Annotated in this window: 49 protein-coding genes (1 of these 49 only partly in view); 21 read left to right on the top strand and 28 right to left on the bottom strand. The window is 57.0% G+C overall.

The features are described 5' to 3' along the window. The 10 genes from tssK to pdxH form a co-directional block, all read right to left on the bottom strand. Nucleotides 1-963: the 5' portion of a type VI secretion system baseplate subunit TssK gene (gene tssK / locus ACZYTD_RS11910; protein WP_463892275.1), read on the bottom strand. 372 nt of this gene lie to the left of the window's left edge; only the first 963 of its 1335 coding nucleotides appear in the window; the start codon lies at nucleotides 961-963; the stop codon falls past the left edge of the window. A gap of 2 nt (nucleotides 964-965) precedes the next feature. Continuing rightward, complete coding sequence (gene tssJ / locus ACZYTD_RS11905; protein ID WP_463892273.1) at nucleotides 966-1508, bottom strand: type VI secretion system lipoprotein TssJ; 543 nt, start codon at nucleotides 1506-1508, stop codon at nucleotides 966-968. Continuing rightward, nucleotides 1508-2743, bottom strand: coding sequence for a type VI secretion system-associated FHA domain protein TagH (gene tagH / locus ACZYTD_RS11900; RefSeq protein WP_463892272.1), 1236 nt, complete (start codon nucleotides 2741-2743; stop codon nucleotides 1508-1510). The genes tssJ and tagH overlap by 1 nt, the downstream gene beginning before the upstream one ends. Nucleotides 2744-2745: 2 nt before the next feature. Beyond that, nucleotides 2746-3744, bottom strand: a complete 999-nt coding sequence (gene tssG / locus ACZYTD_RS11895) for a type VI secretion system baseplate subunit TssG (protein WP_463892271.1) — start codon at nucleotides 3742-3744, stop codon at nucleotides 2746-2748. Continuing rightward, a complete protein-coding gene (gene tssF / locus ACZYTD_RS11890) occupies nucleotides 3708-5489 on the bottom strand; it encodes a type VI secretion system baseplate subunit TssF (protein ID WP_463892270.1) in 1782 nt (593 codons plus the stop codon). The genes tssG and tssF overlap by 37 nt, the downstream gene beginning before the upstream one ends. A gap of 3 nt (nucleotides 5490-5492) precedes the next feature. Beyond that, nucleotides 5493-5966, bottom strand: coding sequence for a type VI secretion system baseplate subunit TssE (gene tssE / locus ACZYTD_RS11885; protein WP_463892269.1), 474 nt, complete (start codon nucleotides 5964-5966; stop codon nucleotides 5493-5495). 70 nt (nucleotides 5967-6036) lie between these two features. Continuing rightward, nucleotides 6037-7512, bottom strand: a complete 1476-nt coding sequence (gene tssC / locus ACZYTD_RS11880) for a type VI secretion system contractile sheath large subunit (RefSeq protein ID WP_463892267.1) — start codon at nucleotides 7510-7512, stop codon at nucleotides 6037-6039. 39 nt (nucleotides 7513-7551) lie between these two features. Continuing rightward, nucleotides 7552-8052 (bottom strand): type VI secretion system contractile sheath small subunit, encoded by a 501-nt coding sequence (gene tssB, locus ACZYTD_RS11875; protein ID WP_463892266.1) that lies wholly within the window; start codon nucleotides 8050-8052, stop codon nucleotides 7552-7554. 748 nt (nucleotides 8053-8800) lie between these two features. Then, on the bottom strand, nucleotides 8801-9256 hold the full coding sequence (locus ACZYTD_RS11870; protein WP_463892265.1) for a GNAT family N-acetyltransferase: 456 nt from the start codon (nucleotides 9254-9256) through the stop codon (nucleotides 8801-8803). A 164-nt stretch (nucleotides 9257-9420) separates the two neighbouring features. Beyond that, complete coding sequence (gene pdxH, locus ACZYTD_RS11865; RefSeq protein ID WP_463892264.1) at nucleotides 9421-10056, bottom strand: pyridoxamine 5'-phosphate oxidase; 636 nt, start codon at nucleotides 10054-10056, stop codon at nucleotides 9421-9423. A 161-nt stretch (nucleotides 10057-10217) separates the two neighbouring features. On the opposite strand from pdxH, the gene ACZYTD_RS11860 reads away from it, so the two are divergent. Further along, nucleotides 10218-11432: an RsmB/NOP family class I SAM-dependent RNA methyltransferase gene (locus ACZYTD_RS11860; RefSeq protein WP_463892262.1), complete on the top strand. Its 1215-nt coding sequence runs from the start codon at nucleotides 10218-10220 to the stop codon at nucleotides 11430-11432. Nucleotides 11433-11501: 69 nt separating this feature from the next. Here the strand turns inward: ACZYTD_RS11860 and ACZYTD_RS11855 are convergent, their stop codons facing one another. The 6 genes from ACZYTD_RS11855 to ACZYTD_RS11830 form a co-directional block, all read right to left on the bottom strand. Next, entirely contained in the window at nucleotides 11502-11894 is a 393-nt protein-coding gene (locus ACZYTD_RS11855) for a hypothetical protein (protein ID WP_463892261.1), read from the bottom strand. Between the two features lie 193 nt (nucleotides 11895-12087). Beyond that, entirely contained in the window at nucleotides 12088-13965 is a 1878-nt protein-coding gene (locus tag ACZYTD_RS11850) for a DEAD/DEAH box helicase (RefSeq protein ID WP_463892259.1), read from the bottom strand. Nucleotides 13966-14101: 136 nt separating this feature from the next. Further along, the gene (locus ACZYTD_RS11845) at nucleotides 14102-14533 is read right to left on the bottom strand and encodes a hotdog fold thioesterase (protein ID WP_463892257.1); all 432 of its coding nucleotides are present in this window, start codon (nucleotides 14531-14533) and stop codon (nucleotides 14102-14104) included. A 99-nt stretch (nucleotides 14534-14632) separates the two neighbouring features. Next, nucleotides 14633-17686, bottom strand: a complete 3054-nt coding sequence (ydiJ, locus tag ACZYTD_RS11840; protein ID WP_463892256.1) for a D-2-hydroxyglutarate dehydrogenase YdiJ — start codon at nucleotides 17684-17686, stop codon at nucleotides 14633-14635. Nucleotides 17687-17873: 187 nt separating this feature from the next. Then, nucleotides 17874-18386, bottom strand: a complete 513-nt coding sequence (locus tag ACZYTD_RS11835) for an arsinothricin resistance N-acetyltransferase ArsN1 family B (protein ID WP_463892255.1) — start codon at nucleotides 18384-18386, stop codon at nucleotides 17874-17876. A gap of 38 nt (nucleotides 18387-18424) precedes the next feature. Next, nucleotides 18425-20647, bottom strand: a complete 2223-nt coding sequence (locus tag ACZYTD_RS11830; protein WP_463892253.1) for a putative bifunctional diguanylate cyclase/phosphodiesterase — start codon at nucleotides 20645-20647, stop codon at nucleotides 18425-18427. A 316-nt stretch (nucleotides 20648-20963) separates the two neighbouring features. On the opposite strand from ACZYTD_RS11830, the gene ACZYTD_RS11825 reads away from it, so the two are divergent. The 6 genes from ACZYTD_RS11825 (at nucleotide 20964) to ACZYTD_RS11800 (ending at nucleotide 27984) form a co-directional block, all read left to right on the top strand. Next, nucleotides 20964-21902, top strand: coding sequence for an aminoimidazole riboside kinase (locus ACZYTD_RS11825; protein WP_463892252.1), 939 nt, complete (start codon nucleotides 20964-20966; stop codon nucleotides 21900-21902). A gap of 273 nt (nucleotides 21903-22175) precedes the next feature. Next, entirely contained in the window at nucleotides 22176-23690 is a 1515-nt protein-coding gene (locus ACZYTD_RS11820) for a carbohydrate porin (protein ID WP_463892251.1), read from the top strand. Nucleotides 23691-23769: 79 nt separating this feature from the next. After that, nucleotides 23770-25140: a sucrose-specific PTS transporter subunit IIBC gene (locus tag ACZYTD_RS11815; protein ID WP_463892249.1), complete on the top strand. Its 1371-nt coding sequence runs from the start codon at nucleotides 23770-23772 to the stop codon at nucleotides 25138-25140. Then, a complete protein-coding gene (locus ACZYTD_RS11810) occupies nucleotides 25140-26549 on the top strand; it encodes a sucrose-6-phosphate hydrolase (protein ID WP_463892248.1) in 1410 nt (469 codons plus the stop codon). The genes ACZYTD_RS11815 and ACZYTD_RS11810 overlap by 1 nt, the downstream gene beginning before the upstream one ends. A 29-nt stretch (nucleotides 26550-26578) precedes the next feature. Next, nucleotides 26579-27607, top strand: coding sequence for a LacI family DNA-binding transcriptional regulator (locus tag ACZYTD_RS11805; RefSeq protein WP_463892294.1), 1029 nt, complete (start codon nucleotides 26579-26581; stop codon nucleotides 27605-27607). Further along, nucleotides 27604-27984 carry a hypothetical protein gene (locus ACZYTD_RS11800; protein WP_463892246.1) on the top strand — a complete coding sequence of 127 codons (381 nt, stop codon included), beginning with the start codon at nucleotides 27604-27606 and terminating at the stop codon, nucleotides 27982-27984. The genes ACZYTD_RS11805 and ACZYTD_RS11800 overlap by 4 nt, the downstream gene beginning before the upstream one ends. Here the strand turns inward: ACZYTD_RS11800 and ACZYTD_RS11795 are convergent. Further along, the gene (locus ACZYTD_RS11795; RefSeq protein WP_463892244.1) at nucleotides 27962-28210 is read right to left on the bottom strand and encodes a TIGR02647 family protein; all 249 of its coding nucleotides are present in this window, start codon (nucleotides 28208-28210) and stop codon (nucleotides 27962-27964) included. The genes ACZYTD_RS11800 and ACZYTD_RS11795 overlap by 23 nt on opposite strands. A gap of 205 nt (nucleotides 28211-28415) precedes the next feature. On the opposite strand from ACZYTD_RS11795, the gene ACZYTD_RS11790 reads away from it, so the two are divergent. After that, a complete protein-coding gene (locus tag ACZYTD_RS11790; RefSeq protein ID WP_463892242.1) occupies nucleotides 28416-28874 on the top strand; it encodes a WbuC family cupin fold metalloprotein in 459 nt (152 codons plus the stop codon). A 395-nt stretch (nucleotides 28875-29269) separates the two neighbouring features. Next, nucleotides 29270-31513, top strand: a complete 2244-nt coding sequence (locus tag ACZYTD_RS11785; RefSeq protein WP_463892240.1) for an InlB B-repeat-containing protein — start codon at nucleotides 29270-29272, stop codon at nucleotides 31511-31513. Nucleotides 31514-31589: 76 nt separating this feature from the next. On the opposite strand, the gene fabV is transcribed toward ACZYTD_RS11785, so the two are convergent. After that, complete coding sequence (fabV, locus tag ACZYTD_RS11780) at nucleotides 31590-32786, bottom strand: enoyl-ACP reductase FabV (RefSeq protein WP_463892239.1); 1197 nt, start codon at nucleotides 32784-32786, stop codon at nucleotides 31590-31592. A gap of 141 nt (nucleotides 32787-32927) precedes the next feature. Here fabV and ACZYTD_RS11775 point away from each other — a divergent pair, with 141 nt between their 5' ends. From ACZYTD_RS11775 to ACZYTD_RS11755, 5 genes are all read left to right on the top strand, one after another. Next, nucleotides 32928-34691: a DEAD/DEAH box helicase gene (locus ACZYTD_RS11775; RefSeq protein ID WP_463892237.1), complete on the top strand. Its 1764-nt coding sequence runs from the start codon at nucleotides 32928-32930 to the stop codon at nucleotides 34689-34691. A 9-nt stretch (nucleotides 34692-34700) separates the two neighbouring features. Beyond that, complete coding sequence (gene dacB / locus ACZYTD_RS11770) at nucleotides 34701-36176, top strand: D-alanyl-D-alanine carboxypeptidase/D-alanyl-D-alanine endopeptidase (protein WP_463892235.1); 1476 nt, start codon at nucleotides 34701-34703, stop codon at nucleotides 36174-36176. Between the two features lie 336 nt (nucleotides 36177-36512). Beyond that, nucleotides 36513-37727 (top strand): pyridoxal phosphate-dependent aminotransferase, encoded by a 1215-nt coding sequence (locus ACZYTD_RS11765; protein ID WP_463892233.1) that lies wholly within the window; start codon nucleotides 36513-36515, stop codon nucleotides 37725-37727. A 117-nt stretch (nucleotides 37728-37844) separates the two neighbouring features. Beyond that, the gene (yfbR, locus tag ACZYTD_RS11760; RefSeq protein ID WP_463892232.1) at nucleotides 37845-38444 is read left to right on the top strand and encodes a 5'-deoxynucleotidase; all 600 of its coding nucleotides are present in this window, start codon (nucleotides 37845-37847) and stop codon (nucleotides 38442-38444) included. 138 nt (nucleotides 38445-38582) lie between these two features. Beyond that, a complete protein-coding gene (locus tag ACZYTD_RS11755) occupies nucleotides 38583-39917 on the top strand; it encodes a YdgA family protein (protein WP_463892230.1) in 1335 nt (444 codons plus the stop codon). Between the two features lie 18 nt (nucleotides 39918-39935). On the opposite strand, the gene cadR is transcribed toward ACZYTD_RS11755, so the two are convergent. After that, the gene (gene cadR / locus ACZYTD_RS11750) at nucleotides 39936-40334 is read right to left on the bottom strand and encodes a Cd(II)/Pb(II)-responsive transcriptional regulator (RefSeq protein WP_463892228.1); all 399 of its coding nucleotides are present in this window, start codon (nucleotides 40332-40334) and stop codon (nucleotides 39936-39938) included. 95 nt (nucleotides 40335-40429) lie between these two features. Here cadR and ACZYTD_RS11745 point away from each other — a divergent pair, with 95 nt between their 5' ends. Then, a complete protein-coding gene (locus ACZYTD_RS11745; RefSeq protein ID WP_463892227.1) occupies nucleotides 40430-42727 on the top strand; it encodes a heavy metal translocating P-type ATPase in 2298 nt (765 codons plus the stop codon). Between the two features lie 22 nt (nucleotides 42728-42749). On the opposite strand, the gene phrB is transcribed toward ACZYTD_RS11745, so the two are convergent. Together phrB and ACZYTD_RS11735 are read right to left on the bottom strand one after the other, a co-directional pair. Continuing rightward, a complete protein-coding gene (phrB, locus tag ACZYTD_RS11740) occupies nucleotides 42750-44207 on the bottom strand; it encodes a deoxyribodipyrimidine photo-lyase (RefSeq protein ID WP_463892226.1) in 1458 nt (485 codons plus the stop codon). A 27-nt stretch (nucleotides 44208-44234) separates the two neighbouring features. After that, nucleotides 44235-45188, bottom strand: coding sequence for a YbgA family protein (locus tag ACZYTD_RS11735; protein WP_463892224.1), 954 nt, complete (start codon nucleotides 45186-45188; stop codon nucleotides 44235-44237). 678 nt (nucleotides 45189-45866) lie between these two features. Between ACZYTD_RS11735 and ACZYTD_RS11730 the strand changes: the two genes are divergently transcribed. Next, the gene (locus ACZYTD_RS11730; RefSeq protein WP_463892222.1) at nucleotides 45867-47081 is read left to right on the top strand and encodes a hypothetical protein; all 1215 of its coding nucleotides are present in this window, start codon (nucleotides 45867-45869) and stop codon (nucleotides 47079-47081) included. A 196-nt stretch (nucleotides 47082-47277) separates the two neighbouring features. After that, complete coding sequence (locus ACZYTD_RS11725) at nucleotides 47278-47565, top strand: DUF3144 domain-containing protein (RefSeq protein WP_463892219.1); 288 nt, start codon at nucleotides 47278-47280, stop codon at nucleotides 47563-47565. 101 nt (nucleotides 47566-47666) lie between these two features. Here the strand turns inward: ACZYTD_RS11725 and leuA are convergent, their stop codons facing one another. Together leuA and nhaR are read right to left on the bottom strand one after the other, a co-directional pair. After that, nucleotides 47667-49343 (bottom strand): 2-isopropylmalate synthase, encoded by a 1677-nt coding sequence (gene leuA / locus ACZYTD_RS11720; protein WP_463892218.1) that lies wholly within the window; start codon nucleotides 49341-49343, stop codon nucleotides 47667-47669. Nucleotides 49344-49666: 323 nt separating this feature from the next. Further along, nucleotides 49667-50584, bottom strand: a complete 918-nt coding sequence (gene nhaR / locus ACZYTD_RS11715; RefSeq protein WP_463892217.1) for a transcriptional activator NhaR — start codon at nucleotides 50582-50584, stop codon at nucleotides 49667-49669. Between the two features lie 119 nt (nucleotides 50585-50703). Between nhaR and ACZYTD_RS11710 the strand changes: the two genes are divergently transcribed. The 4 genes from ACZYTD_RS11710 (at nucleotide 50704) to ACZYTD_RS11695 (ending at nucleotide 53601) form a co-directional block, all read left to right on the top strand. Beyond that, on the top strand, nucleotides 50704-51666 hold the full coding sequence (locus ACZYTD_RS11710; protein ID WP_463892293.1) for a sodium-dependent bicarbonate transport family permease: 963 nt from the start codon (nucleotides 50704-50706) through the stop codon (nucleotides 51664-51666). 2 nt (nucleotides 51667-51668) lie between these two features. Continuing rightward, nucleotides 51669-51971, top strand: a complete 303-nt coding sequence (locus ACZYTD_RS11705) for a P-II family nitrogen regulator (protein ID WP_463892215.1) — start codon at nucleotides 51669-51671, stop codon at nucleotides 51969-51971. Nucleotides 51972-52045: 74 nt separating this feature from the next. Continuing rightward, nucleotides 52046-52516 carry a 5-(carboxyamino)imidazole ribonucleotide mutase gene (gene purE / locus ACZYTD_RS11700; RefSeq protein WP_463892291.1) on the top strand — a complete coding sequence of 157 codons (471 nt, stop codon included), beginning with the start codon at nucleotides 52046-52048 and terminating at the stop codon, nucleotides 52514-52516. Continuing rightward, nucleotides 52513-53601 (top strand): 5-(carboxyamino)imidazole ribonucleotide synthase, encoded by a 1089-nt coding sequence (locus ACZYTD_RS11695; protein WP_463892213.1) that lies wholly within the window; start codon nucleotides 52513-52515, stop codon nucleotides 53599-53601. Before purE ends, ACZYTD_RS11695 begins: the two co-directional genes overlap by 4 nt. Nucleotides 53602-53664: 63 nt before the next feature. Here the strand turns inward: ACZYTD_RS11695 and ACZYTD_RS11690 are convergent, their stop codons facing one another. The 5 genes from ACZYTD_RS11690 to ACZYTD_RS11670 all read right to left on the bottom strand — a co-directional run bounded on the left by ACZYTD_RS11690 (nucleotide 53665) and on the right by ACZYTD_RS11670 (nucleotide 57636). After that, a complete protein-coding gene (locus tag ACZYTD_RS11690) occupies nucleotides 53665-54297 on the bottom strand; it encodes an FxLYD domain-containing protein (RefSeq protein WP_463892212.1) in 633 nt (210 codons plus the stop codon). Between the two features lie 56 nt (nucleotides 54298-54353). Continuing rightward, a complete protein-coding gene (locus ACZYTD_RS11685) occupies nucleotides 54354-54851 on the bottom strand; it encodes a hypothetical protein (protein WP_463892211.1) in 498 nt (165 codons plus the stop codon). An 89-nt stretch (nucleotides 54852-54940) separates the two neighbouring features. After that, on the bottom strand, nucleotides 54941-55741 hold the full coding sequence (locus ACZYTD_RS11680) for a Tim44 domain-containing protein (protein WP_463892209.1): 801 nt from the start codon (nucleotides 55739-55741) through the stop codon (nucleotides 54941-54943). A gap of 148 nt (nucleotides 55742-55889) precedes the next feature. Then, entirely contained in the window at nucleotides 55890-56666 is a 777-nt protein-coding gene (locus ACZYTD_RS11675; RefSeq protein ID WP_463892207.1) for a hypothetical protein, read from the bottom strand. 544 nt (nucleotides 56667-57210) lie between these two features. Next, the gene (locus ACZYTD_RS11670) at nucleotides 57211-57636 is read right to left on the bottom strand and encodes an acyl carrier protein (protein ID WP_463892206.1); all 426 of its coding nucleotides are present in this window, start codon (nucleotides 57634-57636) and stop codon (nucleotides 57211-57213) included. Between the last annotated feature and the right edge of the window lie 35 nt (nucleotides 57637-57671).

Raw genomic sequence — 57671 nt, 5'->3', positions numbered from 1 at the left:
CAGTTGAATGGAGACGGCTCGCGGCGAAAGCACGGTACTTAGCGCCTGGCGCAATGCCAGACTCAGAGGAGCAAAGCTAAGCTGGGGATCGTCGTGACGATAAACGGCAAACCGCGGAGTTAAGCGTGACTCGTCGGTGAAGGTCATCAGCTCCCCCACCAACTGCACCAGCGCCTCGTACAACCGCTCCGGATGCAGGGTGCCCAGCATGGCCAGATGCGCCAGTTGGGGCTGGGCGCGATTGAGTAGTTGCAACAGCATGAACTCGGCCACCTCGGCCACCCCTTGCTGACCGGGGGCCGCCATACGCTGGGCCAGACTTCGCGCACGCTCGGTAACCAGCCCCACCGCCTCTTCCACAAATCGTTTGAGTGCCGGGATAGCCGCAACAGTGAGGCTACAGGGCATGAAGTTAGGGTCCAGTACCACCCCCCCTTCTGGCCGCACATCCATAATGCGGGCTATCGCCAGACAGCTGTAGGCACTGCGATCCTCGGACTCGAGCATTAGGCGCAGGCTGACCCGCCCTACCTCGAGGGAGACCACATCGCCGCCATCACTGTGCAGATCACGCACCTCATGCCGATGGGAGAGCAGACGAGTGACAACCTCGCTCCCGCTATTGACCTCATTGACCCCACTCACCGCCAGCGGTAAGGCCAGGTAGACTTTTTGATTCACCAGGGTGGCATCACTGACCTCCCTAGCCTGCGGCAGCAGGTCATCATGGGGAATATTGAATACAGTACCATCCGGCAATATGCCGCTGGCGCTGATCAGGGCGATGCGGCCAAAGCCCAAATAATCCTGGTTCAGGGTCAAGGCTTGCAGACCATAACCATAGTCACCCAAAGCCGTGAGCCTGGCATGCAACTCATAGTCGCTATGCCTTTGCTGTTGTTGAAAATGTTGGGGCTTGATAAAGAGCCCTTCGCGCCAGATCACCCGATTTCGACTCGACATGGTTACTCTTCTTCTTTTTGTAATTGCACTTCGTTCTGACGCAGATGGATCAGCAGTTGGTAGGCTTCTCCCGTGCTTTTGACCTTGATCACCTTGCGCCACTGAGCCCGATCCGGGTCGGCATAATGCGCGATCACTCCGATATATCGGGTTTGCTCATCCAGCTTGGCGGGGGGAATATATTTGTACTGCCCGGGCAGCAGAGTGAACTCCTGGTGATCGATATAATTCTTGCCCAAGGCCTCTTTGGGCCCGGCAGCCAGTTGGTCATAGTCACTGGCCAGCAACTTGGAATCTTCTGCCAACCAGATGAGCTGCAACTCAATGGGTGCCGCCTCACCGCTGCCATTGGGGTTCACATCAGGCTCAGCCAGCAGCGTCACCCCCAGAGTCGAGGGCTGTTCACTATCGCTTCCCACTTGAATATCCGGATCCATGATCACATCGGCCATCTTGCCCAGCGTGGTACAACCGCTCAGGAGCAGCAGGAACCCAGACAAAACCCAACCCAGGCGAAAATGACCAGGCGTCGCTATCCTACCCATCACATCACCCCCTGTTGCTGACGCACGGCCTGGTCATAAGCTTGGGCGTAGACTTGATGAAATAACCGGTCAAATCCCTGCTGCCGGGCCGAGGTCAGCTCTCGGTAATAGTGCTGATACATGCCCCAGGCCCAACCCTCGACAACAGCGTCCGGCGTTGGCTCGCGTCGATAGCGGGCAAAACGGGCCAGCAGCGTCTCCGGTGAAAACGCCTGCAGTAGACTCTCCAGCGCCGCACCAATCGCCTGCTGATTGGCCACATGGTGAATGCGCACATTGTGCAGACTCTCGGCAATGGCCGCCGGTGCGGTCAGGTGTACCGGGCTCTTCTCATCGGCAAACAGCACAGCCAGAGTACCGTCACAATCCAAGCCAAGACGCAGCGGGTTATCTTCTATTGGTCGCAGATGTGTATCGGCTAGGGCAGTCTGATCCGCTTGTAGCGCCAGCAAGCCCACCACTGTGGCGCGGAGCGTTCTGCCCATCTCTTCGAGCATCTCATGGGCGGGCGGGCTCTCCTGCCACAACACCTCTTGGCCCAGACCGCGCAGCAAGGGCGTCAACACCGGATGGGCGTCTTGGCTTGCCACAGCGCCGTGCACATGTTCAATTCTGGGCATCTCGATGCACTCCTGGTTCATGCTCTTCTCTCCTGCGGTTAGGACGGTAAACAGGGCGGGCGCTTTGAATGCAGGCTGGCCGGACAAAACCGGCGCTAGCGCGGGATCTGAAAACGACACAGGATCCGCACGCTCCTGCTGCAGCGCCAGAATGGGATCGGCAAGAGCCGACTCCTCAGCCATAAGCCGGGAGGGCTCATCCTTTGCAACCCACCACTCGTCCAGCTCACGCTCATCAGCGGTGCTCGCGGCTGGCGACCGGAGCATGGCTGAGGGGCGTTCACCCAGATACGCCCGCAGTCGAAATGGCCCCACAGTCAGCTCATCCCCCTGCTGCAGGTAGACCTTACGCTCCCGCCCTATAGGGGAGCTCACGCCATGAAGATAGGTTTGGCCGCTGAGATCGCACAGGCAGAAGCGTCCATCATGCAGTTCGATACGAGCATGGGCCGCCAGCACAGACCCAAGACGATCCCGCAGTTGCCAGTCATCCTGTGCCGATGAGCCGAGCGTGCCCCCCAGCTCATCAAAGTGGTACTGGGCGTTCGTACTTCCCCCCACCAGCTGTTCGCTGTTAAGCACCACCAAGGAAAGTTGTTGTTTGAAATTGTTCACCATTACTCCTGCACGCATATGTTCACAAAGGGAGCCTGCGGCGGTTGCCCCAGAAAACTGCTCCAACCCAGACGCATCTCCTGCCCGGCACCCAACCGCAAACCGCCCACGTCCTGCTGGCAAAAACCCAGTTGCAGATCCCAGGCCAGTTGATCGCGCAGGATGAAGGAGACGAAGGTCACCAAGGGAGTGAAATGGGCACCATTGGGCAAAAAGGCCAAAAATTGCTTCAGGTTTAATTTATTGATTTTTAACAAAAACTTACCTGAGCAGTCCTGAACGCTGGCGCCAATCACCATATTGCTACCCAAGTTAACGCAGGCGCGGCCAAGCTGGTTTTGCTGCTCGGCGGCAATGGCCACCTTGCGCAGTTGCCACGGAATGACCTGCACCTCGGCCAAGTCAAAACAGTGGGCCACCAGATCTGCCACCACCTCGGGCGAGCGGCTGGGGCTAGCCAGCAGACCGGCGTAGGCCAGCATCTTGGCCCGGTGAACCGGCACGTGATGACTCAACGCCGGATCACCCAGCCCCACCAGAGCAAACATCAGGCGCGAAAAACCATCCTCTCCGTCGCCTTGAAAACGGACGTGATAGCGATACTTGCGCCAGATCCGATGCAACAGACTCAGCAACCTGTGATGGAAGAAGTCAAAAAAGAGCCCCAACTTGGGCTCACCCTGGGCGTACTCCCACGCCAACGCGTCCAGGTAATACCCTGGCATAGGGGACTGACTGCCATGCAGCCCCATAAAGGCCACTTCCAGCTCATGGCGCCCGCTCTCATCCCGAGCGAGCTGCAACACATCACCCGTCGGAAAGCCCAAAGAGGCCGTCGCCTTGAAGCGAATGCTCTCTTGCTCCGGCTCATGATCCAGCCCCTGCTCCTGATTTGTACCTCCGAGTCGATGGAGCAACTCCACCAACTGGAAGAAGTTAAATCCCGATCCAGGCTGGAGCGGCGTCACATCAAAGCATGTTGACCCAGCTGAACCGGCCATCGATAGCGCTCCTGGTTATCAAGGTTGATCACCTCCAGCAGGTGGAAGGCATTCACGCTGGCATAGAGGGAGAAGAAATGGGCCAGCACGCTACTGAACAGATAGAGCTCGCCTTCGCTAGCAAACGCGGATTGGCGCAACGAGAGAAGCGACTTGACGCCGCGCACCGGCATACCCCGAACCAACCTCTCTACCGGCTGACTGGTGATGGCCTCGATCCCGGCCAGGCGCTTGCGCGAAGCCTGCTCGGCCTGCTTGTCATGGAGTGCCGGAAAGTCGTAGGTGCGCAGCACCTGAACCACCGCATCCCGCTGTAATAGGGAGAGGTAGTTGAGTGACAAATTGGAGATCAGCGTCCAGTGGAGGCTGCCATCCAACGCCGGACGTAGCGCCCGAGTCGGGCGAGTCAAATTGCTAAAGGTGGCAAACGAGGGCGAGCTTCCAGTAGGAACACAGATGCTCCCCACCTGCAGTTGGGCCGCATGTGAGCGATTGGTACAGGTCAAGCGTACCGAGATGGCTTCGTCCAGATCGACACAGCTAGTCTCATCCCCACGGATGAAGGAGAGCGTATGTGCAAAACCGTTGCCACTCACCGACTCCCGGACTCGTAGCCGGTAGTAGAGCGCCAGCCGCTGCCTCATCTGCTCGATCTGGTGCTCAAAACTCTCAAAGGGCTGATAGTTACGTCGAGTACCGCGGCTGCGACCTTCCCCGCTATCGATCCAGCCCTCCACCTGATCCACAGAGAAGATCTCAATGCTCTCGCCATGGCGATGGCTGGCCTTCAACGGATACTCTGTCTGTCGTCCATGCAGGTGGATAGGTTCACTGTCATGGGTAAAGAGATTGATAGCCGGCACACAGTTGAGCCGGAAAGAGTCATCACGGATCTTCAAACTGGCTGGCAAAGGGCGGTCAAAACAGAAGTGGATCTTGAACTCTCGCACCGGCAGCGCCTGTTGCGGCCAGCTGTAGCTGCCCCCATCTTGACCACCCAGCGCAAAAAATAGAAAGCTCTCGGGGAAGCAAAAATACTCCTGCAATATCCGATAACCGGAATAGACATTGTTCGGATAGGGCAAGAGGGCATCTTCACGCGCAAAGCCCACGGGCTTGAGGAAATCCGCATCCTGCCGAAAACGCAGCCCATCCAGCTCCAGTTCGATATGGGAGAGTTGGTTAGCTAGCCAGAAATAGAGCTGGTAAGCGGTATGACGGTCGCCGCCGAGAAACAGACGCAACTTATCCAGCTTTAATTCAGAGAGCGATAAGGCGTCGTGCAGCGCAATCTGTAACGTGATGGTGGAGTGAGTACTGCTACTTTGCGTTGTCACCTTGGTCAGCTCGGCCGGGTAGATCCAGGCATCATGACAGGTGCGAAAATGGCAGATCACATCATGAAGCGGCAAGCTATCGAGCTGGCAACCGCGCTCAACCAGGGTGGGTTGCGCTATGGCGCCGGGAATGACGGTAAACTGCATTATGGTCATGCTCGGCACAGGCCGCAGATAATTGGGCCACAGCAGGCTGAGCAAACCGTGAGTGAGTTCGGGGAACTCATCTTCAATCTTGCCGCGCAGACTACCGGTCAGAAAGGCAAAGCCCTCCAGCAGCCGCTCCACATCCGGATCGCTGCTGTGCTCGGCTAAAAAACGAGAGAGCTCAGGATGCGCCTTGGCAAACTCCCGTCCCTGCAGACGCAAGAAGGCGAGCTCATCCCGAAAGTAATGTTCCAGTAACATGCTTCAAACCATGCTGTAGTGACGTTGACTGTCCAACTGGACATTGAAGGAGGTAACCTGATCGATCTGCTCCAGCCTGATGTGGGCGGTGATCTGAAATATCATCTCCAACGGATCGGTTTGGTGTTCGGGTGATCGAACATCCACATGAATGACCCTGGGTTCATAGCTATGTATGCACTGGCGGATCGCCTCCTGGATCCGCCCCTTAAGATCAGCGCGCTCCCATGTGGCATCATTCAAATCGATCACCCCTAGTTCAGGCGCACTGCGACAGCTCCCCGGTCGGGTGTTGAGCAGACACTCCAGATGACGTTTAACCGACACTATCAGGCTATTTACCTCGGCCAGGGCCAGATCAGTCACCCTGATCTGGCTATTGGTGGCAAGAGCATGAGGGGCGGCGCGCCCCTCCCCCCGGATCCGATCAAACAGGCTAGCGGCGTCACCTCTATCCCACGACAATAAAGAAGACATGATTACTCCTTGTCCAGAACTGGCGGCATCACCTCTATTCCGCGACCCAACGACAGCAGAGATGACATGACTACTCCTTGTCCAGGCGACCAACCAATGAGAGCTCAAAGCTGGCCCCCATATATTTGAAGTGAGGGCGCACTGACAAGGCCACCTGATACCAACCCGGCTCCCCCTCCACATCCAATACCGAGATCTGGGCAGCCCGCAGCGGCCGACGACTACGCACCTCGGCAGGCGGATTTTCTTGATCCGCCACAAATTGCCGGATCCAGCTATTCAACTCCCGCTCCAGATCCTGACGCTCCTTCCAGGAGCCGATCTGTTCCCGCTGCAGCACCTTGATGTAGTGGGCAAGCCGATTGATGATGAACATATAGGGCAATTGGGTTCCCAACTTGTAGTTGGTCTGAGCCTCTTTGCCCTCGACCGTGTTGGGAAACTGCTTGGGTTTTTGCACCGAATTGGCAGAGAAAAAGGCCGCGTTATCGCTATCCTTGCGCATAGTCAGCGTGATGAAGCCCTCTTCAGCTAGTTCGTATTCACGGCGATCGGTGATCAGCACCTCGGTGGGGATCTTGGCCTGCAGTTGCCCCATGGCCTCATAGAGATGCACCGGCAGATCATGGATGGCGCCGCCGCTTTGCGGTCCTATGATGTTCGGGCACCAACGGTATTTAGCAAAACTGTCGGTCAGCGCTGAAGCCAACAGATAGGCGGTGTTACCCCACAGATAGTGCTCATGTCGTGAGCCGATCGCCTCTTGATAGTTGAATGCCTTGATGGGATTGTTGGCCTGATCATAGGGCAAGCGCGCCAGAAAACGGGGGGCGGTCAACCCCAGGTAACGGGCATCCTCAGATTCGCGTAATGAACGCCATTTGGTGTAGGCCGGCCCTTCGAACACGGCGGGAAGATCCTTGATGGCGGGCAGCTCGGTAAAACAGTCGATGCCAAAAAACTCAGGCGCCACAGAGGAGAGAAATGGCGCATGGGCCATGGCCCCCACAGCACTGACATATTGCATCAGCTTGATATCGGACGAGCTGTGGGTGAAGGCATAGTCACCAATCACAGCCCCTACCGGCTGGCCACCAAACTGGCCATAGCCCGTAGCATAGACATGCTTATACAGACCGGACTGGGTGATTTCGGCGGCGAATTCAAAGTCCTCCAGCAGCTCAGCCTTGGTAGCATGCAGCAGCTGGATCTTGATGTTTTCCCGAAAATCGGTGCGATCCACCAACAACTTGAGTGAACGCCAGGAGGACTCAAGCTCCTGCAACGGCTGGGCGTGCAAGAGCTGATCCATCTGCTGACTCAGCTTCTTGTCCAGCTCGACAATCATGCTGTCGACCAGCGCCTTATTCACCCGCTCGGAGCCCGCTCCACTATCCAAAATATTGGCGATCAGGGCGGCGACCCCCTGTTTGGCCACCCCATATCCCTCATCAACAGGCGTCATGCGCGCCTGAGCCATGATGTCGTCCAACAGGGAGGTGCTCGTAGTGGCCCCCCCACGGATCTGCTCTGCCACCAAAGACATGGTTATCTCCTTCTCATCCATCCACACCACAGCACTGACTCAAGCAGGCTGGATTAATTGCAGCTCTTGTAGTAGTTGCTCACGGGCCGTCTCACTACAGAGCAGCTCCTGCAGTCGATTACGAAACGCAGGAATGTTGCCGAGCGGCCCCTTGAGGGCGACCAGGGCTTCACGCAGCTCCAGCAACTGGCGCAACTGAGGGACTTGCGAAGCCAGGCTGTCAGGCGAGAAATCATCCAGGGAGTGGATATTGAGCGAGACAGGCAGTTCATCCTGCACGTCATCACCCAGTCGATTTGGCACAGAGAAATTCAGCTGCAGGGCCGCCTCTTTCATGACGGCCGCAAAATTATTCTTGTCGATAACCACACTCTGGCGCTCTTCAATGGGCGTCTCATCCTGGCTACCCGTCATATTCCCCACCACTAGCAAAGTAAGAGGAAGCTCTATTTCAGCCTGAGGCCCACTGGTGGCTGGCACATATTTGATATTGATGCGCTCTTTGGGCGCCACTGTGGCACCATGGTTGGTTTGTTTCATGTCCTGAATACCATCCAGAATGAATTGAGGCCGGCAAGGCTATTGGCTATCGACCGTCAAACCAACTGTCAAAAAACATGACAGCCCGCGGGAATACTCCCCCGCAACACAAACGGTAAAATTTAGCAGTAGCACGCAGCAGAGCCAGGCTAGGCACAGCCATAACCGTCCATGTCAAATAGCCAGCAACATCAGACTAGAGAATAGGTATATATGTTTAAAAACAAGGAATTAGTGAATCACCCCTCCAATGACTTCACCGGGGGAATATGTTTTACTTAGACATGCCCGAGATGGGAACGGAGTATTTTCATGCGGTAACAAGAGCAATAAATATCAGGTCAGAGCTTATTAATTGCGCATTGGCTAAACAATTTAAACTTAATATGAAATAAAATGCCAGGCAGTTATGACAGTGAAACTGCATCGGGAAATGTTCTTGTACAGTTGTTATGGCGAGCAATCTGTATTTTATTACAGGGCCAGATGTTAAGAGCCGCACACAGTAAAAATGCCAGTCAGCGTAACTGACTGGCACCTAGAGTGACCTATCTCAACTTCAGGGCGGGAGCATACTTCGTTTGTTTTTCGTCCATCAGGCGTACGACGTTAAAAATCTCGGAGAAAAATGATTTTTCCTGCTGAGTTATGAAATATAGCGCGCCATTTTTGAGTAAAAAACATTCAAAATCAAAGTATGCTCCCGCCCTGATCTCAACTTATGGGGCGTTCAACCAACGCTCCGCCCTCAACTCAAGCGATTTTCCTCCTCCTTATAGAGGTCGGGGTGGCTGATCTCCATCATCTGCTCAGGGTGGGCCAGCTCAGAGAAACCCTGTTTGCGATAGAGCTCGTGGGCATCCTGGGTCGAGAGCAAAATACGGCGCAGCCCCTGCAGCTCAGGATGAGCCAATACGCAACTGAGCAACCATTGCCCCAAACCCTTGCCCTGAAACTCCTCCAATACGAACATATCACTCAGATAGGCCAGCGTAGCCCGATCTGTGATCACCCGGGCCAACCCTATCTGCCGCTCACCCTGATAGAGACCAAAACAGAGTGAACCATCCAGCGCCCGCGCAACCAAGTTAGCCGGAATATCTTTGGCCCAGCTGGTCTGACGCAGGAAATCGTGGATCACCGCCGATTGCAATAAACCCGGATCCGTACTGACCCGAAACTCGTAGCGCTGCCATTCCATCATCAACCCTCCCAACCACCACGGCTTATGATGCAAGTCTAGTCAATTTTGCCAAGGGCAAGGGTAGCGACGAAGAAATAAGGTGTTGAATCGTGGATTTTTTCGCGGCAGAGGTGGGGGGCTAAGCAGAAGCTGACGTTGGGTGTTGCTCACCCAACGTCCCATGTTTAGGGGGCCAAGCGGTCGATATGCCAGCTATCCGCCATACGGGTAAACAAGAAACGGTCATGCAGGCGGTGGGCGCCGCCTTGCCAGAACTCCATGCTGTCGAAGTTGACGCGATACCCCCCCCAGAAGCTGGGTAACGGGATCTCACCATTGGCAAACTTCTGTTTGAGCTCCATAAACTTGCCCTCCAGCAGACTACGAGCCGAGATGCGACTCGACTGCTGGCTGACCCAAGCGGCAATCTGGCTATCCTTAGGTCGGGAGTGAAAATACTTGACCACTTCCAGCGGCGACAAGGGTTCGGCCACACCTGTGATATGTACTTGGCGATCCAGCATATGCCAGGGGAACAGCAAACTGACCTGGTTGTTTTTGGCTATATGCTGGGCCTTACGGCTACCCAGATTGGTGTAGAAGACAAAACCCTTATCGTCATAGTGCTTGAGCAACACGATCCGCTGGAAAGGACGACCGGAGGCATCCACAGTCGCCACACTCATGGCCGTCGGATCGGCCAATTGGGCATCACAGGCCTGACGCAACCACTTCTCAAATAACTCGATGGGCGTAGCGGGCAGATCCTCACGATGCAACCCGCCCTTGGTGTATTCCCGTCGCAGTGCGGCGATATCCATACTCTTCCTATCCTGACAACAACAAGAGGGTCATTTTGCCCCCAGCCTTGACCAATCTCAAGCGGCTAACGCCCCACGACGAAGCCATAGCCCCAGATCGGTTGCGTCATGGGGGCTTAACCCCTATGATCGCAGCCGATTTCCTCCTCCCTAGAGTCATCATGCTGAAAAATTCCCTGACCCTGCGCCAGGCTGAACTGGTCGTGGCGGTATTAACTGATGTATTGGGCAGCCGATCTACGCTGGATCGCGCTTATGCCCGTCAGTTCCACGAGTTGCGCCTGGCCCCTACTGAGCAGGCCCATATCACCCTGGTCACAGGCGATCTGTTACGCCGCCTGAATCTTTACTGTCACCTGGCAGGCATCACCCAGGATGAAGCCGCCATTGCCGGTTGGAGTCTGATCTGTGTCTGGCACCAATTCTATAATCTGCCCCTGCCTCAGAGCCCGGCGGCCAGCATCTTCAACCTGAAGAGCTATGAGAGCCGCAAAGCCAGCGCCCGTGGGCTGCCGGCCCTATGGGATGGTTGCCCCGAGTGGCTGGATGAGCTGGGTGAGGAGCAATTAGGCGAGGCCTGGCCTGCCGAGCGCCGCGCCCTGACCCAACACCCCAAGCGCTATCTGCGGGTCAACACCTTAAAGTGCGATATGGATAGCCTGATCCAGCGCCTCATGAACGAACGGGTCAATGTGCGTCCGGTACCGAACCAGCCCTATGCGCTGGAGGTACTGAATGATGCGGCCCTGTTCCGCACCAATGCCTTTCAAGAGGGGTGGTTTGAGCAACAGGATGCGGGCTCCCAGCAGATAGCCGACTTCCTCGGCATCGAGCCCGGAATGCGCGTCATTGATGCTTGCGCCGGCGCGGGCGGCAAGACGCTGCACCTGGCAGCCCTGATGCAGGGCAAGGGACGCCTGCTGGCGTTGGATGTGGAGCAGTGGAAGCTGGATAACCTGAAACAACGGGCGCGTCGAGCCGGGGCACACAACGTCGAGACCCGAATCATCAGCTCCAGCAAGACCATCAAACGTCTCAAGGAGAGCGCCGATCGCCTGCTGTTGGATGTCCCTTGCTCAGGCTTAGGCGTACTCAGACGCAACCCTGATGCCAAGTGGCGGGACACAGCCTCACGGCTGCCGGTGCTGATGGCGCTGCAGGCCGATATTCTTAGCCGTTACAGCAAAATGGTCAAACCCGGTGGCGAACTGGTGTATGCCACTTGTAGTATCCTGCCCTGCGAAAATCAGGATCAGGTGGTCAAATTTCTAGCCGAACAAGCGGGTGCCTACACCCTGATACGTGAGCGCGTGGTGAGCCCGGCGGAAACCGGCTTTGATGGTTTCTACATGGCGCGGATCCGCCGCGAGGCCTGATCCTTGGCCAGTAGCCAGCAGATAAAGGGGCCAATAAGGGCCCCTTTTGTTTATCTCCCCATGCTCAAGCTACCCCTCCGGCGGCAGATCCTGACATAAAGCCGGCAGGTTGGGGCTCATCTCCTCCACCCCATGCAACCGCACCACATCATCGTAGCCGACGGCAGCCCCTTGCCGCTGCTTACCCAGCAAAGTCCCCTCCAACTCTACATAGAAGGGCTGGAAAGGCCGTTGCGCATGTTTGAGCGCATATTCGCGCAACGCCAGCGCCGCCTCGCTATTCCCCTCTATCCAGTAGATGAGATTCCCCGGACAGGGCTGAAAACTATTCACCTCGGTGCCCGCCCGGTAGATCCCCTGCCAATACTCAGCGCCGACCCTATGGGCCAACAAGCAGAGCAACAGGCCAACAAATAGCCATCGGTTATTTCCAATCCTTCTACTCTGGCGTTTGACCCACATGTTTCACCCTGCACTGTCTCGGCGTCAGCTTCATTATGAGCCATTTCTCTGACCCGGCTAGCCCTGCGCGACGGGCAAGCAGCCTATTAGCGGAAAAACGCCCTCCCCGGCGTATTAGCGGAAAACGAAAAAGCCCCCCGGCGTAAACCGGAGGGCTTGGTGTGAACTGAGCTTGTTTTAGTGCGAGCCGTTGTTAGGAACGACCGCCCTTATCAAACTTGCCACCCTTGTCAAATTTGCGGGGTGCACCAGTGCGCTTGGCATCACCAAACGGACGGTCGCGACCACCTTCCGGGCGAGGACGACGCTCGGCAAAAGGCTTACCACGGCGCTCGGATTGATCCGGCACTTGACCCGTGAATTGGCTGATCTCCAGCTGGCGACCGCAAACACGGGCACGCTTGAGAATATCCATGGTGTCGGTGGGCATGCCTTCCGGCAAATCGACCGTAGTGAAGGTATCGAAAATTTCGATGTGACCGATGAAGCTGCTTTCAAGATCGGCTTCATTGGCGATGGCACCCACGATCTGACCAGGCTTGACGCCATGCTCATAACCCACTTCAACGCGATAACGCTGAGTGGTGACATCCGGATGATCCTTCAGCGGACGCGGGCCGGCAGAGGGCGATTTACGCTCACGACGTTGACGGTCATCACGATCGCCACGGTCGTTGCGGTCAGGACGCTCGTTACGATCGCCACGCTCACTACCCAGAGTGCGCTGTACCGGCTCGAAATGGCTCTCGTCCAGGAACAGAGGCTCATCACCCTTGACCATCTTGGCCAGCGCCGCACACAGATCTAACGGCTCGACGCTATCGTCCTGCAGGAATTCGTTGACCACTTCCTGATACTGCTCCAGATCATCGGAGAGCAGGGTGTCACGGATCTGCTGCTTGAACACTTCCATCCGGTGCTTGTTGATGTCCTGGGCGGAAGGCATGTGCATCGGCTCAATCGGCTGACGTGTAGTGTGCTCAATAGAGCGCAACATGCGACGTTCACGCGGCGCCACAAACAGGATGGCATCCCCGGTACGACCAGCACGACCGGTACGGCCGATACGGTGCACATAAGACTCGGTGTCGTAAGGAATGTCGTAGTTCACCACGTGAGTGATGCGATCCACATCCAGACCACGAGCGGCCACATCGGTGGCAACCAGAATGTCGACCTGACCATTCTTGAGCTTTTCAACGGTACGTTCACGCAGCTTCTGCGGGATATCACCGTGCAGGGCTTCACAGGCATGGCCACGGGCGGCCAGTTTACTGGTCAGCTCTTCGGCTGCAGTCTTGGTGCGCACGAAGGCCAACAGGGCATCGTAAGGCTCCACTTCCAACAGACGGGTCATGGCATCCAGCTTGTGCAGACCGGAAACCAACCAGTAACGCTGACGTACAGTCGATGCGGTACTGGTCTTGGAGGCGATCTTCACCTCAGCCGGTGTTTGCAGATGGCGATGGGCGACACGACGGATCACGTCCGGCATGGTGGCCGAGAACAGGGCGATCTGGCGATCGTGGGGGCACTGTTCGATGACCCACTCCACGTCGTCGATGAAGCCCATGCGCAGCATTTCGTCAGCTTCATCCAATACCAGGGCACGCAGGGCAGACAAATCGAGCTTGCCTTTGCGCATCAGATCCATGACGCGACCTGGAGTCCCGACCACCACTTGCGCGCCGCGCTTCAGGGCACGGATCTGGGTCTCGTAGGAGGAGCCACCATAGATGGGCAGTACATGGAAATCAGACATGTACTTGGCATAGCTCTGGCAAGCCTCGGCAACCTGAATGGCCAGCTCGCGGGTCGGCGCCAGGATCAGGATCTGAGTTGCAGAATCCTTGGGGTCCAGACGGGAGAGCAAAGGCAGGGCGAAGGCGGCTGTCTTACCGGTACCGGTTTGAGCCTGGCCCAGGATGTCACGGCCTTCAAGCAGAGGCGGTATCGCCGCAGCTTGGATAGGAGAAGGGGTTTCGTAGCCTACGTCAAGCAGGGCTTTAAGGATCGGGTCAGCAAGGCCAAGCTCACTAAAGCTCGGTACAACATTTTCAACTTCAGACATAAGTTCTTCCGGTTAAGAGGAATGAAAACGGGCTCCTAGCGGCAAATCTCTTATGTCGCTGCTGGCCCGGTATCGCAAGGGGGGCAGATTATATACATAGCGTAGACCGTTTGTCGCTAGAAATGTGACATTTATCTCATTCATTTGTTTTTTTCTTCAATACGGCCAAGGTAATACGGCTAGTACAGATCAGGTGCTGAGCCTCATCATGGATCTCTATCTGCCACAGCTGAGTGGTCGCGCCCAAGTGCAGGGGACGTGTGGTTCCCGTCACTAATCCGTGTCGCTTGGCACGCACATGATTGGCATTGATTTCGAGCCCCACACAGCAGCGGCTCAGGTCAACACACATGTTGCCCGCGACCGAACCCAGCGTCTCGGCCAGCACAACGGAGGCGCCCCCATGCAACAAGCCCATAGGCTGTTGCGTGATGGCAATCACCGGCATGGTGGCCTGCAGAAAGTCCTCACCTATGGCACTGTAGCAGATGCCCAGATGGGCGATCAGCGTCTGTTGGGCCCCGGCATTGAGACTCTCCAGCGTAAATTCTCGCTTCCAGATGGCCATTTTTTCTCCAAAAAGTAAGGGCATGACCTGGTGTCATGCCCTCGAGTTTACTCGCCCTGAACGCTAACCGCATCTACTGCGGGCGCGTCAGTTCAAGGATTAGAGCAGGCTCAAAAGAGCCTGCAGCGGATGGCGTAACTTCTCCCCCTCCATGCGCTTGACCTGACTGCGGCAGGAGTAGCCGCTGGAGAGGCAATCGCCCTTGGGCAGCTTGGCCAGCGCCGGACCCCAGCTCATGTTGTAGATGTTACGGGAGTCCTCCAGGTGCTTCACATCATGGCCATAGGTTCCCGCCATGCCGCAACACCCCACGGCCACCGGCTTGAGCTCGGCCCCCAGATGGGCAAACAGTGTGGCCCAATCCCCCTGAGTGGAGGGTTTGGCGGTTTTCTCGGTGCAGTGGCCCAGCAGGTGGAACACCGGCTTATCGGAGCGGGTTTTGCCTGTGATCTTCGGCAACACCGAGAGCAACCACTCCTGCGGCAGTTGCACATTGAACTCGCCACGCGCATCACCCAACGCCTTGGCATACTCATCCCGGTAACAGAGCACCATGGCAGGATCCGGCCCGACCATGGGGATCCCCAGCTTATGCAGCCGGTTGAAGAACTGGGCCGCATTGGCCGCCGTACGCGCGAAGCTACGCAGGAAACCCTTGATATGCTGCGGCTTGCCATTGGGCTTGAAGGGTAACAGCAGAGGACGGTAGCCCAACTTTTCAATGAGCAGGATGAGATCCCGCACCACAGGGGCATCGTAGTAGGAGGTAAAGGGATCCTGCACCACCAGCACTATCTGGCTGCGAGCCTCGGCAGAGAGCTGCTCGAGTTTTTCCAGATTGAACAGGCTGGCATCATGACCGGCCAACTCCTGCTTGAGCGTAGGCTCGCTCAGGATAGGCACATCGACCATACCTATGCTCTTCTCGGTCACCTTCTGTACCCAGCTCTGTTTCAAGAAGAAGTTCACCACCCCCGGCGCCTTGGCCATCAAAGGCGCATAGGACTCCACGGTCGCGACAAAGTAATCCTTGGCCGGACGCAAATAACGCTGGTGATAGAGCTCGATGAAGCGAGAGCGGAACGCAGGGACATCCACCTTGATGGGGCACTGACTGGAGCAGGCCTTACAGGCCAGACACCCCTGCATCGCCTCCATCACCTCATGGGAGAAATCATATTCGCCACGGGCCTTAGCCAGGGTATTACGTACCCGCGCCACCAGCTCATGCCAACGGATACCGCCATTGTGGATCTCCACCTCTTCGGCCAAAGGATCATAGCCCTGGAGCTGCAATTGGCGCAGCCACTCGCGCATCAGGCCAGCACGCCCCTTGGGTGAATGCCGGCGATCACCGGTCAGCTTGAAGGAGGGACACATGGGCGAGCTGAGTTCGAAGGTAAAACAGAGGCCATTGCCGTTGCAGTTGACCGCATCGGCAAAGCTGTCACGCACCGTCACCGGGATCTGGCGATCCAGACCACCGCGCTTGAGCGCATCCACCGAGACCAGTTGGGCCTCGACCCCCATAGGCGTACAGATCTTGCCCGGGTTCATGCGATTGCGAGGGTCGAAGACCGCCTTGATCTTGCGCAGCTCATCGAACAGCTCACCAAAATAGGCTGGGCCATACTCGGAGCGGAAGCCGCGACCATGCTCACCCCACATCAGACCACCATACTTGGCCGTCAGAGCCACCACCTGGTCGGAGATCTTACGCAGCACCACCTCCTGCTCCGGATCGCACAGATCCAAGGCGGGGCGCACATGCAGCACACCGCAATCCACATGACCAAACATGCCATAGGCAAGCTGGTTGGCGTCCAACAGGGCGCGGAACTCCATGATGAAGTCGGCCAGTTTCTCTGGCGGCACGGCCGTATCTTCGGTGAAGGCCACCGGTTTCTTGCGCCCCTTGGCATTACCCAGCAGGCCCACGGCCTTCTTGCGCATGCCATAAATGGTTTCTATGCTCGCCAGATCATCGCAAAGCTGGTAGCCAATCACCCCACCCTCGCCCGCGGCCAGCAGCGCATCCAGACGAGCACACAGGGCTTCCACCTTGCGCATCTGCTCGTCGGCGCTATCACCGGCAAACTCGACGATGTTGATGCCCATCATCTCCTTGCCGGGCACATCTTCAATCAGATGCTTGACCGAATGCCAGATGATGTCACCCCGGGCCAGATCCAGTACCTTGGAATCGACGGTTTCGACCGACAAGGCTTCGGCAGCCACCATGACGGGAGCATTGCGCAACGCCGAGGCGAAACTGTCATACTTGACGTTGACCAGGGTGCGGAAGGTGGGAATGGGGGTCAGATCCAGTTTGGCCTCGGTGATGAAGGCCAGGGTTCCTTCCGAACCACACAAGAGGCGGCTTAAATCCACGCCGTCATTGCTCGGATCATAGACATGTTTGAGATCGTAGCCGGTCAGGAAACGGTTTAACTTGGGGAACGTCGCCTCAATCTCCGCACGCTTGTCGCGCGCCGAGGCCAGTACCTGGCGATAGATAGCCCCTTCCCGCCCACTGTCGGCCAACTTGGTGGTCAGCGCCTCACCCTGAAGCGGGCTCGCCTCAACTTGGGTGCCATCTTCTAGCACGGCCGTAACGGCCAGCACATGGGCCGAGGTCTTGCCATAGACCAAAGAGCCCTGCCCGGAGGCATCGGTATTGATCATGCCACCGATGGTGGCGCGGTTACTGGTGGAGAGTTCTGGCGAGAAGAAGAGGCCATGGGGCTTCAAAAATTCGTTGAGCTTATCCTTGACCAGGCCCGCCTGCACGCGCACCCAGCGCTCTTGCAGATTGAACTCCAGAATGCCATGCATGTGCCGGGAGAGGTCAACTATGAGGCCATCGTTGAGAGACTGGCCATTGGTCCCCGTGCCGCCACCGCGCGCCGAGAAGGTGATGCCACTATAGGCACTTTGCGAGGCCAGTTGGCTGAGCAGGATGACATCCGCCGTGCTGCGGGGAAACACCACAGCCTGAGGTAACCACTGATAGACACTATTATCTGTGGCCACCGCCAGACGACTGGAGTAAGAACTCTCTACGTCGCCGGCAAAGCCGCCATCGATAAGGGCCTGCAAAAATGTGTGGTAGAGAGGGGTGATTCCATCCTGAAGATTGAGTCTCGGGATCATGGCTGCCTGACTTCCCTGGTTGCCACCGCGACCGCGGCGAGGTACACGAAAAAAAATGGGCTATATGTATAGCAGCAGCGCCCCATGAACCAAAGCAAAAAATGTCATTTCTCGCACCAGAGGGCGCCCACTTAGTGATAATTTGCTTAGTAGCTGGTAGCCAGGCCTGGTGAGCAACCCGGCTTGGCTACGCCTCTTGTGGTGGGGTGCGCAAACGCGACAGTGAGAGCTGCCAATAGCCCACATCTATCCATTTATCTCGTTTGAAGCCGACTTCCTTGAAGTGGGCCACCTTGGCAAACCCCAACTTTTCATGCAGGTGGATGCTGGCCGCATTGGGCAGGGCAATCCCCGCCATGACGGCATGCAAGCCCGCTTCACGCAGTTGACTCAATAACTCGCGGTATAAGGGGGTGCCCAAGTTACGTCCCCGCGCCTCGGGGGCCAGATAGACCGAACTTTCCACACTGTAGCGATAGGCCGAGCGGCCACGCCAGGCGGTGGCATAGGCATAGCCCAGCAGTTGGTCACCTTCGACGCAGACCAGCCAGGGATAGAGGGCACTGAGCTGGGCAATGCGCTCACGCATCAGTTCATCACTGACGCCCTGCTCCTCAAAGGAGATATCGGTCTGCTCCACATAGTGGTTATAGATGGCGGCGATGGCACTGGCATCCTCCAACTGCACGGCTCGGATCATGGCGGCACTCCTTGAGGCAATATAAACCTGAGCCAAGATTAGCCTATTCCCACCGTCTCTACCGCCAACGGGGTCAAATCCTGCAAAAAGTCGACCACCTGAGCCGGGGACAAAGGCCGCGAGAAGAGGTAGCCCTGATAGAGGTGGCATCCCAGCTGCTCCAATATGGCCAACTGCTCCGGCTCTTCGACACCCTCGATCAGCAACTGAGCATCCAGGGTCTGACTCAAGACCTGAATGGTGCGCACCAGCTTGCGCTTGCGCTCGTTGCTGGTGATGTCGCGGATAAGACTCCGATCGATCTTGATCTTGCTGACCGGCATGTTGACCACCCGTCCCAGTGAGGAGTAACCGGTGCCAAAGTCATCCACCGCCACCGAGATCCCCATCTTGCGCAGCAGAGTCAAACGCTTGTAAAGCGACGACTCATCTTCGGTGAAGGCACTCTCGGTGAGTTCAATCTCCAGGGCATCACTGGACAGGCCATACTGTTTGCAGAGGGTCAGCCAGTGCCGTACCAGCGCATCATCGGCCAACTCATGGGTGGAGAAATTGACCGAGATACGCGGTGGCACTATGCCCTGGGCCTGCCACTGTTTACGATCCCGACTGACACGCAACAGCATGGCCTCGGTCAGCGCGATGGAGAGACCATGTTGCTCGGCCAGGCGACAGAAGTGCGCCGGACTGACAAATCCCAGCTTGGGATGATTCCAGCGCGCCAGCGCCTCCATGCCGGTAACGCATTGGCGTTCGGTGCAATACTGGGGTTGATAGGCGGCCGTGATCTGCTTGTTGGCCAGCGCCATCTTCAGATCCTCCAGTAAAGAGGCATCATCCTTGTCCTGCATGTAACGTTCGGCATCGAATATCTGAATGCCGACCCGGCCATGGAGCTGCTCCAGCGCATAACGCACATGGCGCAGCAGCAGCTCAGGTGCCGCCGCCTCTGGTCGTAACAGCACTCCGCATTTGAGCCCAGCCGCCGGCGCCACGGCCATCAACCTCGCCACGGCCTGTTCCAGCAGTTGCCCGGCCGTCGCCTCACCGCCATCGTAGAGCGCCAGCAACAGGGTGTCGGGATCCCAGGCACAGAAGAAATCAAGATGACTCCACTGGGGCTGCAACTGTTTGGCCAACCAGTTAGCCGAATAAGGGTGCTGCTCATGCAAGCGGGTATGAACCTTGATCATGGCGAGCAAGCCAGGCGCCTGCTGTGCGGCAAACACCTGCCGTAAACGAGCGAGAAAAGAGGAGAGATTGGGCAGGCCCGTCAGCTCATCAAACCAACGCAACTGCTGAGTATGCTGCTCTACCTTCTGCAACCGCTGCCGCAGACGGCGGTTCTCGGTGTGATCATCGATGAGCAACAACTGGTGCAACCCCCCCGCCAATCCGGTGGAGGTCACATGCCACAACTTATCTTCACTCAGCTTGCAGGGCCACACCCCCACCTGCTGCAGTGAGCTCAGCAGATGACCGGGTAACCACAGGGCCAGGGATTGACCTTCCGGCTTGTCATTGCCCAGTAAACGACGGGCTCGGCGATTACAAGCCTCAATGTTGCCCTGCTTGTCGATAACCAGGCGTCCCTGCTCCCCCGACTCAAAGATCAGGCGATAGAAACTGTTGTTGCGAGCCATCTCATTGAGCAGCGTCTGGCGCTGCTCCAGCGAGGCGGCAAAGGACTTCATGACACGCGCGACAGCCAGAGGAAAACAGATATTGAAGAAGATGAAGATGAGCCAATGTAGATAATGATGAGAATTGGGCAGGGTGATATCAATGCCGAAAACGGCAGGCAGTGGCCGGTTGTAGAGGAGAAAACCAAAGGGCAACAGGTTGAAAACCATACAGCCGATAGCCACCCGCAAGCCGAGTAACAACAAAGCCACAAGCGGCAAGCTGTAAAGAAACAGGCTGCCCAACTTGGCCAGCTCGGCATCGTGAATAAACAGCTGCATGCACAGGCCGCCCCCCACTATAGTGCCAAGCATGAGCCAGGCCATGAGCTGGTAATAGCGGGGAGCCAACCAGGCCTGCACCAGCAGCAGGGAGTAAAAGGAAAAGTTGATGAAGGGGACTTCATAGCGACCGACCATGGCGGCCTTGTAGCTGGAGTGTACCGCTACCCCCAACACCAGCAACAGACCACACAGGCAGATGATGCGCAGGGCACTGCTGCGGCTCAGCCTGAACTGATCTTTACCATCCCGACCGAACTTGTCTAATAAGAGAAACTCTTGCACCTTGGAGAGCATGACGACACGCGGCCCTGTAACCTGATTCCCACTGCCGCGACATTAATGATTTACTCAGTAAATATCGAGTATGAAAAACCAATCCGTTGGGGATTTTTCGCATTTTTACATATGCCCGCTTACCAAGTGTGCCGTTTGCTCGGCTTCTGAGCAAAACGATACGACCCTGCTCTCTCTTAAGCCTTCTTTGCTCGTAACCAAGCAACCGGGGATTGTGATGCAGATCACAATGAATTCCCTCAACTGTGGCCATTGGTTGCCATGCTAAATCGCTTTAGCTAGTTTAACAGAAACGCTATTGCAAACGAGGTGAGACATGAATAATCGAGTCTGGGTGCTGGGCGATGCGGTGGTCGATCTGATCCCCGATGGCCCAGAGCGTTACCTGAAGTGTCCAGGGGGGGCTCCGGCCAATGTGGCGGTCGGTGTGGCCCGGCTAGGAGGCAACAGTGGTTTCATCGGCCGAGTGGGCCAAGACCCCTTGGGCCGCTTCCTGTGCCAGACCCTGCAGCAAGAAGGCGTTGCCACTGAGCAGCTGGCGTTTGACTCCCAGCATGGTACCTCGACCGTGCTGGTGGAGTTGGATGAGCAGGGCGAGCGCAGCTTCCATTTTCTGGTTCGCCCCAGCGCCGATCTCTTCCTGACCGAGACCGAACTCCCCCATTTCTCCCCCGGCCAATGGCTGCATCTGTGCTCCATCGCCCTGTCGCAAGAGCCCAGCCGCAGTGCGGCCTTTGCCGCCATGGCCCAGATCCGGGCTGCGGGTGGCTATGTCAGTTTCGACCCGAACATCCGCCTGGAGATGTGGGCCAAGCCGGAGGAGCTCAAACCCTGCCTGGAGCGCGCCTTATCGCTGGCCACCGCAGTCAAGCTCTCCTGTGAGGAGCTGGCCTATTTAGGCGGCGCACAGGATATGGCCACCAGCATCCAGGCGCTGATGGCGCGCTATCCGATCGCACGGCTGTTTGTCACCCTGGGGGCCGAGGGCGTTCTGGTTCATGATGGCCAGCAGCTACACCGACTGCCCGCCTATCGCGTCACCCCGGTTGATACCACAGGTGCCGGTGATGCCTTCGTGGCAGGACTGCTGGCCGGGCTAGCCGAACGAGACGCTCTGCCGGAGTGGCGTGAACTACAACCCATAGTCGCCCAAGCCCAATATTGTGGGGCCTTGGCCACCACAGCCAAAGGTGCCATGACCGCCCTGCCCTACCGGGAGGCGCTGCTCGAGGGGCTCCCCCACGCTGCTGGCTAACACTAAACCAGCTCACCTCTTAAGCCGGGTCCCTAACCCGGCTTTTTTATGCCGGAACGTCATGCTCTGCGCACAAAGGGGGTCATATGTACCCTGCTCACTTGGCGATATATTCGGCACAACACAGAAATTGCTGGAACGATCACAATTGCTGAAACGGGTTAGCTGATTTTTTTGCACCCGGCCTTGGCTCTGGCTAATCTCAACTCAGCAAAACCGGTTTAGCAGTTCAGCAAAATAATAGAAGTGCCCTACAGCCAAAGGAACGACCACATGACCAAACTCACCTACCTTGCCTCCGCCATCACACTGGCGATGATGGGATCCATGCAACCAGCGGCAGCAGCAGCCAACTCGCTGGAAAACCGCCTGGAAGCGCTGGAACAACGCTTGGAACAAGCCGAACAACGTGCCAGCTCAGCCGAAGCACGCGCTCAGGCGGCAGAGCAGAAGACTCAGGAGCTGGCTACCCGCACCAGCCAAACCGAAGCGAAAACCACCCAGGTAACTCAACGCACCGATGCTCTGGAGACCAAGACCCTGGCCGGTACGGGTGTTGAATTCCATGGCTATGCCCGCTCAGGCTTATTGATTAGTGATAGCGGTACCGGCACCGAGGGCGGTCCCTATGTGACACCGGCTGGCTCAACCGGTGGGGCCGTGGGGCGCCTGGGTAATGAACCCGATACTTACATGGAGCTCAATCTGGAGAAGAAAAGCACCCTAGATAACGGCGCCACCACCCGTTACAAGGTGATGCTGGCCGATGGCCAACGCAGCTACAACGACTGGACCGGCAGCAGCTCCAGCCTGAACGTACGCCAGGTCTTCGCCGAGCTAGGCACCCTGCCCACCTTCACGGGTGCGGCCAAAGACGCCACCCTGTGGGCCGGCAAGCGCTTTGATCGGGACAACTTCGACATCCACTGGCTCGACTCGGACATCATCTTCCTGGCCGGTACCGGCGCCGGTGTCTATGACCTCAAGTGGTCGGACTCAGCCAAGAGCAACTTCTCTCTCTATGGCCGCAGCTTTGGCGCCCTGGATGATGTCAACAGTGACATCCAGAACTACATACTCACCAGCAATAACTACTTCGGCAAGTTCCAGTGGATGGTGAGCGGCCTGAAGGCCAAAGACAACGATGCCCGGGAAAACGTAGGCTCAGCCGGCACGACTCACGGCGCCGACAAGGGCTTCCATACCATGCTGGCCTATCATGGCGACAGCTTCTATGGCATGCGCTCAGGGTCATCCAAGACAGCCCTGCTCTACGGCCAGGGATTGGGTGCCGAGGTCAAGGGCTTAGGTTCAGACGGCAATCTGGGCGAGGATGCCCAAACCGTGCGTCTGGCCAGCTATGGCACCACGGCCATCAATGATAACTGGAGCCTAGCCCCGGCTCTGCTGGCCCAAAGCAGCAAGGATCGTTATGTGAAAAATGACGACTACCAGTGGGTGACCGCCAACGCCCGCCTGCTGCAAAACATCACCGAAAACTTCATGCTGGCTTATGAAGGCAGCTATCAATACATGGATCTGGATCCACAAGGGTATCTGGGTCGCCAGGCGGTAGATGGCGGCTTCTACAAACTCACCTTCGCCCCCACCTTCAAGGCCGGAGAGATAGCCAACTTCTTCAGCCGCCCCGAGCTGCGGGTGTTTGCCACCTATATGGATTGGGATAAGAAGCTGGATGGCTACGCGACAGATGACTCCTTTGGCAAGGCCGGCTTTACCGCCGGTGGCCAATGGAACTTTGGCGTCCAGATGGAAACCTGGTTCTAGCCTCAAACACGACACCATTTAACGCCATACAATTAGGAGTGCGGCAGCTTGCCTGCCGCCATATAGAATCGAGGTTTATATGAATTATCAAGCCACAGCCAACGCCTTGTTGCCCCTATTGGGCGGCAGGGAGAATATCGCCAGTGCCGCCCACTGTGCCACCCGCCTGCGGCTGGTACTGGTAGATGACAGCAAGATCAACAAGAGCGCCATTGAGCAGCTTGAGGGCGTGAAGGGCTGCTTCAGCAACGCCGGTCAGATCCAGATCATCTTTGGTACCGGCGTCGTCAACAAGGTATTTGCCGAATTCAGCCAGGCGGCAGGCATCACCGAAGCCAGTAAAGCCGAGCTGACCGATATTGCCGCCAAGAAGCTCAATCCGCTACAACGAGCCGCCCGTCTGCTCTCCAACATCTTCGTGCCCATCATTCCGGCCATAGTCGCCTCCGGTCTGCTGATGGGGCTTCTGGGTATGGTGCGCACCTATGGTTGGGCTGACCCGGACAGCGCCATCTTCATTATGCTGGATATGTTCAGCTCAGCCGCCTTCATCATACTGCCCATCCTCATCGGTTTTACTGCCGCACGGGAGTTTGGTGGTAACCCCTACCTGGGGGCAACCTTAGGGGGGATCCTCACCCATCCGGCCCTGACCAATGCCTGGGGTGTGGCCGGTGGCTTCAAGACCATGGACTTCTTCGGCCTCGATGTGGCCATGATTGGCTACCAAGGCACGATATTCCCTGTGCTGTTGGCGGTCTGGTTTATGAGTCTGCTGGAAAAACGACTGCGCAAGGTGATCCCCGATGCGCTGGATCTGATCCTGACCCCTTTCCTCACCGTGATCATCACCGGCTTTGTGGCCCTGCTGTTCATTGGCCCAGCAGGTCGCGCCTTGGGCGATGGTATCTCCTTTGTCCTGAGCACCCTAATTGATCAGGCTGGCTGGCTGGCGGGTCTGGTCTTCGGCGGCACCTATTCGGCCATCGTCATCACCGGTATCCACCACAGCTTCCATGCCATCGAGGCTGGCCTGCTGGGTAACCCGAAGATCGGCGTCAACTTCCTGCTGCCCATCTGGGCCATGGCCAACGTGGCGCAGGGTGGCGCCTGTCTGGCCGTCTACTTCAAAACCCGGGACGCGAAGATCAAAGCCATCGCCGTGCCCTCCGCCCTCTCGGCCCTGCTGGGGATCACTGAAGCGGCTATCTTCGGTATCAACTTGCGCTTCATGAAGCCCTTCCTGGCCGCCCTGGCCGGTGGAGCCTTGGGCGGTGCCTGGGTTGTCGCCAACCATGTGGGCATGACAGCGGTGGGCCTGACCGGCATACCGGGGATCGCCATAGTGCAAGCCAGCTCAGTCGTCAGCTACCTTATCGGTCTGGTGATTGCCTTTGGTTCGGCCTTCGTTATCTCCTATTTGCTCAAGTATCAAACGGACAGCGAATAATGCGCGAAACCTCGTTACTCAAACAACTGGCCCGCTCTTTAATGAGCGGGCAACTCACAGCGGCGGCCGATCCTTATCGGCCCCACTGGCATCTGGCCCCGGCTGTGGGGCTGCTTAATGATCCCAATGGCTTTATCCAGCACAACGGACGCTATCACCTCTTCTACCAGTGGAACCCGCTGGCCTGTGCTCACGGTGCCAAATTCTGGGGCCACTGGAGCTCCAGCGACTTGCTGCAGTGGCGTCATGAGCCGGTGGCGCTGGTTCCCAGCCAAGAGTACGAACGTAATGGCTGCTACTCAGGTTCCGCCGTGGTGAGTGCTGAGAAAATCGTGCTGGCCTACACAGGCAACGTGAAATTTCCGGATGGTTCACGCACCGCCTATCAGTGTCTCGCCGTCGAGAACGAGCAGGGGGAATTCGACAAACTGGGGCCTGTGCTGGCACTGCCTGAGGGTTACAGCGGCCATGTGCGCGACCCCAAGCTCTGGCGCCATGATGATCTCTGGTACATGGTACTGGGCGCCCAGGATCGGCAAGGCCAAGGCAAGGTGCTGCTGTTTCGCTCCGAGGATCTGCACAGCTGGCATGCCATGGGCGAGATCGCCGGCTCCGGGCTCGGTGGCTTGGGGGAGTTCGGCTACATGTGGGAGTGCCCGGACCTTTTCACCCTGGCCGGCCAAGAGCTGCTCATCTGCTGCCCCCAGGGGGTGCCCGCCCAGGAGGAGCGTTACCTCAACACCTTCCAGACCGGTTATCTGCTGGGGCAACTCGACTACGACACTGGCCACTTTACCCACGGAGCCTTTGAGGAGCTGGATCTGGGGTTTGAGTTCTACGCCCCACAAACCACCCAAACCGAAGATGGTCGGCGGCTGCTGTTTGCCTGGATGGGGATCCCCGATGGCGATGAGTTCTACCAGCCGACGCTGCAACAGGGGTGGATCCATATCATGAGCTGCCCGCGGGAGTTGAGCCTGGTCGGCAACCAGCTCTACCAGCAACCGGCTCGGGAGCTTAAACAACTGCGTCAGGAGGCCAGCCAGTGGCAGGGCATAGCCCAGCAGGCGCCCCAGTTGGCCGCCAGCCGTGCCGAATTGCTGCTCTACCCGACGGGTCCCTTCTCGCTGAGCCTGGGTAATACGCTCGAGCTTGCCTGGGATGGCTCTCGACTGAGCTTAAGCCGCCACAACCTGCGGACCGGCCAGATCGAGCAACGCTTCTGGCGCGGTGAACTTGAGCAGTTACAGCTGTTGCTGGACAGTTCCAGTGCCGAGATCTTTATCAATCAGGGCGCTGCCGTGATGAGTTCTCGTTATTTCCCCGCGTTGGCACCCCTTATCAGTTGGCAAGGCGAGTCACATCTGGCACTGCGCTACTGGTCGTTGGCCCCCTGCGTGATAGAATGAGGCATAGTTCCATCGCCAAGAACCCCACAGTGAAATCGAGCAAACGCATCACCATCAGCGACATAGCCCAGCTGGCCGGCGTCTCCAAGGCGACGACCAGCCTGGTGCTCAATGGTCGCAGCAAGGAGTATAGGGTCGCAGACGAGACACGGGATCGCATCCTGGCCCTGGCCGCTGAACACCACTACCAGCCCAGCTTTCATGCTCGCTCCTTACGCTCCACTCGCAGTCATACCATTGGCCTGGTCGTGCCTGAGCTGACCAACTATGGCTTTGCCTCGATTGCCCGCGAGCTGGAAACCCTCTGCCGAGAGGCGGGCCTGCAGTTGCTCATCGCCTGTAGCGACGAAAACCCCAGTCAGGAGATGATGGCCGTAAACAACCTGGTGCAGCGTCAGGTGGATGGTCTGATCGTGGCCTCCAGCGCCCTCTCGGATGGCGAGTACCTGAAGATCAACCACTCCTTGCCTGTGGTGCAACTGGATCGCCACATAGCCGACTCCACCCTGCCGCTGGTGATCACCGACTCGGTGGCCGCCACCGCCGAACTCATCGAGACAGTGGCGCGGCTACATCCAGACGAGATCTACTATCTGGGGGGGCAGCTGCGGCTCTCCCCCAGTCGCGATCGTCTGCAAGGTTATGAATTAGGTTTGCAGCAGGCAGGGGTCGAGCTTAAGGCCAACTGGATCCGGCACGGCAACTACTCACCCAGTTCCGGTTACGAAATGATGGCCAGCCTCTGTGCCGAGCTGGGGCGCCCACCCAAGGCGCTGTTCACCGCCGCTTGCGGCCTACTGGAGGGGGTGTTGCGCTATCTGAATCAACACCAGTTGATGGACAGCGATATTCACTTGTGCAGCTTCGATGACCACTACCTTTTTGACTGTCTACCCTTGCGTATCGACACAGTGGCACAGGACTGTACCGGGCTGGCCCAGCGGACCTTTGCCCTGATCACCCAACTCATCGACCAGCAGGAGGTGACCGACTCCCGCCTCTATCTGCCCGGGAAGATCCACTGGCGTCATGTCGCCTCACGGGAGCTTAAGCTATGAACTCCAAGCACCTCTTCATCTCCTGGGTCCTCTGGCTATCCTCGCCGCTCGCCTGGTCCCAAGCCACAGTGCCCACGGCCGATGCGCGCCACAGCGGGCAGGCCGCCATACGCCAGCAAGCCGACAAGCTGGCCAATGAGTGCCAGACTATGGTCAGTTTTCGTTTGGGCGGCTTGATGACACTACGGATTGAGCGGGTGGTAGAGCCGGTGGCCCCTGCCACCATTTGGGCCGTGGTGGGCGAGGATAAAAAGAAAACTCCCCCCATCAGCTTTATTTGCCAGTTTGCGCAAAAAGGCCAAGGGTGGGAGTTGAGTAAGCTTGAGCTATTGCAGTTGGCACCCGAGACTAAGGTTACTCAGTCACCAGCGCCATGAGCAGATGGTCAAGATGCTCCAGCAGGATCACACCAAACGGGGTGAGGAAACCGCCATCGGCGCTAGTAATGATACCCTTGGCGTGAAGACGTAAGGCGGCCGCTTGCATAGCCGGCTCGCAATCCTGCCGCACCTTGATCCCCAGCTCCAAATTTTTCAAATCAAAACAGGCCAGCAGATTCAGGTCTTCAATAAAAGAGGGCTGATTAAGTTGTTCTTTGCGCATAAGAGATCCTTCTAATACTCACGATACCCAAGCACCTTAGCATGGCCTCCCCGGCGCTATTTGCGTGTCAGCGCAAACAATCAGGAGTTGTGCCTACCAAGATATTCGCTCAGATGAGTCTTGCCACCCGACTTGACGCCCATCAACCCGATACCCAATATGGTTTTGTTAAGCCGATCCCGGATGCAACAGCAAAGGAATAGACATGAAGCAATGTGATCGCGCCCTGGCCCAGCAATTGCTGGCAGAGGCGGCCAACTCTCCTCGCCTGCGTAGCCACCAACTCTGGCACCAAGATCATCAAGATACAGTGCAACGTATGCTGATCGCCGCCCAACCCGGCAGTTATGTGGCCGCCCACCAACATACCCAGCAGTGGGAGTGCCTGATCCCGGTTTATGGCGAGGTTGACTGCTTGAGTTTTGACGAACAGGGCACCCTACTTGAGCGCCGACGGCTGACACCAGGAGATGTGCTCGAGATGCCCGCGGCGACCATGCATACCCTGGTTTTCAACCAGCCCTGCTGCCTGTTCGAGGTCAAACCTGGCCCCTTTGCCCCCTCCCAGTTCGCTGAGTGGGCCCCCCAGGAGGGGCAGGCAGGGGTTGCGGAGTTCCAGGCTTGGCTCATAACCGCTCAGCCCGGTGATCAGTGCCCTATTTAGCTCCCCGTCACGCCAAAGCGCCGCTACCTCCCTTGCCCTGTAGCGGCGCCATTGTTGAAGCCACTACACCACCGCTACGCAGGCCAGTCTGCCCACTTCCCCCCCCTATAGCCACCCATGATAGCCACCCATGATAGCCACCCCCGGCCGCTGGTTATGAAAATAGTAACCCTGACTACTGACATGGTTATCATGAGCTATACTGTGATTTAGTTAACATTAACGCAACAACCGAGAGGTTAGCCCTGCGGCACCAAACTCGATCCCATCACAGGAGATGAGGTGTCGCGCACCTAACCGCATCCGTCAGAGCTCTGGCTCACTGGTTCCCCGCGCCTTGGTAGTCTGACCATGCAACGTGTCATCGCCATACTCAGTGATGGAGGAACTATTCCATGAACAAACGAGTGATGCTTACGATCGCCCTGCTACTAGGCAGCAGCCAGGCCCTGGCCAGTAGCGCCTATGGGGATCTCAACAACTTTGATGCAGTCAACGATACAAACCAGGCGTGTCACGGTCTGGAGATAGAGCTCGAAGGCATACATAGCACAGAGATCACCTATACCTACGACTGGAGCCGTTACGGCACGCCCATCATCCGCGAAGATGTTGCGCCGGATGGCGTCACCCCCAGAGTGTTTGTACGCTTCGAGAGTAAAAAAGATCCGGCGACCAATCAGTTTCTCGCCACCACAGTGCCACAAGACCCGGCTAACCCCTTCCCCGCCACCCTGGGGCACCAGTGCACTGATCCCTCCGCCGTCCCGGCGGTATGCGATCACTTCGGGGTAGGCTACTATCCCACGGCCGCCGACCCCACCACGACCCCACCCACCCCAGCCAAACCCTCACTCATTCGCTACAACTGGTTGGTGGAAAGCCCGACCGCACCGGGTACGCTGGTGCTGGGTTCGGCATTGAATGTGGCCACCCCTATCTATACCTACTCGCCTCCTGTGCCGGCCCTTAACCAACCGGCCCAGGTACAAGCCGTGATCCAGGCTCCGCCCCCACCCCAACCTGAGCTGGCGCCACCGGTACAAGCAAAATTTGGCGAGGCGATATGGGCCAAGGAGATCAAAACCTCCGCTAAGAACGATCAGCCGATCAAGCTTGAGGCCCTGGTCGATGACGACCCCAACGCCCAGAACGAAGTGAACTGGCTGAACGATAAGCCAGGGGATGGCGTCGCCGTTGAGGCACAAACCGAAGTCGAATGGCGCATGATGCAGACCGAATTTGCCAAGCTCAATGACCCCAACAATCCAGGCGGCGCCAATGGTGAGCTGGCCGGACAGCCAGAGGAGTTACCTAACGGCGATGAGATAGTCACCCGCCGCTATGAGTTTTACCGCTATGCCGCCGATGACAGAGGGCTCAATCCCGATCTGACCGATGCCGATGGCTCCTCCATTGATGGCGAGACAGGGGAAGCCATGTGCAGCGAAGTCAATCCCACCACGGATCCGGCCTCGGCCAACTACCTCCATGGTCTGAGCAGTAGCGTGACTGTAACGGATGCAAATGGTGATAGCTACACCATAGATTGCAGCAAGCGGATCGTGGTGGGCAACTTCATCGGTGCGCAAATGGCGGGTTTCAATGCCAACACTGAACTGGGGCTCATAGAGCATATTCAAGATTGGGACACTAATTCTGCAGAGGGCTATCTGGCCCGCACCGTGGTGATTGGCGGCATGCCCCCCTATACAGTCACCCTCACTCATGGCGCCCTGCCGACCGGTCTGAGCCTGGATCCAGCGACAGGCATCTTGTCACAAAGCGGCAATCCTGTGCTCGGCACCTATAACTTCACCCTGCAGGTGAGCGACACCAGCCCCTCGCCACTACCGGTAAGCAAAAGCTATACGGTCCGGGTTGGTGACCCCAATGCCGCCATTCAATACCCCCTACTGGTTGCCAAAACCGGCAACGGCACCGGCTCGGTAAGTGGTGCCGGTGGCGAGATCAGCTGTGACCCCATCTGCTCTGCTTGGCTCACAGCTGGCACCCAGGTCACACTGCAAGCCACGCCGGCTGTCGGCACTCAATTTAGCGGTTGGAGCCTGGCCTCTTGTCCTGGTACCGCGCCTTGCGCCTTCACCATGGATGGCGATAAGACACTCAGCGCCAACTTTACCTTGCAGCAATTGTTGCTGGCGGTGAGCAAGAGTGGGACGGGTTCAGGCACAGTGACGGGTAATGGCATCAACTGCGGCAATCTCTGCTCGCTCACGCTGGATTACGGCACAGCCGTAACACTCACCGCCACACCAGCCGTGGGTAGCCAACTCGCTAGCTGGAGCGGTTGCGCCACCAGCACAGCCACCAGTTGTAGCACTACCATGAGTGCGGCCAGAAACATCACAGCCAGCTTTAACACCCTGCCGACGACCTATAAGGTGACAGTCAGCCTCAGTGGCTTGGGCAGCGTAGCCAGTAGTCCCAAGGGGATCAGTTGCGGCAAAACCTGCAGCAAATCCTTCACCACAGGCTCCACTGTCACACTGACCGCCACCCCGGCCAGAAAGCACACGTTCGTCAAGTGGACAGGAACCGTCTGTAATAATCTGACCGCGACCAAGTGCACCGTGCCCATCACCCAGGATCAAACGCTGGTGGCCACCTTCAACTGAGTGTGAAATCAGCTCTAGCCGGAAAAAAACAGGGCGCCCCGTAGGCGCCCTATTTATCTGGCTGCGATGAGGCTGGTTACAGCTCAATCACATCAAAGTTCACTTCTGGATTGACGTCGGCCGCGTAGTCCACACCGCTCCAGCCAAAACCGAAGAGCTTCAGGAATTCATCCTTGTAACCCTGGTAGTCGGTCAGCTGCGAGAGGTTCTCGCTGGTGATCTGGGGCCACAAGTCACGGCAGGCTTGCTGCACATCATCACGCAGTTCCCAATCATCCATGCGAATACGCCCCTTCTCATCGGTAGGCGTAGCCTCGCCTGAGTAGAGACGGGTCCAGAACAGACGCTGGATCTGCTCCAGACACCCCTCGTGCAACCCCATCCGTTTCATGATCTGGAATGACATGGAGATATAGAGTGGCATAACCGGAATGGCGGCAGAAGCCTGGGTTACCACGGATTTGAGTACCCCCACATAGGCGGCGCCGCCCTTGGTGGCCAGCTTGGCGCCGATGGCGGCACTGGCGCGATCCAGATCTTCCTTGGCGCGGCCCAGGGTGCCATGCCAGTAGATGGGCCAGGTCAGATCGGTACCTATGTAGCTGTAGGCTACACTCTTGGCGCCGTCGGCCAGGACACCCGCCGCTTCCAGTGCGTTGAGCCACAGCTCCCAATCTTCGCCACCCATCACCTTGATGGTGCTGGCAATCTCTTCCTCATTGGCCGGTTCAACCTGAGCCTCGACGATCACATCCTTGTTGGTGTCGATGGCCGTGGTCTTATAAACCTCACCAATCGGCTTCAAAGCGGAGCGGATCACCTCACCCGTATCCGGCAGCTTACGTACCGGCGAAGCCAGGGAGTAAACCACCAGATCAATCTGCCCCAGATCGGCCTTGATGAGTTCAATTACCTGATCACGGCACTCGTTGGAGAAGGCATCGCCATTGACACTCTTGGCATACAAACCCGCCTCTTTGGCGGCCTTGTCAAAGGCGGCTGAATTGTACCAACCCGCACTACCGGTTTTCTTGTCACTACCGGGCTTCTCGAAGAAGACACCGATAGTGGCGGCATCAGAGCCGAAGGCCGCCGTGATGCGGGAAGAGAGGCCATAGCCGGTAGAGGCACCGATCACCAGCACACGCTTGGGACCGTGTTCCAGTTTGCCTTTACTCTTGATATAGGCGATCTGTTGACGCACATTGGCCTCGCAGCCGGCCGGATGAGTGGTGGTGCAGATAAAGCCACGTACCTTGGGGGTAATGATCATGGTCGGTTCTCTAGTCGGTTTTGGAAAAAACGAGTCAAATCATACACGATTAGCTGCCACTTGTGATGTCGGATCTGTTGCGTCGCAGAGCGGGCTCCCTATAATCCGCCTATCTCTAGCTCTTTTGACTCTCCGGCAGCCATGTATCAGCTCAGACCCTACCAGCAGCAGGCTGTCGATGCCGTCATTCGTCACTTCCGCAAACGCGCCGAGCCAGCCCTATTGGTGCTACCGACAGGCGCGGGCAAGAGCCTAGTCATAGCCGAGTTAGCCCGTAAGGCTAAGGGGCGCGTGCTGGTGCTGGCCCACGTCAAGGAGCTGGTAGCCCAGAACCATGCCAAGTACCAGGCCCTGGGTCTGCAGGAGGGTGTACAGGCTGATCTCTTCTCCGCTGGCTTGGGTCAGAAAATCAACCAGCGTCGGGTAGTCTTTGGCTCCATTCAATCGGTCGCCCGCAATCTGGATGCATTCATGGCGCCCGTCTCCTTGGTGATCATCGATGAGTGTCACAGAGTAGGTGAAGAGGATGAGAGCCAGTACCACCAGTTGATGACCCACCTGCGCCAGCAAAATCCCGGACTCAAGGTCCTGGGATTGACCGCCACCCCCTACCGACTGGGTCTGGGCTACATCTACAACTACCACTATCGTGGCATGGTTCGCACCACCGAGCCGCGTTTCTTTGCCGAGTGCATTTTCGAGCTCCCCCTGCGCCAGATGATACGCGAAGGCTATCTGACGCCTCCGCGCCTCATCGATGCCCCCGCCGTCCACTACGACTTCAGCCAGCTGCAGCCTAGAGAGAATGGTCTGTTCAGCGACGTGGATATAGAGAGGGAACTCAAACGCCAGGCCCGGGTCACCCCCCATATAGTGCGGCAGATCATCGACTATGCCGCCGAGCGCCAAGGCGTCATGGTCTTCGCCGCCACGGTCGAACATGCCGGAGAAGTGACCGGCCTGCTGCCACCCGGTGAGGCGGCGCTGATCACCGGTGCCACCCCCCTGCCCGAACGGGATAGGCTGATAGCCGAGTTCAAAGCGCGTCAGCTCAAGTATCTGGTCAATGTGGCCGTACTGACCACCGGCTTTGATGCTCCTCATGTGGATTTGATTGTGGTACTGCGGCCGACCGAGTCCCTCTCCTTGTACCAGCAGATCATAGGTCGCGGCCTACGCCTGAGCGACCACAAGCACGAGTGCCTGATCCTCGATTACGCGGGTAATGCCTTCGACCTCTTTGCCCCCGAAATAGGTGAGCCCAAACCTGCTGCCGACACAGTGCCCGTCCAGGTGCTCTGCCCTGCCTGTGGCTTTGCCAATCAATTTTGGGGTCGATTGGATATTTATGGCCAGGTGTTAGAGCATTTTGGTCGGCAATGTCACGGTTTTTTTGAAGATGATGGTGGACATCGAGAATTTTGCGACTATCGTTTCCGGTCTAAAATTTGTGGTCACTGTGGCGCGGCCAATGACATTGCCGCCCGCCGCTGCCACAGCTGCGATGAGCTGCTATTTGACGCCGACGATCAGCTTAAGGCCGCCCTGGCACTCAAGGATGCCAAGGTGATCCGCTGCGCCGGCATGACACTGCATCCGGAACGCAAACAGGGCCGCATCTTGCTGCGGGTCACCTATCATGATGAGGAGGGTGCCGAGCTGAGCGAGCGCTTTGCCTTCGATACGGCAGGCAGCTTGCAGCGCCTGAACCAACACTTGATCGCCCGTCACTGGCGGGCACCGGGGCTAGCCCCCCAACTGGTTACGCTAGAGAGCGTGCTCGATGCCGAGCCGCAGTTGCGCCATCCCGACTTCGTGATTGCCCGTAAGCAGGGGCATGTTTGGCGCATTACCGAGAAAATTTTTGATTATCAGGGCCGCTTTCGTACTGCTTATGCCCTGTAAGAGGTTTATATGAAATTATTATCCACCCTGCTCCGTCCCGCCCTGCTTCTGGTTTCCCTCTGTGGTGGTGCCACGGCAACCGCCTCCATTCCGGTACCAGAAGGCGCCCGCGTGGCCATCGCCTATAAGGTGCCCGGCCAGAGTACGATCCAGGGAGTCCACACGGATGCCTTCATGATCCCGGCCTCCACCCAGAAGGTTTTGACCGCTACCGCCGCCTCGTTGTTTTTGGGGCCCGACTGGCAATTCAAGACTCGACTGCTCGCCGCCCAGGGCGCCATGGCGCAGGCCAAAGCCAGTGGCGGCGTACTAAATGGCGATCTGGTCATCGAATTTAACGGCGCCCCGGATCTGACCCGCCAGGCCCTCATCAACCTGCTGGCCTATGTACGGCAACAGGGGGTCACCCAGATCAATGGCAATCTGCTGCTGGATGTGAGCAACTACGCGGGCTACGACCGAGGCAACGGCTGGTCCTGGAACGATCTGCCGGTTTGTTTCACCGCCCCGGCCTCGGCGGTGATCATAGATCGCAACTGTGTCTTCGCCGAGCTCAAGGCCGACAACGTGGGTCAACTGGCACAGCCGATGATCAAGACAGGCCAACCCATCACCATCACCAGTGCAGCTCAGGTGGTGACACTCAACGACTACTACTCGGGCTGCGAGCTGGAGGTAAACCTGGACTCAGGTAACAACTACCATCTAACCGGCTGCATCCCAGCGCAAAAAGGTAAGCCCTGGCCCCTCTCTTTTGCGGTACAGGACCCCACCATCTGGGGCATCAATATCTCGGGGTGGGCCGCCAAGAGGGCGGGCCTCAACGTGACGGGTAAGGTGCTATCGGTGCGCAAATCCCCCGCAAATCTGGTGGAGATTGCCCATGTGCCTTCCGCCCCCCTAAGCAAGCTGCTGGATCGCATGCTGAAAAAGTCCGATAACCTGATCGCCGACAGTCTGGCCCGCGCCCTGGGGCATCTCTATTTCAAACGTCCCGCCAGCTATGCCACTGGCGCCGATGCCATCCGCGAGATACTGCGCACCAAGGCGGGCATCGATCTGGGCTCGGCCCTGCTGGCCGACGGCTCGGGTCTTTCGGCCCATAACCTCATCAAGGCGAGCCAGATGCTGGAAGTGCTCGATTTTATCGCCCGCAACGATGCCCAGCTCCAGCTTATTGCAAAGCTGCCGGTTGCAGGCATGAGCGGCACCCTGGGCTCGCGCGGCAGTGTGCAGATGCCCCCCCTGGTCAAGAATGTCACCGCCAAAACAGGTACACTGCAAAATGTCTCCAACCTGGCAGGGTTCATGACCACAGCCTCGGGCCAGCGCAAGGCATTTGTGGTGATGGTCAACGGACTCACCTTCCCCCCCAAGGTGCGCCAGGCGTTGAAAGCACACCGCATTGCCTCCCCCCACTACAAGTTTGAGCGCGCCGTGCTGGAGCAGATCTACCGCGAGCAACCGGTGCAGATCAGCGACTGACCGCCATTGTCAGGGGCCTACGGGCCCCTTGACGCGTAAACTCGCGCTCCCACGCCGCCCACAGCCGCACGCCATCCCCGCTTTTTCCGGCAGACGATCCCGCCATGACAAGGGCTCTGCACCAGTACAGCACACCCAGCAACAGATCCACATTAGTTGAAAATTTCAATAATCAGCCTGAAATCTGGTTTTATATTTGTCATAAAGACACTTTTATCGCCACTCACACTAAAAAAATAACCTCACTTGACCGTTGTCACACGGGCGATGAAGGGGAAGAATAGAGGGCTTCGGAGGCGACCGGACGGCCCCTCCCACGGCATTACAGAGGCACAGATGTATTCAATCGACAAATCCCACAAGCTGGACAATGTCTGTTATGACATTCGCGGCCCGGTCCATAAAGAGGCCCGCCGCCTGGAAGATGAAGGCCACCGCATTCTCAAGCTCAACATAGGTAATCCTGCCTCCTTCGGTTTTGATGCCCCGGAAGAGGTGATCAAGGACGTGGTGATCAATATCGCCCAGGGCCAAGGCTACTGCGATTCCAAGGGGCTGTTTGCCGCCCGCAAGGCCATAGCCCAGCACTACCAGCAAAAAGGGTTACGCAAGGCCGATGTGGATGATATCTACATAGGTAACGGCGCCTCCGAGCTTATCGTCATGGCCATGCAGGCCCTGCTCAACAATGGCGACGAGATGCTGGTCCCCGCCCCCGACTATCCCTTGTGGACGGCGGCCGTCACCCTCTCCGGTGGCCATCCGGTGCACTACATCTGCGACGAACAGGCGGAGTGGTATCCCGATCTGGATGACATCAAGAAGAAGATCACTCCCAAGACCCGGGGCATAGTGCTCATCAACCCCAACAATCCCACCGGCGCCGTCTACAGCACAGAGTTTTTGCTGGAGGTGATCGAGGTGGCCCGGCAGAACAAACTCATCATCTTTGCCGATGAGATCTACGACAAGATCATCTATGACGATATCGCCCACCACAGCATCTGTACCCTGTGTGACGATGTGCTGGTCGTGACCTTTAACGGTCTCTCCAAGGCCTATCGCGCCTGCGGTTTCCGCCAGGGCTGGATGCTGGTCAGTGGTCCCAAGCAACATGCCCGCGGCTACATAGATGGGTTGGAGATGCTGGCCTCCATGCGGCTGTGTGCCAACGTGCCCATGCAGTTCGCCATCCAGACCGCCCTGGGCGGCTATCAGAGCATCAATGAGCTGATCCTGCCAGGCGGCCGTCTGCGTGAGCAGCGGGATCTGGCCTGGGAGCTGATCAACGAGATCCCCGGGGTCTCCTGCGTCAAGCCCAAGGGGGCGCTCTACATGTTCCCGCGCCTGGATCCCAAGGTCTATCCCATCAAGGATGATCAGAAGCTGGTATTCGATCTGCTGCAACAGGAAAAACTGCTGCTGGTACAGGGGACCGGCTTCAACTGGCCGACCCCGGATCACTTCCGTCTGGTCTTCCTGCCACAAAAGGAGATATTGCAAGACGCCATCGGCCGCCTGGCTCGTTTCCTCAAGCAGTATCACCAATAAACCAGCACCAACGCGAACATCCGAGGCAGCCCATGGCTGCCTCGCTTTTTTGTATGTTACTGTGCCCGATTTACCGCCTGTATCGACGAAAATCACAGGCTCTAACAAGGAGCGACCATGACTGAACTTAGCCACTTCTTTGCCCACCTCTCGCGGATGAAACTCATCTACCGCTGGCCCCTGATGCGTAATGTACAAAAGGAGAACATCAGCGAGCACAGCCTGCAGGTAGCCATGGTGGCCCATGCCTTGGCGCTGATTGAAAACCGCAAGTTCGCCGGCCAGCTCAATCCGGAGCAAGCGGCCCTGATGGCGCTCTACCACGATGCTACCGAGGTGTTGACTGGCGATCTCCCTACCCCGGTGAAATATCACAACCCGGCGATCGCCCATGAGTATAAAAAGATCGAGAAGCTGGCCGAGCAACGCCTGCTCAGTATGCTCCCCAGCGAGTTCGTGGATGACTTTCGCCCCCTGCTGGACTCAGGCGCCCAGGATCCAGCCCATGTGCGCGTGGTCAAGGCCGCCGATACCCTCTGTGCCTACAGCAAGTGCCTGGAGGAGCTCTCGGCGGGTAACCATGAATTTGAAGTGGCCAAGCGCCGTCTGGAGAAGATGTTGCAGGAGCGCATGACCCCGGCAGTCAGCTACTTTCTGGAGGTATTTATGCCCAGTTTTGCCCTGACCCTGGATGAGATGAATCCCAGCGCCGAATAAATATACAACTACCCCAGCTAGAGCATTGATAAAGTACTAAATAGCAATTCGTGGCATAAGTAATTAATGAAAGTGTCATTTATATCGGTCAGCATGCCGCCCATGATGGCAAAGTGTGATCTGGGTTGTAGTTGAAAAATGATGATGACTGTAAATGCGCGTTACCGACTTGGGGTTGGCATAGCGACTCTGCTGGTTGTGATTGGGCTATTTTTTTGCTGGCGCACGGGCCAAGTCTACGATGCCCTGCGGCTGGAGTGGCTGCAACGCCTGCAACAGGTTCCCGGCATGGCGGTCACCTGGCTGGATGAGGATCGCGGCCTGTTTCATCGCCAGAGTCAGATCCATCTGTGCGTTCTGGACCCGGAGCGCATCCTGAGCTCGGAACAACTGCCGCAGCTCCCCTCGCATCTGCAAGCCCTGTTGCGCCACTCCGGAGTAGTGGATCTCTATGTCAGCCTGGATACCCTGGTACTCCCCGGCCAGTTGCGCGGCCAAGCCGAGTTGCGGTTTGACCAGGGCACCCCAGCCGAGTTGGTGGCTCAGGGTGATCTGACCCCAACCCGCCAGCAGCTCTCCTGGCAAGTGGGTGGCTGGGATAAATTGCTGCAATTTGAGCTGGTCAGCGAAGGGTTGCAGCTGCACAAACCCAATATCAGCTTTACCCTGCAACCCTTTAACCTCCAACTGACACAACGACCCGAGCAGCGGGAACTCAACTGGCAAATTCCAGGTATACAACTGGAGTATGCGCAACGGGTGGTGGAGCTAAACGGCATAACAGGCCAGCTGGGGCTTAAACAACACCAGACTAACTGGTTGATGCCCAGCCTAACGTTCGGCCTGGAGAGCGCACGGATCACCTCCACCCTGGAACAACTCGATCTGCAAAATCTCTCAGTGCAGACATCAGTCCATGCCAACAAACAGGGTCTGCTCTCGCTGGTAGACACCGACTGGCAAGGGGCTTTGACCGCCATTCGCTACCAGTCTGCCTCCAGCCATATTCCGTTGATCCTCAACGATGTGCAGCTGGCACTGCAATTGGGGGGGATAGAGCAGCAGGGGCTGCGTCAGTTGTTCAACGAGTTGAGCCAACCCGGCGGCAATAAACAACGGATATTGCTCGCCATCAACCGCATCACTCGCAGTGGTTTTGCCATCAATCTGGATCGGCTGGCGCTACGACTTTACCAGGGTGAGTTCAGTGCCAATGGGGCGCTAAACTCCCACCCCTTTGATGTTGTCCAGCTACAAAACGTGGCCTCACTGCGCTCTTTGTTGCAGGGCAGTCTGAACGTGAAGGCGAACCAGGCCTTGGCCCAGGCTCTGCTGCCCCAGCAAGAACAACTGCTGGCCATGCAACAAGCCGGCTTTCTGACCCTGGATCAAGATAGCGCCGGCAATATCAACAGCCGCCTGCGTATGGTCAATGGCAAACTCTCCGCCAACGGCGTGGCCCTGCCCTGGTGATAGGCTAACTCAGAGTAATCAAGACGGGGGCTGGGTCAACCCCTGCAAGATGGCACAATCCGCCACCGTACTGCTGGTTTGGCAACGTTGGCGCAACTGCTCCAGTTGTTGCGCCAACTGTTGCAGCGAGCCGATCTGCTGATAAAGCCGAGCCAGGTGCTGATCCAGCAACTGGTTGACAGCGCAGCACTCTTGCTGGGGTTCCGCCCGATAGGCTTGCAGTGTGCGGATCTCGGCTAGACTGATCCCCAAAGAGCGACAATGGCGGATAAACTGCAGCTCTCCTAGCAGGGTCACATCATACTGCCGATAACCGGATTGGCTGCGAGCAGGAGCCGGCAGCAAACCTTCACGCTCATAGTAGCGGATGGTTTCCACCTCGCATTCGGCTTTACGGGCCAGTTCTCCAATCTGCATCGAGACTCCTGAGGTACGACAACGATTATGCTTGACCCTGAAGTTACTTCAGGGTTTCTACTTAAGGCAAGTTGTTCTTTACTTCGGAGCCCACCATGCCCTCCTCCACTTCACCTGTGCGTGGCCCCTGGCGGCCCGTGCGAAAAATCGCCGGGACAAGCACCCGCCCCACCGTGGCACCAGGGCAAGTCACGGCCTGCTGCCAGGGATTCTGCGGTGGCAGCGAGCGCACGTCATCCCCGCTTTCCCCGCTGGCCGGCGCTCATATCACTCGCTTGCATATCACCCAGATGGACTGCCCGGTCGAGGAGCGGCTGATCCGCAAGCAACTACAGCAACTGGTTGGCGTGGGCGAGCTGCAGTTTGATCTGCTCTCCCGCATACTGCAGGTGGAGCACACCCCGGAGGCACTGCCCGAGATACTGCAAGCCATCCGGGACCTGGGCTTCACCCCGCAACACAACGGTGAGCCCCAGTCTACCGCGACCCAAACTCGTTACCCGGCCTGGTTGCCGCTTGGGATGGCGGGTGGCGCGGCCCTGGGCGCCGAACTAAGCCACTGGCTCTGGCCCCAGCTACTGTGGCTCAGCCCCCTGCTAGCGCTCCTGACCCTACTGCTGTGTGGCACCACCACCTATCGCAAAGGGTGGCTGGCACTGCGCCATCGGGATCTCAACATTCACGCCCTGATGACCCTGGCGGTCAGCGGCGCGCTGGCCCTGGGGCAATGGCCCGAGGCCGCCATGGTGCTCTTTCTGTTTGCCGTGGCCGAGCGGCTGGAGTCTGCTTCGCTTACCCGAGCCAATCAGGCCATCACCAGCCTGCTCAAGCTGGCGCCCAACCAGGCACTCCTCGTTACCGCAGAGGGGCGCACCACCCCCATGCCGGTGAGCGAGGTTGCCATCGGTGCTCATATCCGTATTCCCCCCGGCAGTCAGATCCCGCTAGATGGCTTGGTGGTCAAGGGCCGCAGCAGCGTGGATGAGTCTTCATTAACCGGCGAGAGTCTGCCGGTTGAAAAAGGGGCGGGAGCACGTCTGTATGCCGGAACCCTCAACCAGCAAGGGGAGCTGGAGTGCCAGGTGACCAGCCTGGCCAACGACTCCACCCTGGCGCGCATCATTCGCGCCGTTGAGAGTGCTCGGCAGAGTAAGGCGCCCATCCAGCAGACCATAGATAGCTTTGCTCGCCTCTATACCCCGTTAGTGATGGGGTTGGCCCTGCTGATGGCCCTGCTCCCCCCTCTGCTGTTCGAGGGGAGCTGGAGTGTCTGGCTCTACCGTGCCTTGGTGGTACTGGTCATCGCCTGCCCCTGTGCCTTGGTGATCGCCACCCCGGTAACCCTGTTGAGCGCCCTGGCCTGGGCCGCCCGCCAAGGGATAGTGATCCGCGGCGGCGCCTATCTGGAGCAGGTAGCCCGGCTGAAAGTATTAGCATTGGATAAGACAGGTACCTTGAGCCAGGGGCGCCCCAGCCTGCGGGAGGTAAACTGGGGCCCCGCTACGCCGCAGCAACAAGCCGCCTGGTTATCTTGCGCCGTCACCCTGGCCCAGCGCTCCCATCATCCGCTGGCCCAAGCCATTGCTGGTCACTTTGACGTGCCTCCCGTGGCATTCGATGAGTTAAACGAACAAGCCGGACTCGGCATGAGCGCCAGCCAGGGGCAGCACCGTTATCTGCTCGGCTCCCGGCGTTGGTTGGATGAGCTCGGGGTCACACTGGAGGCTATGCCCCCGCAGGCGTTAACGAGCGAAGTGCTGTTGGCCCGCCACGACAGTCAGGGTTATCAGCTGCTGGCGCAATTTTGTCTGCACGACCCGCTCAAGAGCGAGGCTCAATCTGCCATGACCAGGCTGCAGCAACAGGGCATCACACTGCTGATCCTCTCGGGGGATCAACCCGCCCTCACCCAGCGCTTGGCGCAACAGTTTGGCATAGCGCTGGCCCATGGCGGTCTGAGGCCGGAGCAGAAGCAGGCTCTCATCATGGCCCAGCAGCAACAACTGGCAGGGCGTGGAACGGTCGGCATGGTGGGGGATGGCGTCAACGATGCACCGGCATTAGCCCAAGCAGACGTGGGCATCGCCATGGGGCTAAGAGGCAGCGACACAGCCATAGAGACAGCCCCCATCACACTGCTAAGCGATGATCTCCACAAGTTACCCCAACTGGTGAGCCTGTCACGCCGGACCTTACGCGTGCTCAAGCAGAATATACTGCTGGCCCTCGGCATCAAAGCCGCCTTCTTGCTGCTCACCCTGCTTGGCATGGGCTCCCTGTGGTTGGCCGTATTTGCCGATATGGGCACCAGTCTGTTGGTGATAGGGAATGGTCTGCGCCTGTTGCGTCACAGAGAACTCACCGCCAGCTCGGCCGAGCAGTCGTCCAGTTAAGCCCAGTACAATACGGTTCAGTTCAGCTCACATCAGCCTCATGGTCAGCGGGCGGAGTCAGGGCCTGAAACAACCCCAGGGTGATCTGCCGGGCGATCGCGTGATCGACAATAGGCGGGGGATAACAGGCCGCTTGCCCCTGGGCCTGTAGCCAGGCGTGGGGGCTATGCAGCTGTTTGAGTGGTACCAGAGCCAGCTCGGGCAGATAGCGACGAATAAACTCGCCTGAGGGGTCAAACTTCTGACCCTGAGTGGTCGGATTGAAGATACGAAACCAGGGGGCCGCATCGGCGCCAGTACCCGCCGACCATTGCCAGCCACCATTGTTGGCCGCCAGCTCGCCATCCAGCAGTTGTTGCATAAAGTAGCGCTCACCCCACCACCAGGGCTGATGCAGATCCTTGCACAAGAAGGAGGCGACTATCATCCGCAACCTATTATGCATCCAGCCCGTCTGGTTCAGGCAACGCATGGCCGCATCCACTATCGGGTAACCCGTCTGCCCGGCACACCAGGCGGCAAAGCGCGCCGCATCAGGCTGCCAAGCCAGCTGCGCCATGGCGCGTTTGAAGGGTTCCCCCTTCGCCAGGCGCGGCTCTCGAGCCAGCAGATGCTGGTAGAACTCCCGCCAGATAAGCTCATTTAACCAGGCAAAGCCCGGCTCGCCACGCTCTAATGGCAGATGACCCAATGCCGCCTGCATAGCCGCCAGACATTGACGCACCGACAGCGCCCCCATGGCCAGATAGGGCGAGAGCTGACTGGTGGCCGCCAGGGCAGGGAAATCGCGCAGCTCACCATAGGCGCTGAGCTGGTGCTGGGCAAATGCCCACAGCCTCTGGCGGATGGCCCGCTCGCTTACCGGCCACCCCTCGCAGGAGAGCTTGGGGTAGTTGAGGGAAATGGGGGCCCAGCTCAGTTCAGGCCCGCCTTGGGCCTGAACCGCTGGCGCCATTGCGGATCCTTGCTGGCTCAAGCGTGCCAACCAGGCCCGACTAAAGGGGGTAAACACCTGAAACATGGCCCCTGCTCCAGTATTGATCTCACCCGGCACAAACAGGCAACGTTCATCAAACCAGTGACAGGGGATGCCCGCCGCCGTTAATTGATGATCGACCAGCCGATCGCGCCGCACCTCATCCCAAGGCAGCTCCCGATTGGCAAACAGCGCAACCTCTGATGACGTCGACCGCGCCGTTAACCAGCCCAACAGTTGGGCTGGTAGCTCGGCAAAGCTTGGCACCTCCAGCAGATGCAACGGGATAGCCAGCTGCGCCAGCTCCTCTCCCAGGCTATTGAGTCTGGACTCCAGCAACTGAGCCCGGCGCGGTGCCAGATGGTGGGCGTGCCACTGGCTCGGGGTGGCAATAAACAGAGTCTCCAGGTGTGCGCCGGTCTGATGCGCCATCCGCTGGGCCGCCGCCAGAGCCGGGTTGTCGTGGATCCGGAGATCCTGACGAAACCAAAACAGCACTCTCATCTGCAGCACCCTCCACTATGATTCGCTTCACAGGCCATAACGCAGGGCCAGCTCTTCTGGATAAGGGTTGAGATAGACCTGCTGCTGCAGGTAAGCATTGGGGTACTCACGCAAGTAGTGACGCAACAGGGTCATGGGAGAGAGCAGCGGCAATATGCCCCGCCGGTACTTGTCTATGGTGTCATGGAACTCGGCCTTCTGGGCTGCACTCAGCTCCCGTTTGAAGTACCCCTGCAGGTGCTGCAACACGTTAGTGTGATTCTTGCGGCTGGCACGCAACTTAAGTGCCGCCATCAGGCCAATGGCATAACGCGCCACCACATGCTCCAAGGGTAGATCAGCCATCACCGCCAGATAACGCCCCAACTCCTTGTAAGCGCCCGGATGGTGAGCCAGGAGCAGGTATTTATAGCGCGAGTGAAAGGCGATGAGCTTGCCCCGGCTGATGCCGCTCGCCAGCAACTGCTGCCAGTCGTGGTAGGCGTAGACCCGCATCACGAAGTTTTCCCGCAGCTGAGGATCGTTCAAACGACCATCCTCCTCCACGGGCAACAGGGGCAGGCGCTGCATCAGGGTGCGAGCATAGAGGCCGACGCCCTCCTTGGCCCCTCCCGCATCACCATACAACCGCACCCGCTCCATGCCGCAGCTGGGGGACTTGGCACAGAACAGATAACCGCTCAATTGACCAAGCTGACTACTCATCTGCTCGCTATAGGCCAGCAGAGGAGCCGTCACATCGAAGCTGCCATCGCTGGCTTCCACATGCACCCCATCAGCCCGTTGCACCAGACGTATGGTGGGCCTGGGTACGCCCAGACCTATCGCCACCTCGGGGCAGATAGGCAGAAACTCAAAATAACGACTCAACTCCTGCTGGCAAAAATCGGCCCGCTTGTGGCCGCCATCGAATCTTACCTTTTGTCCCAGCAGGCAGGCACTGATCCCCACCTGGATTGCGGCTGTCGAGACGGATCTCATCTTTGCTCTCCCATTGCTCGAGGTATCCCTAAGTTAACCATACGCGCAGATGACAGAAAAAGATCAGCACTTGCTCAAATGAACCACATTGGCGCCCCAATTAGAGGCTAACGCTCAATAAGCGCACGACAAAAAGAGCCAATTGCATCAAATCAATCGAAAAACCGAAGAATGTCGTATGGATTCAAGTTGGTACACTCCTTGAATATCTAGTTTATGTCGTTGCTTTGCCGAGAGTGAGATTTGGCTGGCACCACAAGCCTGTCATGCTGTAGTCACATCTTGTTGGCAGGCTTATAGCACTGAGTATCAGTGCGATATGAATTCATCAAACTGGAGAAGAGACCATGACTTCGATCGAGAGTAACTGGGGATTAGGCACAACCTGGGCCATAGGCATAGCAATTGGGGCCGGCGCCCAGGCGATGCTGCAACTTCTCGGCAGCACCCTGACTCAATTCTAGTGTCACCCCGTGTCTTACGCATACTCAATACCCTTTCGCTCAACCGGTCGGCCTCGTCTGCTGACCGGTTTTTTTTATCTGTTGTGACAGCCAAAATGGGTATAACTGTCACCATTGACAGAGGATCTCGCGCTGTTTTGATCGGTTTCATATAGCATACAGATTACGATTTGTTATTCTCGTCACATAAAAATGAGCGCAGGGATACGCACACATGAGCACGGCAACACCGCAAGTATGGGAAGTCACCATACAGCACCAAGAGTTGAATAAGTCTCGTCAAGTCCGCGGCACCAATCACTACCTGGTCGAGCAAAAAGCCGCCTTACAACTGGCCGTATGGAACAATGGCTGGAAAAAGCGCCAGTCAGCAGAGCGTAGAAGACAAGAGCAGGAGCTTTCGGTACGCAATAAGGCTGACAGCCTGGCTCTGGCCGTGAGAAAAAACGAGGATGCCGAAAGAGTTCTACACAAATTGGCCAACCTACTCCCGTTATCTCTTGCCTCGGCCAGCCACAGAGAGACCCACTCACTGTGGCAACATCTCTTGGATCAGAGTGAATTTACCCTGCCCCGCCCTGCCGAACCCAAACCACAACCCCTGCCCGAAGCCCCCCAGGAAAACGACGTAAGATACCAACCCACGCTGAGCTTCCTTGACCGCAAAGTACGTTCATTCAGGGAGCAAAAGGAGCAGGAAGCCAAGCAACTCTTCCAGCAAGACCATGAGAATTGGCTGCACAACACGCAGCATATAGAACAACAAAACCAGCGGTTGGCCACTGGCTATGCCGACCGGCTCACTGCCTGGGAAGAGCGATGCCTAGCCTTTGCCAGCCAGGTCGAGGCCAACAACCAGATAGTGGCCAAACAGCAAGCCCGCTACCAGGCCCATGAGCCGGATGCCATCATGGACTACTGCGACCTGGTGCTCACCCTGCTGCCACAACCCTATGAGGCACCAGGAACATGGACGCTGAATTTTCTTGCCAAGAGCAAGACCCTGGTGCTGGATTACACCCTGCTCCCGGCCAATAATCTGCCCAAACTCAAGGCGGTCACCTATGCGGCCGAAAGCAATAGTCTGAACTCTGCGTACCTCTCCAGTACAGAGCAGCAGCAGCTCTATGCCGACTTATTCTTTCAGCTACCGCTGCTGATTTTGCACGAGCTGTTTCGAGCCGATGTGGGCCAGGCACTAACCTCCATAGTGTTTAATGGGTGGGTGACCAGCCAACCCCAGGTTTGCGTGATGTCGGTGCAGGCAGACAAACAGCACTTTATGTCACTGGATCTGCGCACCCAAGATGCCAAAGCGCTCTTTGCGCAACTATCTGGCCACTTCAGCTCGCCACCCCATGCCGCCAACCCGGTGACACCGCTACAGCAAGTCGACAGCAGTGGCTGGACTATCACCACTATCAGGTGAGAGCCCGAACCCATGTAAAAACGCCCGGCAGCACACACGGCAGATGCGCAGACTAAGCTCAGCTGCCCATGAGAAAATATGGGGTCAACTGGGCAAATGGTGTAGCATTTAGCGTTAACAATGGGTTTAGCGCTAGGCAAGCCAGCATCCTCACCCCGTCCCATCAGCGCACTGTGCTATGCAAAGGAGTACACATATGAGTCATCATGAAGAAGGGCAAGAAGCGTTCTGGGAACGCGCCGACGAAGTCATTACCCTGGCTAATCAGCAGAGTGAAACGGCCGACAATGATGAAGTAAACGCCTCCTTGCTCTACGCCACCGCTCGCTTCAATGCCTTCCTTGTGGCGGCCTCTGCCGACACGGCTGAAGAGCTCAAGTCTGGCAAAGAGACGGCCGTGGCCTACTTCACCGAGCAGTATCGCAACCAACTCATCGAGCACCTGGATGAGTACATAGAGAACTTTGACGAATACAATGCCTGAGTCCTCTCACCATCAGAAACAACAAGAGCGCCCATAATGGCGCTCTTGTTGTTTCTGAATCCATAGCGAAATGGACAAACTCAGCCCCCTCGCCAACTAACTCATAAATCGAGCAGACCATTGGCAGCACTGATGAGTGACAGTACAGAGGCGGTGATGATGTTCTCATCGATGCCCACGCCATAACGGCTCTCCTTGTTTCCGGCCTGATTAACCAGTGAGGCTTCGATAAAGGCACTGGCCCGGGCATCACCACCATGAGGACTTTTGCCCATGGAGCGCTCCTCGTAACTTTGTACCTGCAGCTGGATGTCCAACTGTCCCAGGGCATGAATGGTGGCATCAATGGGACCGTTGCCGACCCCCTTGAGACTATATTCATTGCCTTGATAAGTGAGGTTCAACGTGATCCCCTGCTGTTTACCCTCCTCGAACAGATGATGGCTCTGATAAGCAATGGGGGCCTGTTGATGGAGATATTCATCGCCAAAGAGCTGCCATATGGTCTGCGGAGTAATCTCGCCACCGTGACTGTCGGCATGACGTTGCACCCGGGCCGAGAAGGCAACTTGCAGACGGCGGGGTAATACCAGGCCGTACTCCTGCTCCAGCAGGTAGGCGATCCCCCCCTTGCCGGATTGGCTGTTGACGCGGATCACCGAGTCATAGCTGCGTCCCAGATCCGCCGGATCCACAGGCAGATAGGGCACCTGCCAGATGGCCTTCTTTTGCTGGGCGGCGAAGCCCTTCTTGATGGCGTCCTGATGGGAACCCGAAAAGGCGGTAAAGACCAGATCCCCAGCGTAAGGGTGACGTGGTGCCACGGGTAACTGGGTACAGTGCTCCACAGTGCGGGCGATGCGATTGATGTCGGAAAAATCCAGCTCGGGATTGACCCCCTGGCTGTAGAGATTGAGTGCCAGCGTCACCAGATCCACGTTACCAGTACGTTCGCCGTGGCCAAACAGACACCCTTCCACCCGATCGGCACCCGCCATCAACCCCAACTCGGCGGCGGCCACCGCAGTACCACGATCATTGTGGGGGTGCAGACTCATAATGATGCTATCGCGGCGCGCCAGATGACGGTGCATCCACTCTATCTGGTCGGCATAGACATTCGGGGTACTCATCTCTACCGTTGCTGGCAGATTCAGGATCACCTTGTTTTGCGGGGTTGCGCCCCACTCGGCGGTCACCGCATCGCAGATCTCCAGAGCAAAATCGAGTTCAGTGGCACTGAAGGTCTCAGGGCTATACTCCAGCACCCACTCGGTTTGCGGCATGGTGGCGGCGATGTCGCGGATCTGGCGTACTGCGGCCAATGCCATTTGCTTCACCTCGGCCTTACTCATGGTAAACACCATGTCGCGGAAAGGCTCGGAGGTGGCGGTGTAGACATGGACTATGGCACGGCGGGCACCACGTAACGCTTCCATGGTGCGTTCAATCAAGGGGGCGCGAGCCTGGGTCAGCACCTCGATAGTCACATCCTCAGGGATATGGCCACCTTCGATCAGACCACGCACAAAATCGAATTCGATCTGCGAAGCCGCCGGAAAGGCCACTTCAATCTCTTTGAATCCCATCTGGCAAAGCATCTGGAAGAGTTGCATCTTGCGCTCGCCATTCATCGGCTCGAACAACGACTGGTTGCCATCCCGCAGATCGGTACTCATCCAGATGGGAGCCTTTTCCAGCACCTTGTTGGGCCACTGGCGATCGGGCAGGGCAACAGGGGCAAAGGCGGCATACTTGCGATCTGGTTGGGCGATCATAGGGAACAACTCCATGGGTATCTTGGTTAACACAAGGTTAACCAAATACCGACGCCATTGCTTTGCGTATTACCCCAACAGCGGACGAAGATTTAGTGATTTATGTCCAGATACTGTTTTTTATTGCAATAACTCACTCACAAATTCGCAAGTGTTTAGGAATTGACCTGATATGTTACTGGCACACCAGGGCGCTGTTCCCTAATCGTGTTGGTCATCAACGATGGGGATTAACGGCGTGTCGGCGTAAGGTCGTCTCTATGTCGCACGAGATGTCGCACGAGATGCCGCACAAGCACCAACACATAACAGGAACAGCCCCCCTACCCCGCCTCACTCTCGCCAGGTTTGCCCGACATTAACTGATTGGCCATCTGGCTAACGGCCAGCACGGCAGGATGCGTCAGGCGTCGTTCCAACGAGATGGCATAGTAGCTAACCTCTACCTCCTCTATTCGCCCGGCCAACTCCACGCCGTAGTGACGGCATACCTCATCGAGGATCACCTCGGGCACAGGGAAGAGGCCGACCCCTGCCTCGCCAAAGGATTTCATCAGGGCTGTGTCGTCAAACTCCCCCACCACATGGGCGCCCAGCTTCTTCTCCTGTAGCCAGCGTGCCAGCGGGGCGCTTTGGGCCGCATTGGCGCCGGGTAGCAAGAGGGGTAACTCCCGCAGGGCTTGGGGAAAATCGGCGCGACAAGGGCGAGCCAGTTCGGCTGTGCCCACCAGCACCAGTGAGCAGCGACCCAGCAGATGACTATACCCCTTGACCCCCACCGAGGCGGGGAGAGGCCGATCCGAGATCACCAGATCCAGATGATGGAGTGCCAGCTCGGCAAAGAGTTTCTCTGGTTTCTCTTCATGACAAAGCAGACGTACCGGTTGAGATAGCGTCAGTGCAGGGGCTAACAAGCGATAAGCGATGGACTTGGGCACCGCATCGGTGAGGCCGACCCGCAGAGCCAGCTCGCCTTGGCGCCCGGGATTGTGCAAGAGCGCCTCCAGCTCATTGCCCAGCATAAAGATCTGCTCGGCATGAGGCAGGGCCAGCTTACCGGCGGCGGAGAGCTCCATCCTGCGGCCGGTTCGCACAAAGAGCGCGGTGCCCAGGGTGCGTTCCAGCTCGCTGATCTGGCCGCTCAGGGTTTGCGGGGTCAGGTGCAACTGCTCGGCGGCGCGGGTGACACCACCTAACTTGGCAACCTGCCAAAAGTAGTAAAGCTGCTTGTAATTGAGCATCAATCATCAGTCTATACCGAATATTTCACCAATTATATTCGATTATTTCTGACAAATAACCCCTGTTACACTGCGACCATGCTGAGATAAGCAACTGCTGTGTGCGGCACGGCAAGTACATGGTGGGGGTTTATAACGTGACACTGGATCCGGTCATACTGTTTTTTCTGCTCGGCCTGCTGGCCGGGCTGGTGCGGGCCGAACTGCGGTTACCTGCGGCCATCTATGATTTTCTGAGCATGCTGTTGCTACTCACCATTGGTCTCAAGGGCGGGATAGAGCTGGCCAAGGCCGATCTGTGGCAACTGGTGCCACAATTGTTGGGTGTCCTGTTGCTGGGATTCTTGTTCCCCCTGCTGCTCTTTCCCCTGCTACGCCTGCTGGGCCGGGTCGATCGCGCCAATGCCGCCTCGCTGGCGGCACACTATGGCTCGGTCAGTGTGGGTACCTTTGCCGTGGCCGTCGCCTTTCTCGGCCACCAGGCCCTGGAGTATGAATCCTATATGCCGGTGTTTGTGGTGATACTGGAGGTTCCGGCCATAGTGGTGGGCATACTCCTGGCCCGTGGTCTTAATCGGCAGACCCGTTGGCGAGCCATGAGCCATGAACTCTTCTGTGGCAAGGGGGTGGTACTGCTCACGGGGGGTCTGCTGATTGGCTGGCTCTGTGGCGAGGCGGCGATTGCGCCGCTCAAACCGCTCTTCTTCGACCTTTTCAAGGGCGTGCTGGCGCTGTTCCTGCTGGAGATGGGGCTCATTACCGCCAGCCAGATTGGCTCCCTGCGCCGTCATGGCCTGTTTATCATGCTATTTGGCATTCTTGCTCCCCTGCTGGGGGCGCTGATAGGTGGCATTCTGGCCCTGCAGCTCGGCTTCTCTACCGGTGGCACCATGCTGTTGGCCACCCTGGCGGCCAGTGCCTCCTATATCGCCGTCCCTGCGGCCATGCGTATGGCGGTGCCGGAGGCCAATCCTGGCCTTTCACTGGCCGCATCGCTGGGTGTCACCTTTCCTTTCAACGTGCTGGTGGGGATACCTCTGTATCTTTCCTGGGCGCAGTGGCTCCATCAGGCCGGAGGTTAATCATGCAAGCCGTATATCGACAACTGGTGACCATCATCACCGAAGCGGTACTGGAGAGTGAACTTACGCGTCAACTGGAGCAGTTGGGTGCCCGGGGTTACACCATAACGGAGGCGCGAGGCAAGGGCAGTCGCGGCGTCCGCGATGCTGGTTGGGATGAGGTGCGTAATATCCGCATCGAAGTGATCTGCGAAGAGGCGGTGGCCGAGGCCATCATGGACCATCTGCAGGCCCACTATTACGACAACTTCGCCATGGTGATCTTCAGCAGCGAGATCCGGGTACGGCGGGCAAACAAATTCTAGCGACAAGTTCGAGTAAAGAAAGGAAGGCAAACGTGGTAACAGAGAATGGTGCAAAGGCACTGGTTGGCATCATCATGGGTTCGCGCTCGGATTGGCAGACCATGTCGGCGGCAGCGCAAATGCTCGAAGAGCTGGGTGTCCCCCATGAAGTACGGGTCGTCTCGGCGCACCGCACGCCAGATTTGCTCTTTGAATATGCCGCCACGGCGCAGGAGCGGGGATTGGAAGTGATCATCGCCGGGGCCGGTGGCGCAGCCCATCTGCCGGGTATGGTGGCAGCCAAGAGTCTGCTACCCGTGCTGGGTGTTCCTGTCGAATCCAAGGCCTTGAGTGGCATGGACTCCCTGCTCTCCATAGTGCAGATGCCCAAGGGTATTCCGGTAGGCACCCTGGCCATAGGTCAGGCCGGGGCGGCCAATGCTGCTCTGCTGGCAGCCAGTATGCTGGCCAATCATAATCCTGTCTTGCGTCAGGCTCTGGCGGATTTTCGTCGCCAGCAGACAGAGCAGGTGCTGGCTCAACCCGATCCGAGGCTGGAAGTATGAAGCTGCTGATATTAGGTGGTGGCCAGTTGGCGCGTATGCTGGCCCTCGACGCCGCGCCCCTTGGCATTGAGTGCCAGGTTGTGGACACCCACGCCGAGAGTTGTGCCGCACAGGTTGCCCCCTTTAGCTGCCGGGACTGGTCAGTGCCGTGGGCGCTGGATGATCTGCTGGCCTGGGCCGATGTGGTGACCTATGAGTCAGAATCCATTCCGGTAGCGCTGCTGGATAGTATTGCTAGCCAGGTAGCACTCTATCCGCCGGTGCGCGCCCAGAGCCTGTGCGGCGATCGGCTGGTAGAGAAGCGCACCCTGACGGGTCTGGGTATTCCTGTGGCTGCCCATCGCGAGGTGAACTCTTTTGCCGAGCTGGAGCAGGCGGTGGCTGAGCTGGGGGCTACCTCTATCCTCAAATGGCGCACCCAGGGCTATGATGGCAAGGGACAGTGGCGACTGAATGAGCAAAGTGATCTGGCCGCCATCTGGCGAGCTGCCGAAGCTCGTCCCTCCATTGTCGAAGCCATGGTGCCCTTTAGCCGGGAAGTCTCGCTGGTGGCGGCGCGAGGTCGCAGTGGTGAGGTGGTCTGTTATCCGCTGACCGAAAACAGCCATCGCCAGGGCATACTTCATAGCTCGCGCCCGCTGATGTCAGATCCGCTGCAGGCTCAGGCCGAGCAGTATGCCCATACCCTGCTGTCGGCGCTGGAGTATGTGGGCGTGCTGGCCATCGAGTTCTTTGTTCACGAAGGGCGCCTGATAGCCAACGAGGTGGCGCCACGGGTACATAACTCGGGGCACTGGACCATGGAGGGGGCCCAGACCAGCCAGTTTGCCAACCATCTGCGAGCCGTGACTGGCCTGCCGCTTGGTTCTGCGGCGCTGATTGCGCCTACGGCCATGTTGAACCTTATCGGCCAGTTGCCTGATCCCCGGCAAGTTCTGGCCCTGTCTGATGCTCATCTGCATCTATACGGCAAACAGGAGAAGGCAGGCCGCAAACTGGGTCACCTTACCCTGCGCAGCGTCAGCAGTGACTCCCTGCAGCGACAATGGGATCAACTGCAGCAACTGCTCCCTGCCGCCAGCTAGGAGCAAGCCCATCAATAGGAAAAGGGACACCCCTATGACGGTATGGGTGTCCAGCTGCAGCTGTTACTGCTGCGTGTTCTGCCGGGAGCCGAGCACCTCAGCAATAGTTTCGATGGCGGCGGCTTGTCTAACCAGCAGTGCGTTCTGCTCATTGATGGCAGTGAGCATCTTCTCCTGATTTGAGCCTTTTCCGCTGTATTTGCGTGCGAGAAACAACCAGACCAGAATAAGCAGGAGCATTGGCCCCCAGGAGATGACAAAATCAATAAGCGGATTTTTTTCCTTATGCAACGACTTTGAGGATACAGGGCTATGGGCTTGTGCACTGACAACACGGACTTGTGCGTTAGCATAGCTAGCCTCTGTGGTGGCTGCCGCACCTTGCAAACGGAAGGCAATCTGCTCACCGGCAGGCACGACCGTATCGTACATGGACTCGCTCAGCATATCGATGACCTTGCCATCGGCATCCATCAGCCTGGCTTCCAGCACCAGATCCTCGAAAGCCTGGCCGGTGGGGTTTTTCAGTTCCCCGATCACAGTTACCAGCAGCGGTCCACCTGATTTGGCGGTGCTGACCCTGGGGTTGACGATCTGCAGAGCGCTCTTTGCTTCGGAGTGTGGCTGTTCACCACTCTCGCAGGCCGAAGCGTAAAAGCAGACAAGCAGCGATAATGGTAAAAAGATCCTTTTCATAGTTGGTTCCTTGTTAAATGGTGATAAGTACCTGTTTGCCCTGAAGATGCCGCGCATTACTCAATATCACTGGGTTTGCGCCGAGCCGAGGCAATAAACGGGCAGGCGAACAGATTGAATAACGCCATGCCACTGCAGAATCCTATGGCCGCCTGCTGGGAAAGCAGGCAGGATATCCCGCCGGATTGTTTGCCGACGCTCACCATTATTATGATTGCCATGAGCGCCTGTGGTAGGGCCACTATCAGCAGTGGGCGCGGGCAGTAGCGGGTCAGATTGGCTAGCCGCTGTGGCGTTAAGACTCGAGTGTTTAACAGTGATAATCCGGTGATTGTTGGCGCCTTCTGGCCTGTGATTAGTACAATGGCGAGCATAAAAATAAACAGGGTTAACACAAAGAGGGCAAACAGTAATGGCGGCGGTAACAGTAGCGAAGGAGCTATCGGGATAAGGTCAAAACGGAGTAGTAAGGCCAGCAGTAATGCTGCCGAGCCCAATGACAGGGAGATGAGTTCAGCGAGGCGTAGCAAAAGTTTATAGAGGTAATTTTTCATATTATTTCATCTGAGATAGGGCTGAGCTTCGAGAGCCATATTGGTGTGCATGGGGATGCGTTGTGCAGATAAAACAGCGCTGCCCCTTTTTAAGCAGATTGGGTTTGTTCAATCTGATTTCTCATCTTCAGCAGATCCAGGGTTTTGGTTTTTGGAATAATATCATCCAGCAACCATTGATTACTCTGGCGGATAAATACCCATATTTCGCTGAAGGTCTTATCATCGCCACTGCCGGAGACTCGCTGTTTTGTCATATCATCCATTACATAATCAATCATGGAGCCGACAATATGAGCCTTGAAGCTATCTTTATTGTTGTCCAGATAATCAATGACGTGAATGATGGCTGTTTCTTTACAGTCAATGTCCAACATAACGGGGCTATGATTTTTTCTTAGCATGGTGCGCGCCAATGATAGATGGTGCTGGTATAGACGCTCGCTCATACAATGACGGGCCAGATCGGGATTTCTGCGGCGCCAGGCCTCTTGTACCTTATAATAGGTCTCTTCTACCAGACGGTTAAGGCTTGGCTCATCCCACAACGGATCGCTGGCGGAGAGTTCATTGAGCGCTTCGCTGGTTCTTTTCTTGCGGATATAGAGCAGAAAGCCCATTAGCGAGCTGGTACAGACAAATAAGCCAAGGGTGGTCAATATCGCCAGCTCTGTGGGGCCAAGGTGATTATTTACCGCGCCGGACGTCTTGCCAGTAAAACTGTAGCCATGTCCTCCAGCCCCGAAATTGCTTCCACCGCCATAGCCTCCGGCTCCGAAATGGCCACCACCACCGTGACCACCGCCAGCGCGGGCAAAGCATAGCTGTGACATGACCAGGGCCAGCACACTGATTAAAAGGGATAACCTAAAATGGTTTTTTGATTTCATATCTGTAATCGAGTGGTTAATTAAGTGCAGTTCTATATTTTAATCTGATATTGCACAATGATTGTGTTGAACAGTGGTAGATATTTTTTCCACTAACTATGTTTTATAAATATCTAGACTCAGAAAGATAACAATAAAGCCATAGGAATTATTTTTCTCCAGCATGACTGTTTTTAATCTTATTCCACTCACTAATTAAGTAAGCTATCTTCGGGTGAGCAGATGGAGCAATGTTTAACGTATCTTGGCGAATTTCTTCTAGTCGATCACTAATATATTTTGGTTCATATTCTTTTGTTTTTTGCCAAGAAAGAATACTAACAATATCAAATACAATGTGTCCATCGAACGCCATTTTAAATGGTGTCATTACAGGATAATTTGGAAGAGAGCTCCTCAAATGCAATGCCGCATCATGATCAATGACGACTCTAGGATAAATGGATACTTTAGACTCTATTTGATAAGCTTCATTCATTGCAGGACCAAAAATAGCACCCCCTTCTTCGTGAATAAGTTTTCCAATGGTAATTCCACCTCTTATCATTATTCCTAGGTTGTAAAAGTACATTAAATGAATTATGTAGATGCACTCTAGAAGCAGGTTACAAGACATTGAATCATTCTTTAGACATGAAATAACATAAGAGTCTGAAAATTGGGTAATTGAAATAGGAAGCGACCCGGATAGTTTAGGAATTAAATCATCATTATATGCATCTTTACAAGATAATATGGTGTTTACATTGTCTAGCTTGAAATATGGTATATTTCCATAGATCTCTTCCTTTAGTTTTTCGCTCTTTAAATCATAAATGATATCGTATATGCCCTTTCTAATTTCATCGCATTCTAAAGATTGATTGATTGCTGATTTAAACCCTAGCAAATCTATGAAGCATACAACTCTTTCTTCGTAATCCACATTGACTCCTGGAGAATATGCTGACTTGTAATTGGATAGATAAAGTTTTTGCTATATCGCGATTTCCTTTTTGCCACGCTACCGCCCTTGGCGTTGTGGCTACCAAAGGCGGGATGGGACTATGTTCGGCAAAGGGAGCCGGTGTCACTTCAGGGCGGGAGCATACTTTGATTTTGAATGTTTTTTACTCAAAAATGGCGCGCTATATTTCATAACTCAGCAGGAAAAATCATTTTTCTCCGAGATTTTTAACGTCGTACGCCTGATGGACGAAAAACAAACGAAGTATGCTCCCGCCCTGGGTGTCACTTGGCTAGCTACTCTAAAGGCTTATCTGGTACGGATAAATCCTTAACTGAGACAGGGGTAAAAAATCGGAAGAAAGTAGGGCTGGCGGTAGCGGTGGCTGTGCCATCAGCAGTATTTGTTTAAAAATTTCAATAGGAAAAGGGACATCCATCTTTCAGCATAGAGTGGGTGTCCAGTTGCAGGTGTGACAGTATGGGTGTCCAGCTGCAGCTGTTTACCGTAACGCGCAGCAGGCTCAACACCTTGCCATCTTTCTAGCTACCAGTTGTACCAGGTCGGCCACGGTGCGAGCCTCTTGCGCCTCCTGGTCATCGATGCGGATCCGGAAATGCTCCTCAAGCGCCACTACCAGAGCCACATCAGCCATGGAGTCAAACGCGAAGAGAAATCTCAGGTTATCAGCAAAGCTATCCTCGGGCTGCAGGTAAGGCAGCTCGGTCTCCAACTCCTGCTCAAGGATCTGGCGGATGGCAATCACCAGCTCCGGTGCTATGCCCGATGCAGAAAAATAGCGCTCATAAAATTGCTGAGGCGTCAGTGGCTCGCGGCCTGCAAAGATGTGGCTGAGCCGCCGTGTTCTTGCGCGGTCGCTACGCCGTATGTCAAACAGCAGCAAGGCCACCATGGCCAGAAACAGCAGCAGGTAGTGGGTGGGAGTCATCTTATGTTTGCTGCCTATGAAGGATGCTTTTGTTG

It is taken from the genome of Pseudaeromonas sp. HNCC25DJ180, assembly GCF_055413345.1.
Note: the sequence above shows the minus strand (reverse complement) of the source record. Positions and strands in the feature narration are given on the sequence as shown.

What these genes read in the sequence shown, in the direction of transcription:
- tssJ (WP_463892273.1), bottom strand. Translation starts at nt 1,508, where the DNA reads ATGGGTAGGATAGCGACGCCTGGTCATTTTCGCCTGGGTTGGGTTTTG.
- tssG (WP_463892271.1), bottom strand. Translation starts at nt 3,744, where the DNA reads ATGGCCGGTTCAGCTGGGTCAACATGCTTTGATGTGACGCCGCTCCAG.
- tssF (WP_463892270.1), bottom strand. Translation starts at nt 5,489, where the DNA reads ATGTTACTGGAACATTACTTTCGGGATGAGCTCGCCTTCTTGCGTCTG.
- tssE (WP_463892269.1), bottom strand. Translation starts at nt 5,966, where the DNA reads ATGTCTTCTTTATTGTCGTGGGATAGAGGTGACGCCGCTAGCCTGTTT.
- tssC (WP_463892267.1), bottom strand. Translation starts at nt 7,512, where the DNA reads ATGTCTTTGGTGGCAGAGCAGATCCGTGGGGGGGCCACTACGAGCACC.
- tssB (WP_463892266.1), bottom strand. Translation starts at nt 8,052, where the DNA reads ATGAAACAAACCAACCATGGTGCCACAGTGGCGCCCAAAGAGCGCATC.
- ACZYTD_RS11870 (WP_463892265.1), bottom strand. Translation starts at nt 9,256, where the DNA reads ATGATGGAATGGCAGCGCTACGAGTTTCGGGTCAGTACGGATCCGGGT.
- pdxH (WP_463892264.1), bottom strand. Translation starts at nt 10,056, where the DNA reads ATGGATATCGCCGCACTGCGACGGGAATACACCAAGGGCGGGTTGCAT.
- ACZYTD_RS11860 (WP_463892262.1), top strand. Translation starts at nt 10,218, where the DNA reads ATGCTGAAAAATTCCCTGACCCTGCGCCAGGCTGAACTGGTCGTGGCG.
- ACZYTD_RS11855 (WP_463892261.1), bottom strand. Translation starts at nt 11,894, where the DNA reads ATGTGGGTCAAACGCCAGAGTAGAAGGATTGGAAATAACCGATGGCTA.
- ACZYTD_RS11850 (WP_463892259.1), bottom strand. Translation starts at nt 13,965, where the DNA reads ATGTCTGAAGTTGAAAATGTTGTACCGAGCTTTAGTGAGCTTGGCCTT.
- ACZYTD_RS11845 (WP_463892257.1), bottom strand. Translation starts at nt 14,533, where the DNA reads ATGGCCATCTGGAAGCGAGAATTTACGCTGGAGAGTCTCAATGCCGGG.
- ydiJ (WP_463892256.1), bottom strand. Translation starts at nt 17,686, where the DNA reads ATGATCCCGAGACTCAATCTTCAGGATGGAATCACCCCTCTCTACCAC.
- ACZYTD_RS11835 (WP_463892255.1), bottom strand. Translation starts at nt 18,386, where the DNA reads ATGATCCGAGCCGTGCAGTTGGAGGATGCCAGTGCCATCGCCGCCATC.
- ACZYTD_RS11830 (WP_463892253.1), bottom strand. Translation starts at nt 20,647, where the DNA reads ATGCTCTCCAAGGTGCAAGAGTTTCTCTTATTAGACAAGTTCGGTCGG.
- ACZYTD_RS11825 (WP_463892252.1), top strand. Translation starts at nt 20,964, where the DNA reads ATGAATAATCGAGTCTGGGTGCTGGGCGATGCGGTGGTCGATCTGATC.
- ACZYTD_RS11820 (WP_463892251.1), top strand. Translation starts at nt 22,176, where the DNA reads ATGACCAAACTCACCTACCTTGCCTCCGCCATCACACTGGCGATGATG.
- ACZYTD_RS11815 (WP_463892249.1), top strand. Translation starts at nt 23,770, where the DNA reads ATGAATTATCAAGCCACAGCCAACGCCTTGTTGCCCCTATTGGGCGGC.
- ACZYTD_RS11810 (WP_463892248.1), top strand. Translation starts at nt 25,140, where the DNA reads ATGCGCGAAACCTCGTTACTCAAACAACTGGCCCGCTCTTTAATGAGC.
- ACZYTD_RS11800 (WP_463892246.1), top strand. Translation starts at nt 27,604, where the DNA reads ATGAACTCCAAGCACCTCTTCATCTCCTGGGTCCTCTGGCTATCCTCG.
- ACZYTD_RS11795 (WP_463892244.1), bottom strand. Translation starts at nt 28,210, where the DNA reads ATGCGCAAAGAACAACTTAATCAGCCCTCTTTTATTGAAGACCTGAAT.
- ACZYTD_RS11790 (WP_463892242.1), top strand. Translation starts at nt 28,416, where the DNA reads ATGAAGCAATGTGATCGCGCCCTGGCCCAGCAATTGCTGGCAGAGGCG.
- ACZYTD_RS11785 (WP_463892240.1), top strand. Translation starts at nt 29,270, where the DNA reads ATGAACAAACGAGTGATGCTTACGATCGCCCTGCTACTAGGCAGCAGC.
- fabV (WP_463892239.1), bottom strand. Translation starts at nt 32,786, where the DNA reads ATGATCATTACCCCCAAGGTACGTGGCTTTATCTGCACCACCACTCAT.
- ACZYTD_RS11775 (WP_463892237.1), top strand. Translation starts at nt 32,928, where the DNA reads ATGTATCAGCTCAGACCCTACCAGCAGCAGGCTGTCGATGCCGTCATT.
- dacB (WP_463892235.1), top strand. Translation starts at nt 34,701, where the DNA reads ATGAAATTATTATCCACCCTGCTCCGTCCCGCCCTGCTTCTGGTTTCC.
- ACZYTD_RS11765 (WP_463892233.1), top strand. Translation starts at nt 36,513, where the DNA reads ATGTATTCAATCGACAAATCCCACAAGCTGGACAATGTCTGTTATGAC.
- yfbR (WP_463892232.1), top strand. Translation starts at nt 37,845, where the DNA reads ATGACTGAACTTAGCCACTTCTTTGCCCACCTCTCGCGGATGAAACTC.
- ACZYTD_RS11755 (WP_463892230.1), top strand. Translation starts at nt 38,583, where the DNA reads ATGATGATGACTGTAAATGCGCGTTACCGACTTGGGGTTGGCATAGCG.
- cadR (WP_463892228.1), bottom strand. Translation starts at nt 40,334, where the DNA reads ATGCAGATTGGAGAACTGGCCCGTAAAGCCGAATGCGAGGTGGAAACC.
- ACZYTD_RS11745 (WP_463892227.1), top strand. Translation starts at nt 40,430, where the DNA reads ATGCCCTCCTCCACTTCACCTGTGCGTGGCCCCTGGCGGCCCGTGCGA.
- phrB (WP_463892226.1), bottom strand. Translation starts at nt 44,207, where the DNA reads ATGAGAGTGCTGTTTTGGTTTCGTCAGGATCTCCGGATCCACGACAAC.
- ACZYTD_RS11735 (WP_463892224.1), bottom strand. Translation starts at nt 45,188, where the DNA reads ATGAGATCCGTCTCGACAGCCGCAATCCAGGTGGGGATCAGTGCCTGC.
- ACZYTD_RS11730 (WP_463892222.1), top strand. Translation starts at nt 45,867, where the DNA reads ATGAGCACGGCAACACCGCAAGTATGGGAAGTCACCATACAGCACCAA.
- ACZYTD_RS11725 (WP_463892219.1), top strand. Translation starts at nt 47,278, where the DNA reads ATGAGTCATCATGAAGAAGGGCAAGAAGCGTTCTGGGAACGCGCCGAC.
- leuA (WP_463892218.1), bottom strand. Translation starts at nt 49,343, where the DNA reads ATGATCGCCCAACCAGATCGCAAGTATGCCGCCTTTGCCCCTGTTGCC.
- nhaR (WP_463892217.1), bottom strand. Translation starts at nt 50,584, where the DNA reads ATGCTCAATTACAAGCAGCTTTACTACTTTTGGCAGGTTGCCAAGTTA.
- ACZYTD_RS11710 (WP_463892293.1), top strand. Translation starts at nt 50,704, where the DNA reads ATGGTGGGGGTTTATAACGTGACACTGGATCCGGTCATACTGTTTTTT.
- ACZYTD_RS11705 (WP_463892215.1), top strand. Translation starts at nt 51,669, where the DNA reads ATGCAAGCCGTATATCGACAACTGGTGACCATCATCACCGAAGCGGTA.
- purE (WP_463892291.1), top strand. Translation starts at nt 52,046, where the DNA reads ATGGGTTCGCGCTCGGATTGGCAGACCATGTCGGCGGCAGCGCAAATG.
- ACZYTD_RS11695 (WP_463892213.1), top strand. Translation starts at nt 52,513, where the DNA reads ATGAAGCTGCTGATATTAGGTGGTGGCCAGTTGGCGCGTATGCTGGCC.
- ACZYTD_RS11690 (WP_463892212.1), bottom strand. Translation starts at nt 54,297, where the DNA reads ATGAAAAGGATCTTTTTACCATTATCGCTGCTTGTCTGCTTTTACGCT.
- ACZYTD_RS11685 (WP_463892211.1), bottom strand. Translation starts at nt 54,851, where the DNA reads ATGAAAAATTACCTCTATAAACTTTTGCTACGCCTCGCTGAACTCATC.
- ACZYTD_RS11680 (WP_463892209.1), bottom strand. Translation starts at nt 55,741, where the DNA reads ATGAAATCAAAAAACCATTTTAGGTTATCCCTTTTAATCAGTGTGCTG.
- ACZYTD_RS11670 (WP_463892206.1), bottom strand. Translation starts at nt 57,636, where the DNA reads ATGACTCCCACCCACTACCTGCTGCTGTTTCTGGCCATGGTGGCCTTG.